This window comes from Ruegeria sp. HKCCD8929 (genome assembly GCF_013031405.1).
In the GTDB taxonomy this organism is placed as follows: Bacteria; Pseudomonadota; Alphaproteobacteria; order Rhodobacterales; family Rhodobacteraceae; genus Ruegeria.
Map to the genome: position 1 here is coordinate 342,924 of NZ_WPZY01000001.1, position 57,671 is coordinate 400,594.

The following is a 57,671-nucleotide window of genomic DNA, read 5'->3' on the forward strand; positions in this document are numbered from 1 at the left end:
CAAGGATTACTGTCGGTGCCTCGTCCTCGGGCCGTGCAGCGGCCGGTGTATCGTCGATAACGGAAGTGTCGGATACGGCGATCTCGGCACAGGCAGTCTCGATCTCACTCATCGTGATGCCGACGTCGTCGGCGTCAGGCGATTTGTCGGGATGCAGTGACAAAACCTCAAGCGGACCGGTTGTTTCGCTGAACTTCGAGATCAGTTGCGCCAGCCGCCCGGTGACTTGCTCGCGGTCGTCCGCGTCGAAATCCGGAGCATCACCTTGGGTGGCCTCAAGCACGTCAGTGACGCGAGAGCTGCTGACCTCGAGGACCAACCGGTCTTCGTTCTCGGACGAGAATTCCAGCCTGCGGGGCAGGACGGTACCCCGGATGGTGCGCAAGATTTCCACCCGGCGCTCGCTGGCCGTGGTGCCGGACAAGGTGTTGGCCGGTGACAGCCGCGCGGTTGCCCTGCGACTGATGTCGCCCAGCATATCCAATATGTTGGTGTCAATCACTGCTCATGCCCTCTCGCGCTTGTCTACACCGCCGCCGCAACCGTTCGAAGGCTCATATGCGACTTGGTCAGGGCCAAACCCGCATTTGCACTGTCGCGGCAGATGTAGCAGACCACATGGTCGGGATAAGCTTGCGTTCGCAAAAACACGTGTAGCCGTCCGGCTGCAAAAATGGCGATCTCGCCAAACCCGAGTGCATCGTCCGAAACGGTTCCAGCTTTGCGGAGCATATCCTCGAAGGCGCGGATGCCTTGACCCTGAAACAGGCTCGCAACAGCGACTGCCAGGGTTTCCAGCGCCGTCTCGCATTCCGGATCCTCGCCCTGAAGCCCCAAGAGCATTCCGGTCTCCATGTCGATATAACCCGCTGCAAAGCAGTCGGGGATCGTTTCCATCGCGGTCTTCAGAGCTGAATCAAGGGACATTGGGTGAACCTGACCATCCGTAAAAGCTCGGGCAGCGAGGATCGAATCCCCGCTGCCTCAAGTAGTTAGCATGACTGGCACAGGGGCGGAACGGCAATTTACCCCTCCGCGCCTGGCCTCTGGTACGGTTACAAAACATGCCAATCGGCACCGGGTTGGGCGTTGGCGTTCGGGATTGCCTGCAAGCCGTCCTGCAACGGATTGGCATGATGTTCGATCGCGATCTGGTCGAACTCCTCCAGGAACGCCTGGAATACCCTGAGCAGTTCGTCCGGGTTTGTCGGAACAGTCTCGCTGGCGATGATTTGCTGCCACATGGATGCAGCGCTGAGCGGGGCGCCCGCTGCAGCTTCAAGGCTGTGGTCAGGCTCGCTTTCTTCATCAGCGACGTCATCGGTTTCCGAAGGCTCGTCGTCCTCAGCTTTCAGATCCGGCATCGGCAGGATCTCGGCGCTCTCGCCTTGAGGCTCGGCTTCGCTTTCCTCGTCAGCCACGCGCTCCGCCTCCGGCTCCGTCATTGCATCGCATGCCTCGGCCGAGGTCTCGGTGGCGAGCAGAGCGGTTACCGAGGAGACGGCTTTGTCATCTTCCACTCTGTCATCTTCTGCAACTTGCTCCGGGGTCTCGGGCGCGGTGCTGTCCTCGTCGGCGAGACGAATGGCCAGAGAACCGAGAACACCGTCGTCCCCTTCCGACGCGACCTCGTTCTCGGCAAGCAGGTCCTGCGTTTCGAGGTCTTCCTCATCGTCGAAGTCATCGTCTATCAGATCGTCCTGCGGCTCGGCGTCATATCCACCGGCCAGATCCTCGATGCTCAGGGGTGTGGCGGCGGGCGAGCGGAAGAACGCGCGCAGATCGTCGTCTGACACTCCACCCGCAACGTCGGTGCCGTCTGACTGATCCTGAACGACCTGTGCGCGCAGCTTCTCCGCCTCTCCGGCATCAATCCGGGTGCGGTCTGCAATCATGCTCTCATCATCCGCGCGCCTTGCAACCCGTGACGGGCGGATGGGAATAGCGGTCGAGGGTGCATCGCCGGCCTCGCGAGCCTCCTCGTCCATCACCGGGTTCATCAGCTTTAGCGGTGTTACATTTGCCGATGCCTCGGATGCCAGCTCGACCGTGCGCGCAGGTGACGACGGCAGGCTCTTGTCGATCTGGTAGCGGGTCAGAAGATCAGCGCGGGCATTCATGATGCTTTCGGTGATCTCGAGGAAGCTGTCGACCATCTTGCCGCCGCCGCTGCGTGTCCACAGTTCGGCATCACCGGTCTTGTCGCGGGCAGTGATCGCGTCGCGGGCAGAGAACAGTATTGAGCGGTTGAACAGCTGACCGGTCTCGCGGTTCACCCGCCGCAGCACTTTCTGCCGGTCTTTTGGCCCCAAAGTATCGGCTCGGGTGATCAGCAGCAGAGAGTTCTGATGCAGCCGCTCAGGCAGTGCCGCCCATGTTGCGCGCTCGGTCTCGCGCCAGGCCTGGGTCGCATGCGTGCACCACAGAACCCCATTGGCCTGTCCAACAGCGCGCTGCCAAACATCGGACGAAATCTTGGGATCAGAGATCCCGGGCGTGTCGATCAGATCGACCGCTTCGAGGATGTCAGCCTCAAGATAGATGCGGATGAACTGCGCGTCTTGCACGCCGATCTGGTTCAGCTCATCCAAACCGATCGTCTTTCGCGTGCCATCGGGCCGCAGCACGTATGCCGGGCGTTTGCCCCAGCTGAACCAGACCGGAGGCAACTGTGTCGCCGTGACCTGCGTCGGCAAGGTGTTTTGCCGCAGTAGAAAGTTCATCAGCGTCGATTTCCCAGCGCTGAACTCGCCCATCAGGGCAAAGACGGGCTTGCGGCGGGACCACTGCTCGATCCGGGTCCATTGCCTGGGGGTGACGAAGCGGGTTTTATTGTTTGTAGTCATGTTCTCTTACGCTGCTTCGGTGCTCAGATCTTTGAGGATGTCGCCAAGAATTTCTTCGCGTGATTTTTCTGGGCGCAATCCGGCCATCAGTTCGGCCCGCCGTTCCGGGTCCTGCTCGGTTGAGTGCGAAATGCTCAGAAGTGTCTCTTTCTGTTCACGCATGAAATCAGCCAGTCCGGCGCGCACATTTTCCAGCACCGCGGCGATCTGGTTTTCTTCGATATCCTTGGTGATCGAGTTCGCTTCGGACGAAATCAGACGGGTGTAGTCCGCCGCATATGCCTCGAACCCCTTGCGCCGCTGCCACCAGCGCCGCCACCAGGTGCTTTGCAGGTCAAGCGCGATGGTGCGCCCGATGGCAAGCGGTGGCGGCACCCGGGGTACAATCGGGGCTTCGATGGTGAATTCGCCCAGATGGTTGCCCAGAAGCTTGTGATAGACGGATTCGACATCGGCAGCGGCGGCCTTGTAGAGCGCGCCGGCTTCCTTGCGCATGGTGCGGGCAAAGCTGAAATAGGCCGCTTTCTGAAGCGTCCGCAGGCCTGCCGGATCGTATTGCCAGGTGCCTTGCTCGCCATATTGTTCAAGATGCGCAATTAGCGAGTCCGTTGCGCGTTTGACAAAATTCTCTTCCGCACCCGCAAGGCGCTGCATGACCTTGTTGCGTAGCGAAGTCGTCAGTTCGCTGGCCTTGTTTTCGTATTCCGAGATGACGGTTGAGATTGCCTCTTCCGGCGACTGGCCCCCCAAATCCCGGACAACCTCTCCAGACCCGGACAGGGATTTTGCGACCGACGTCGCACGGATTTGGCTTGCGACGTTACGCGCGCGATGGCGGACACGTTCAACGAGCCGCGCGCCGGGTCCCTCCGATATCCGTTGATTCACGGCCAGAAGCAGGTCCGGCATACCCGAGAGCGCCCAGATCTTGTCCAACGACGCACCGCCAGGATCAAAGCCAGCGGCAACGTAAAGCGTGTTGAGCGTCTTGCGCGATTCCTCGGTCATGATGTCGGGATTGCCGGTCAGGGCCGCTTCGGCCCAGATGGCGCTGCCGAACACGACTGTCGTGTCGCTGCCGATATTGTTCTGCTTCAGCGTTTCGGTGATCCGGTCGCGGATCTCGGGCACTTGCTTAAGCGGGTCCGCAAGCTCGTCGATGCGGTTGACGAACAGGATGATCTGGCGGTTCTCGAATTGCGAGATGATCCGCATCAGCGCCATGTCCATCGTGGTCAGCGCCTGGCTCGCGGCCAGAACCACAACACAGACCTCCGATCCGCGCAGGCTGCGCAGGGTGATTTGTTCGCGCACCATGAAGGTATCGTTCACGCCCGGCGTGTCGCAGAGTTTCAGCGCCACCGGGTATTGCGGAATGTCCAGAAACAGCTCGGCGGATTTGGTCACATCCGCAAAACGTCCTGTCTTGGGGTCGATATCGGGATCGTCCTCGTCGCCCAGGCACACGTAGCGCTGGACCAGTTCCTCATCAAAATAGTCGTACTGATGGTTCTGACCGAGGAGCAGGTCGAAATGCTTGCCCAAACGGTCCTCGGACTTCGCCTTCATCTCCGCGATCTGACGGCGGATATCCTCCATCTCATCATCGGCACCCGCACGATTGGCAAGTTCTCCCAGACGGCCGCCGCCTACCATAAGATTGTCCCATTCTTCCTGATCGAAGAAGGTAAACCGCGATTTAGTATCGCCGGGGGGACGGGTATTGATGTTGAGGGTGGTGACGACCGAGGTCCAGGGGTTCACATCCGAGGGAAGTAGGCCGGGGCGACCGGCCAGAATGTTCACCACCGAGGACTTCCCGGCCTTCACCTGACCGACCAGCGTGACGCTGGCGGTAAAGTTCTCCATGCGCGTCTTGAGCGTGGCAAGGCGCGCGGAAGAGCGCGCATCGGCCACTGCGGTCAACTGGTCGATCTGCGTGGTTAGCGCAGTCATGGCCGAGGTCATCGGCGCAAGCGCCTCGTTCCCGACCGACAGCAGATGGTCGTTGCGCGCCATATTCAGCCTCCGGTTCCTGTCGCGACGCTAGCGACGTGGTGGTGGGTACTCCGACGTCCCACAGGCAGGCCCGAGGGGCCTTCGATCTGAGCGATCAGTTCCAGGACATCGCTCAGCATTTCGGCCTCGGTCTGCGGGTTGAATGCTTCGTCCTCGTGTGTGTCTGCCAGAACTTCGATGGATCGAAAGCGCTTGCCGTTTTCAAGACAGGCAACCCGGCGCCCGGTGGGGAAGCCGTCGGACTTTTTCCCAGGCAGCGGCATCTTTGCGTTGGCCAGAAGATAGTGCTCGCCCGAGTGAGTGTGCAGCGAGACGCCAAAGCCCGTTTTTGGGTAGTGTCTGTCGAGTGTTTTCAGTTCGCCGATAAAGCTCTCCCTTGCGAGAAAGACATGTGCATGCTCCGGCGTAGCATTTTGCAGAGTGGTGCTCACGTTAGAAACCTTTGAACTAGGAGTTGAGTTGAAACTGGCAACACCGCCCTCTCGGACGGAAAAGACTCATTAACTCCTACCCGAGTCAGCATTGCCCGGAAGGCGGTGTTTATTTGACCTGAATGAGTTATTTTGGCGTTCGAATTAAGGCTGAAATGTGTCTGCTGGGTGAATCTATTGATCAACCATGAGGAGATCTCTTGCTTGTTCTAAGATGGTGCGGGGAGAGGTTTGTGCAGTCCCGTATCTGGTTTTAGAAGGCGCTTGGAAGATGGCTTTAGGGTGTCTGAGCATTCTATTACGAGTTGCAAGGTATCGTATTGATTTTTCTTAGAATTATGCTGCCTCTCATTTGCAGGCAGATAGTTTGAGACAAGCTGAGTTAAGTTAGTTGATTGCTAGGCCGTCACGGCACCTCGTTCGCATCAGCGCGCACTGAGTTTTTGATGTCTGAGGTGAGTAGCTGCCGAGATTTGGGTCGCGTGACTCAACTTTGACATTTCTGTAAGAATTGCGCCTTCAAAAATTCGAATTCATTTGTGGCACGCACGATTCCGGGGCGCGACAGGGCCCGCGGCATCGGACAAAACCCTGCAAAACGGATTTTTTGCGGCTGCTCCACCTGCGACTCGCCGCATGCCAGTGCCTCAACTCAAGGTGGTGCATCTGGGCCGTGTCCGCGCGACCGGAGCAGTTGAAGCAGATCTTCAGAGGATGGTCAGTCCGCCAGCGACACCCAAAGCACGCGCGCATCTTCCTTGCCGGTGGACACGCAGCCGTGCCCCATGCCGCTATCGTAGTATACTGAATCGCCTGCCTTCATCTTCAGGGGGCGGTAGTGTTCGGTGTAAAGCGTGACCTCGCCGCTGATCACATACATGAACTCCTCGCCGCGATGGCGTACCCAATTGTCGAACTCGGTCACGTCACGGGCCTTGATCGTGCTGATGTATGGCAGCATTCGCTTGCTCACCAGTTCGGTGCACAGCAGCTCGTGATCGTAAGTGCGGGTTTCCTGGTGCTCTCCTTCACCGGTGCGGGTGTAGTCCCGCCGTCCTGAGATGTCACTTTTGGCCGATTGAACAAAGAGTTGCGGGGTTTCCAGTTCCAGCGTCTGCATCAACCGCCGGATGATGTCGAAGCTGGGTTTGGTCTGGTTGTTCTCGATCTTTGAAAGAGTCGACCGGCCGATGGCTGCGGCCTTGGCGGCCTCTTCCAGTGTCAGCCCCTTTTCTTTGCGTGCATCACGAATCATGCGCCCTAGGATTTCCCCGTCCGGGGCTTCCATCGCCTCGCTGACGATCCCTGTTTCTTCTGTCTGAACCGGCTCCATCCGCGCATTTTCTCCTGTTTCTCGTGCAGCTTAGCTATGGTGCGTTACTTAGTCAAAATTTCCCAACAATATCTTTTGTTGATTATAGGGAAAAAGTTTCCTATAGGAGGCGCAACGTCGCGTGTGACGGCATACATTCCTGTTTTGGAACACGTTTTTTTGGGGAGGGAAACCGATGAGCGCTTACGATCTTATCGTGATCGGTGGCGGCCCGGGCGGCTATGTGGCTGCCACCCGTGCGGCGCAGCTGGGCCTGAAGGTGGCCTGCGTCGAAGGCCGCGGCGCACTGGGCGGTACATGTCTGAATGTTGGCTGCATCCCCTCCAAAGCCTTGCTGACCTCCTCGGCCAAATATGCCGAACTCTCCCATCTCTCCTCCCATGGCATTGCGGTCGAGGGGGCCAGCATCGATCTGGGCGCCATGATGGCGCGCAAGGACAAGATCGTGGGCGATCTGACCAAGGGCATCGCGTTCCTGTTCAAGAAGAACGGTGTCGACCTGATCGAGGGTTGGGCCAGCATTCCCGCTGCCGGTCAGGTGAAAGTGGGCGATGAGGTCCACGAGGCGAAACATATCCTGATCGCCACGGGGTCCGAGCCGACCCCGCTACCTGGGATCGAGATCGACGAGGCCGACGTGCTCAGCTCGACTGGTGCCTTGGTGCTGGACACGGTGCCTGAACATCTTGTGGTGGTTGGTGCGGGTGTGATTGGGCTGGAGCTGGGCCAGGTTTGGGCGCGGCTGGGTGCGAAAGTGACCGTGGTGGAATATCTCGACCGCACGCTGCCCGGGATTGATGGCGAGATCGCCAAGCTGGCGCAGCGGGCGCTCAGCAAGCGGGGGCTCAAGTTCCAGTTGGGCCGCGCGCTTAAGTCTGTTGATAAGGGCGAAAACAGTCTCACCCTGACCCTCGATCGCGTCGGCAAGAACAAGGAAGAGGTGATGGAGGCTGACAAGGTGCTGATCGCCATCGGCCGCCGTCCGATAATACGCGGGCTGGGTCTGGAGGCGCTCGGCGTGGCAGTGAACGCACGTGGGTTCATCGAGGTGGATGGCGCGTTCCAGACGTCGGTTCCCGGCATCTATGCCATCGGCGACTGCATTCCTGGCCCTATGCTGGCACACAAGGCCGAAGAAGATGGCGTGGCCTGTGTCGAGATGCTGGCCGGGCAGGGTGGCCATGTGGATTACAACACCGTGCCGGGCGTCGTCTACACCGACCCCGAGGTCGCCTCGGTCGGTCAGACCGAAGAGGCGCTGAAGGAAGCCGGTGCAGACTACAGCGTCGGCAAGTTCGCTTTCATGGCTAACTCGCGCGCGCGTTCGACCGGAGAAACCGATGGTGCCGTCAAGGTGCTGGTCGGACCCGATGGTGCGATCCTGGGCGCCCATATCTGCGGTGCGCATGGTGGCGATCTGATTGCCGAGTTGGTGCTGGCGATGACCAAAGGCGCCAAGGTGGCCGAGGTCGCAGGCACCTGTCACGCGCATCCGGCGATGGGTGAGGCGGTCAAGGAGGCCTGCCTCGACGCCATGGGCCGTGCAATTCACGCGTAACCAGAGGGTAGCCAGTGACCATCCAGCTCCGCCCCCGCCACCCGGAAAAGGCCAAAAAGGCCGACAGCGTGATCCCGCGCAAACCGAAGTGGATTCGCAAGAAGAAGATTGAGAGCGCTGAATACTATGAAACCCGGCGCCTGATGCGGGATCATGATCTGGCCACCGTCTGCGAAGAGGCCGCGTGCCCCAATATCGGCGAATGCTGGTCCAAGCGTCACGCCACCATGATGATCATGGGCGAGATCTGCACTCGTGGCTGTTCCTTCTGCAACGTCGCTACCGGGCGGCCCGATGCTCTGGATGTGTTCGAGCCGGGCCGGGTTGCGGCAGCGGTGAAAAGGCTGGGCCTGCGCCACGTAGTGATCACGTCGGTGGATCGCGACGATCTGGCCGATGGCGGAGCTGAGCATATGGCCCAGACCATTCGCGCCGTGCGCCACCAAAACCCCGGTACCACCGTCGAGGTGCTGACGCCGGATTTCCTGGGCAAGGGCGGCGCGGCGAATGTTGTGTTCGAGGCCGCGCCGGATGTGTTCAACCACAATCTGGAAACGGTTCCGCACCTATACCCGACTGTCCGTCCCGGCGCGCGTTACTACGCCTCGCTGCGGTTGCTGGATGATGCCAAGCGCGTCAAGCCGGAGATCTTCACCAAGTCAGGCCTGATGGTCGGTCTGGGCGAGACCCTGAACGACGTGCGTCAGGTGATGGACGACCTGCGCGCCGCGAATGTCGATTTTCTGACCGTGGGACAGTATCTGCAGCCCACCCCGAAACATCACCCCATCGACCGGTTCTGGTCACCGGAAGAGTTTGCCCAGTTGGAACAGATCGCGCGTTCCAAGGGCTTTCTGCACGTGTCAGCCACGCCGCTGACCCGTTCGTCGTTCCACGCGGACGAAGACTTTGCCGCCCTCAAGCAAGCCCGCCAACGGGCTATCGCCACCGGGGCATAAACCTAACGCTATTGGGAGGGAAACCATGGAAGCGTTAAATTCAATCGTAGGGGCCATTAATGGCGTCGTGTGGGGGCCGCTGATGCTGGTTCTCATCCTCGGCGTCGGCTTCTTCCTGCAGGTGGGGCTGAAATTTATGCCGATCCTGCGCATCGGCACAGGCTTCAAGCTGTTGTTTGCAGGCCGTGAAGGCCAGGGCGACGGTCAGATCAGCCCGTTCAACGCGCTGATGACTTCGCTGTCGGCGACCATCGGTACCGGCAACATCGCCGGTGTGGCCACTGCTGTCTTCCTGGGCGGTCCGGGCGCATTGTTCTGGATGTGGATGACCGCCCTGGTGGGCATGGCCACCAAATACGCCGAAGCTGTCTGTGCAGTGAAATACCGTGAGACCGACGAGTTGGGCAACTTTGTCGGCGGCCCGATGTACTACATCAAGAACGGCCTCGGCACGAAATGGGCCTGGCTGGGTGTTGCCTTTGCCCTGTTCGGCGGCATCGCGGCCTTCGGTATTGGCAACGGTGTGCAGGCCAACGGTGTGGCACAGGTTTTGGATGAAAACTTCGGTGTGAATACATCTATTACAGGTATCGTGCTGATGGCGCTGACAGCAGCCGTCATTTTGGGTGGTATCACTCGCATCGGCGCGGTGGCTGGTAAACTGGTTCCGGTCATGGCGATTGCCTATATTGTTGCAGGTCTGCTGGTCTTGTTGCTGAACATCGGCTCGATTGGCGCTGCAATTGCCGACGTCTTCGCATATGCCTTCACGCCGTGGGCTGCAAAAGGTGGTGCCGCAGGCGCGGCCGTTTGGTTGGCGATCCGATTTGGCGTGGCGCGCGGTGTCTTCTCGAACGAAGCCGGTCTGGGTTCTGCCCCGATTGCTCACGCCGCAGCCGAGACCAAAGGTCCGGTCAACCAAGGTCTGATCGCGATGCTGGGGACGTTCATCGACACCATCATCGTCTGCTCGATCACCGGTTTGGCAATCATCTCTTCGGGTGCGCTGGACGCATCTGTAGAACTGTTCAACCAGGACCCCGAACTTGGTGTTTCGGGTGCGGCTCTGACACGCCTTGCCTTTGAAACCACGCTGCCAAATGTCGGCGGACACCTGATCACGATTGCCCTGTCGATCTTTGCCTTCACCACCATTCTCGGTTGGTCGTTCTACGGTGAAAAATGCGTTGAATTTCTGTTCGGCGTCAAATCCCTGATCCCTTACCGCGTACTTTGGATCGTTGCGATCTATTTTGGCGCAACAGCGGATCTGGGCGTGGTCTGGGATATCGCTGATACGCTGAACGCCATGATGGCCATCCCGAACCTGATCGCACTGGCACTGCTGAGCCCGATCGTCTTCAAGCTGACGAAAGAGTTCTTCGCGAGCGGCGGTCAGTCGGAAGAGCCGGGCGGCAGCCCTGCCGAGTAACCTTCGGCTCAAACGAACGAGGGGGGCCAACCTCGGCCCCCCTCTTCTGAAAACGAAAACTTTCTATCTCGAGGAGACGAGTGATGGCCACGAAAATCCTGCTTCCGATTGATCACACGGATGACCGCTCGTGGAAAAAGGCCCTGCCGGTCGCGCTGGAACAGGCAAAATTCCAAGGTGCCGAGTTGCATGCGGTCTCGGTCATCCCCGAGATCATCAAACTGCCCAACCTGCCGGCCAACTATGGCGCCGGCGCCAAAGACCATGTGCGCAATGCTGTTGCCGCGATTCTAGCCAATGGCAACGCCGCCGATGTGCCGGTTCACATCGAAGAGGGCAGCGTTTACCGCGAAATTCTGAAACTCGCCCACAAGGACGGATTTGACCTGATTGTCATGGCATCCGCCAAAGGCGACTTCCCCAATTACGAGATTGGCCCTAACCTCGCTCGTGTCGTGCGCAACGCGCATTGCACGGTCATGGTTGTCCGCGACTGATCCGAACGCTCACGAGAAAGGCACTTGTCATGACTGACGCGCCCAAACGCACCCCGCTCTACGACCTGCATGTCGAACTTGGTGGCAAGATGGTCGACTTCGCCGGCTGGGAAATGCCGGTGCAATATCCCATGGGCATCATGGGCGAACACAAGCAGTGCCGCGAAAAGGCCGCGCTGTTCGACGTGAGCCACATGGGTCAGGTGATCCTGAAAGGCGAGAATGTGGGCGAAAAGCTCGAAACGCTCTGCCCGCAGGCCTATGCGACCCTGAAAGAGGGCAAGGCGCGCTACGGCTTCTTCACAAACGAAGATGGTGGCATCATGGACGACCTGATCGTGTCGAACGCCGGCGATCACTACTTCGTCGTGGTGAACGCTGCGCTGCGCCATCAGGACATCCCGCACATGGCCAGCAACCTTGAAGGCGTCGAAGTGGTCGAGATATTCGACCGCGCGCTGCTTGCTGTGCAGGGCCCCGCGGCTGAGAATGTGGTGGGTGAACTGTGCCCCGCCGCCCGCGACCTGAAATTCATGGAGACCACCGTGGGCGAGATTTGCGGCGCCGACTGCCGCATCTCGCGTCTGGGCTATACCGGCGAGGACGGTTACGAAATCTCGATCCCCGAGGATAAGGCCGTCGAGGTCGCCCGCGCTTTCCTGGCGCATGACGATTGCGAACCGGCGGGCCTCGGCGCACGTGACAGCCTGCGGCTTGAGGCGGGTCTGTGCCTCTATGGCAACGACATCGACCAGTCGACCTCGCCCATCGAGGCCTCGCTGAGCTGGGCCATCCAGAAACGTCGCAAGGAAGAGGGCGGTTTCCCGGGTGCCGCGCGCGTCCAAAAGGAACTTGCCGAAGGAGCGGCCAAGAAGCTCGTCGGCATCAAGCCCGAAGGCCGTGCCCCGGCGCGTCAGGGCGTCGAGATCCAGTGCGCCGAGGGCAACACCATCGGGGCCATCACCTCGGGCGGCTTTGGCCCCACCGTCGGCGGACCGGTCGCTATCGGCTATGTCTCGGCAGGCCACGGAGAGCCCGGCGAAAAGGTCAACCTCATCATTCGTGGCAAGGCGCAACCGGCCGAGATTGTTTCGCTGCCCTTCGTCACCCAGAACTACAAGCGTTAAAGTCAGGAGAGAGAGAACATGGCAACCTATTACTCGGAAGAGCATGAATGGGTCACCGTCGAGGGTGACGTTGCAACCATCGGCATCACCCAGCATGCCGCCGACCAGCTGGGCGAGATCGTGTTCGTCGAGCAGAAAGAGGCCGGCGACGATTTCGAAAAGGGGGACGAGATCGGCGTGATCGAGTCGGTAAAAGCCGCGTCCGAAATCTATGCCCCCGTCGATGGCGAGGTGATCGAAGCCAACGAGACGCTGGCCGACAACCCCGGCGCGCTGAACGAAAGCCCCGAGGGTGATGCCTGGATCTACAAGATCAAGCTGGCCGACACCTCGCAATTGGACGACCTGATGGATCTGGACGGTTACAAAGCCCTGATCGGCTGACCGCTTCATCTTTTTCCAAATACTCCCGCCGGAGGCTCCCGCAGTCTCCATCGGGCACTAGTTTCGAAACAGGAGCGCTGCAATGGCCTTCAAACTGACCGATTACGAAGCCTATGACTTCGCCAACCGCCGCCACATCGGTCCTTCGCCGACCGAAATGCGCGATATGCTCAAGGTGATCGGCTTCAAGACGCTGGACCAGCTGATCGACGCGACTGTCCCAACCGCGATCCGCCAGAAAGAGGCGTTGGATTGGGGTCCGGCGATGACTGAGCGCGATGCGCTCTTCCACATGAAGGAAGTGGCGAGCAAGAACAAGGTTCTGACCTCGCTGATCGGTCAGGGGTACTACGGCACAACAACGCCCGCGCCGATCCTGCGCAACATCCTGGAGAACCCGGCCTGGTACACCGCTTATACGCCCTATCAGCCCGAGATTTCGCAGGGACGTCTTGAGGCGCTCCTGAACTTCCAGACCATGGTCAGTGACCTGACCGGGCTAGATGTGGCCAATGCTTCGTTGCTCGACGAAGCCACCGCCGCCGCCGAGGCCATGGCGATGGCGAAACGCGGCGGACGCTCCAAGGCGAACAACGCCGCCTTCTTCGTCGACAAGAACTGCCACCCGCAGACCATCGCGGTGATCAAGACCCGCGCCGAGCCTCTGGGCATCGACGTGCAGGTCGGCGACCCCGATCAACTAGACGCAGGTGCGGTCTTTGGTGCGATCTTCCAATATCCCGGCACCTATGGCCATGTGCGTGACTACACCAACGAGATCGCGGCTTTGCACGAACACAAGGCCATCGCCATCGTCGCCGCCGACATCCTGTCGCTGGCGCTGCTGAAATCCCCGGGAGAGATGGGCGCGGATATCGCTATCGGTTCGACCCAACGCTTTGGCGTACCGATGGGCTTTGGCGGCCCCCACGCCGCTTACATGGCGACCACCGACAAGCTCAAGCGCGCGATGCCGGGCCGGATCATCGGTGTGTCCATCGACAGCCGCGGCAACAAGGCCTATCGTCTGGCGCTGCAAACCCGCGAGCAGCACATCCGCCGTGAGAAAGCCAACTCGAACGTCTGCACCGCGCAGGCGCTGCTGGCTGTCATCGCCTCAATGTATGCGGTCTATCATGGTCCGGACGGCATCAAGGCCATCGCGCAATCAGTGCACCGCAAGACCTCGCGTCTGGCCGCCGGTCTGGAAGAGCACGGCTTCAGCGTCGAGCCGGAAGTGTTCTTCGATACCATCACCGTCGAGGTGGGTCACCTGCAGAAGACCGTCATGGAGGCTGCCGTTCTCCGCGGTGTCAATCTGCGCAAGATCGGTGAAACCAAAGTCGGTATCAGCTTGGACGAGCAGACCCGGCCCGAGACCATCGAGGCCGTCTGGGGCGCTTTCGGCATCGACAAGAAAGACGACAGCCAGAAGAACCGCCACTACCGTCTGCCTGACTATGCTCTGCGGGAAAGCGAGTACCTGACTCACCCGATCTTCCACAAGAACCGGGCCGAGGCCGAGATTACCCGCTATATGCGCCGTCTGGCCGACCGCGATCTGGCGCTGGACCGTGCGATGATCCCGCTGGGGTCTTGCACCATGAAGCTGAACGCGACGATCGAGATGATCCCGGTCACCTGGCCCGAGTTTGGCAACCTGCACCCGTTCTGCCCCGAAGATCAGGCGCAGGGCTATCACGAGATGATCGCCGATCTGAACGACAAGCTGTGTCAGATCACCGGCTATGACGCGATCAGCCAGCAGCCCAACTCGGGTGCGCAGGGTGAATATGCTGGTCTGTTGACCATCCGCAACTACCACGCCTCGCGCGGTGACGCACATCGCAACGTCTGCCTGATCCCCACCTCGGCGCATGGGACCAACCCGGCCTCGGCGCAGATGGTGGGCTATCAGGTCGTGCCGGTGAAATCGGACGACAACGGCAATATCGATGTTGCCGATTTCCGCGAGAAGGCCGAGAAGCACTCGGATTATCTGGCGGCCTGCATGATCACCTACCCGTCCACTCATGGCGTGTTCGAGGAAACGGTGCAGGAGGTCTGCCAGATCACCCATGATCATGGCGGTCAGGTCTATATCGATGGTGCAAACATGAATGCCATGGTTGGCGTTGCCCAGCCGGGGAAGATCGGCGGCGATGTCAGCCACTTGAACCTGCACAAGACCTTCTGCATCCCGCATGGCGGCGGCGGTCCTGGCATGGGTCCGATCGGCGTCAAGGCGCATCTGGAGAAACACCTGCCCGGCCACCCGGAATACGGCACCGCAGTGGGTCCGGTCTCGGCGGCCCCCTTTGGGTCACCGTCTATTCTGCCCGTCTCATGGGCCTATGTGCTGCTGATGGGCGGGGCGGGGCTGACGCAGGCCACAAAAGTCGCGATCCTGAACGCCAACTATATCGCGGCGCGGCTCAAGGATGCCTACAAGATTCTCTACACCTCGGAAACGGGGCGTGTGGCGCATGAATGCATCCTCGACACCCGTCCGCTGGCGGACGAGGGTAACGTGACCGTGGATGACATCGCCAAGCGTCTGGTCGATAGCGGCTTCCACGCACCGACCATGTCCTGGCCGGTGGCGGGGACACTGATGGTCGAGCCCACCGAGTCCGAGCCCAAGGATGAGTTGGACCGGTTCTGCGATGCCATGCTCTCGATCAGGGACGAGGCGCAGCAGATCATCGACGGCAAGATCGACGCCGAGAACAACCCGCTCAAGAACGCGCCCCACACGGTGCGTGATCTGGTGGGTGAATGGGACCGGCCTTACACCCGAGAGCAGGCCTGCTTCCCGGCAGGCAGCTTGGGCGTCGACAAGTACTGGTCGCCGGTCAACCGGGTCGACAACGCCTATGGCGACCGGAACCTGATCTGCACCTGTCCGCCGATGTCGGACTACGAGGAAGAAGACGCAGCGGCCTGATCCGGGCCCTTGCCGCGCCGCCGGTATGGTCCGGCGGCGCGGACCACATCATCCGATGATGATCCGGCGCCCACGCCGCATGACACCCGCAAGAGGAGGCAGACATGACCTATTGCGCATCCGTTCCACAGGTTGCAACGCCCGTCGCGGCGCACCCCATGGCCCCGGCACGGGTTAACGAAATCGATATCATCCTGCCTCAGGGCACCTCATCCTCGGCAGCGCAGATGATGGCGGACCTGTTCAACGCCGGAAACGATCTGGTGGATGGCGCCCCCTATCGCGTCACCGTGCGGGACCTATCCGGACAATCGTCCGAAGATGCCCGCTACTGGGCACGGCGCACCGTGATCTTTCTGGGCGATATCCATGCCCGCTGGAGCCTGAGCGCCGAGGAACGTAATCGGGTTCATCAGATCCTGCGTCTGGCAACCCGCTCGGTCCTGGTCGGCGGCGCGGTGTTTCTGCTCTGCGAAACCGGGTTGCAGGAGCGGCATGCAGTCGCCATCCACCCCAACTTCGCGGCCGCCGCAACCGAAGAGCAACTGGCCGAACTGGCCCCCGGCGCCCATTTTGCGGCCTCGGGATCGGTGCACAGCGCGATCAGCGGCTTTGCTGCTTTGCGTTTATTTCTGGAACTTATCGGCCGCGATCACGGCCAGTTCATTGCCGGGGCACTGAGTGACTATATCGGGCTGAGCGCCGATGGCGCTCGCCCTCAGAGCAAGGTCTCGCTGGGCCTGCGCCAGCGCGCGCAGGGCGATATGCTGATCGACAGCACCATCGACCTGATGCGTGACCATATCGAAGAACCCCTGAAGATCTGCGAATTGGCCAACAATCTGGGTGTCTCGACCCGCAAGCTGCAACGCCGCTTTCTGGAGCGCACCGGCACCGGTCCGCTGACAGCTTATCGCGCGCTGCGCATCGAGCGGGCGCACCAATTGCTGGTCCATACCAGCCTGTCCCTGTCCGAGGTCGTGGTGGCCACGGGGTTTGGCACCTATTCCAACCTGGCTCGCTGGTTCCGCCGGGAATATGGCGAAACCCCGCAGATCGTGCGCCAGCGCGCCTTTGCCGGAGCCTGAAGCGCTCACCTCGCTTTTGGCTTCGTCCAGTCGTGCCGCCCCGACCGCGTCGGTTCGCGGATCATGTCGATCAGAACTCCTCACCACAGGAACCTCAGGCACTGCTTTGCGCGCACGAGGCAGATCAGCCGGAAATGCGTTCGAGTGCTCTATCGCAGAAGTTATGCGCCCCGATCAGTCCGAATTCTTCTTGTTTCGAGATATAGAGGTTCAGGGATTGCCTGATCGAAGTGAACCGCCCGCCTGCATTGAACGTATCGACAAAGCTGTCGTCGAACAGCCAGCAGTTCTTTTCCGCAACGCCACCCAGAAGGAAAACGCCGCCGGTCGGCATGATGGCGACAGCGAGATCTCCGGTGACCGCCGCAAGATGCCTGGCAAAAATCCGAGCGGTATTGACTGCCGCCTGGGTTGAGCCGTCCTGTGCATCCTGGAGAATGTCCTTTGCCGACCGGTTTTCAGCCTGGCCATGTTCTACTAGGGAGACAGCCTGATGCAGGATCGGTATGCCGGTCCCGCTCAAAAAAGCCTCGGCCTCCAAAGCCAAACTGTCGCCGAAGAACCACTCAGGCGCAATTTGTCGGGCGGCCTCGAAAACCTCGATTTCATAGCGGTTGCGAGGTGAAATGCCGACATGCCCGCCTTCACCCGATATGGTGTGATAGTGGCCGTCCGAATAAAGCAGCGCTCCGGCGCCCAGACCAGTGCCCGGTCCTATGACAAGCCTCGTCCCTACCGGCGGTTCAGGCGCTCCTTGCAGGATTTCGACATCGTCGCCGGATATGTTGGCAACCGACCAGGCAGCCGCGGTGAAGTCGTTGATCACAAAGGTGTGCTTGGCGCCGGTGGCATTGGCAATATCCGCTTCCGACAGGTTCAGATGTGCATTTGTCAGGCGGATCGCTCCATCCTTGACCGGTCCCGCGCCCGCAGCGACGACCGCGCGCGGAGGGGTCCCCATCTCGTCACACAGGCCGTAGAAAGCGTCGAGCATATCAGACAACGATCCCGTAGGATATTTGCGAACGTCTGTTAGCCGATCACCGGAAACCACGCCCAAACGGGTGTTGGTACCGCCAATATCTGCCACCAGTTGCCAGTGCGGCTTTAGTGAGCCAACCGGTTGCGCCAACGGCAGTTTCGCAGGCTCACCCTCGGCCAGCGCCGATTTCAGCGCGTGATACGAAGCCTTCGGAGTTCTGGTCAGGGTTCCAAAATCCACATCCACAAGGCCAAAGCGCTTTTCATACCCATAGGCCCATTCGTAGTTGTCCATCAGCGACCAAACGAAATAGCCCTTCACCGGAACACCCTCGTCCAGGGCATGCCGGACCGCCGACAGGTGTTGGTTCAGATAGTCGATGCGGGCGTCGTCCTGGGCGCGCTCTTCACTGGCCATGCCGTTCTCGGTCACAAAAATCGGCAAATCGCCCGTGTAATCCTGTGCAGTGCGGATCAGGAAGCGGGAAAGGGCGTCAGGCTCGATCTCCCAACCCATCTGGGTTTTAGGCAGTGGGCCGGGAACCTCCTGCAGGTTGGGCCACGAGCCGTCTGCGGGAGCGATCAGTTTGCGGGTGTAGTAGTTCAGGCCACACCAATCGACCGGTGTGCCGATGATGTCGAAATCGTCATGCCAGCCGTTCGGTAGATGAGGTTCCAGACCCTCCAGTACGTTCTCCGGGTAGGCTTTGTTGAACACACCGCCCAAAAAGAACCGGTTGTAAATGCCGTCATAGAGGGCGGCCGCGCGCCGGGCCTCTTCGGTGTCCTCAGCTGGATCTGCCCATTCGAGGTTGAACACCGCGCCAAGATTGGTCATGCCAAGCCCGCGCATGGCCTCGATCGCGGACCCATGCGCTAGCAGCACGTGATGCATGGCCCGCGCCGTTGCCCTTATATCGCGCAGGCCCGGCGCGTGGTGCCCTTCGAAATGGCTCAGCCAACTCACACACCATGGCTCGTTGATCGGAGCAACGCTGTACATCCGATCCCCGATGCGTCCCATGATCACCTCGGTGAAATCGGCAAACCACCCGGCGATGTCACGATTGCGCCATCCGCCCAGATCGGCGAGCGGTGAGGGCAATTCCCAATGATAAAGCGTTGCACAGGGGCGGATGCCACGTTCCAGCAACGCATCCGCCAGACGGTCGTAGAAATCCAAGCCTTCCTGATTGACCTGACCGCGCCCCTCGGGCAGCACGCGCGCCCAGCTTGTGGAAAAACGATAGCAGTCGAACCCGGCCTCGCGCACCAGATCCAAATCCTGCCCAAACCGGGTATAGTGATCACAGGCGACATCGCCGTTCTCACCCCGCACAACATTGCCGGGGGTGGCGGCGAAGCTGTCCCAATGGGTACGACCCGCGCCACCTTGGGCGTGCCCTTCGATCTGATACGCCGAGGTGGCGACCCCAAAGAGAAAATCCTTGGGAAAATCCGAGCGGCTATGTTTCATGTCACGACCTGTCAGGGGCAGGGCCGGTTGAACTGCCAAGAACCAGTTCGGCCTCAAGCAGCCTGGTTTTTGGCGGATCCTCCGGCGTGTTGATCCGGTCTATCAGCATTTCTGCGGCGATTTCGCCCGCATGTCTGACAGAAGACCGCGTTGCTGTGAAGATCGGAACGTCCTGCCCGTTCTTCAGATAGGAGAGTTCGTCATCATGGGCGATCACCGATACGTCACGGCCCATCTTCAACCCGGCCTCGTCCAATGCGCGGCGTACACCGATAGCCGAGATCATCGAGGCGGCAAGGATGGCGGTGGGAGGGTCGGCGAGTTGCAACATGTTGCGGGTTTCGTGATGGCCGTAAATCTCGGTCATCTCGGCGCTGCGCATCAGTTCGGGATCGGGCTCCAGACCAGCCATCTGCAGCGCTTCAAGATATCCCACTCGGCGGCGTTGGGCAAAGTCCATCTCTTCAAGCCCATTGATCAGCGCGATGCGGCGGTGGCCCAGGTCAATGAGAAACTGGGTTGCGCGCAGGAACGACCGTTTGTTGTTCACGTCGATCCACGAATAGGGTTCACCCGCGCCAGTCGAGCGGCCATGCACGATGAAAGGGACGTTCATTTTGGCGAGAACCGAAATCCGCGGCTCGACCACTTTGGGGCCCTGCAACACCACCCCATCCACCGCGCCGCGCTTGAAGAGCGTGCGGTAGGCCTCCTCGATCGAGATGTCGTCGGCATGCGTGAACATCATGTCATAGCCGTGCTCGGCATATTTCCGCGCAGCACCAGCGACGAAATCGCCAAAGATCGGGTTCACCATCTCGTGTCGCGATGAGCTTGGAATCACATGCCCGATCACCATTGCCTTGCCAGTGGCTAGACCCTTAGCGCGGCTGTTCGGGCGGTAGCCGTGCTTTGTCGCCGCCGCCTGAACCCGCATGCGCGTTGCCTCACTGACTTCGGGATAGCCGTTCAGCGCACGGCTAACCGTGGTTTGCGACAAGCCCAGAATCTGAGAGAGCTGTTTTAGGTTCATTACGGATTCAAAGCGCCTTCAAATTTTTTTCCACTTCTGTTTTGTGGGCAATCGAGCGATCCGTCAACCGGTTTTGAGGATTCGCCCTTTGAAAAGGCATAAACAGGCTTTTTGCTAATCAGCGAAATCCAGACATTGACAGAAACGTGATGTTAGCGGATAACAGTCGTTATCCAAAGCGCTTTGAAAATGAGTCTCACGGGGGCGAAATTCAGCGCCAGAACGCAATAGGGAGGAAACCTCATGAAATGCTCGCTTTATGCAAGCGTTGCTGCCTTTGCCCTGATGGCAGGCGCAGCGCAGGCAGAGAAGGTCACCGTATTCGGACCGTGGCTGGGGCCGGACCAGGAAAACGTTGAAGCGGTGCTTGATGGGTTCGCCGCGGCCACAGGGCATGAATACGCATATGTCGGCTCAGACAGTTTCGAGCAGCAGATCCGTATCGACGCCGAAGCGGGATCGGCCCCGAATGTCGCAGTGTTCCCACAGCCTGGGCTGGCCTCGGACATGGCAAAGGACGGTTTCCTGACGCCGCTGGCTGGTGGAACCGGCGACTGGATACGTGACAATTATGCGGCGGGCCAATCCTGGGTTGATCTGGGCACCTATGCCGGCGCGGACGGCAGCGATCACCTTTATGGCTTTTTCTACAAGGTCGATGTGAAGTCGCTGGTCTGGTACAGCCCCGAGAATTTCGAGGACGCAGGCTATGAAGTGCCGACCACGATGGAAGAGCTCAAGGCGCTGACCGAGCAGATCGTGGACGATGGTGAGACGCCCTGGTGCATCGGGCTGGGTTCCGGCGGGGCGACCGGCTGGCCCGCCACAGACTGGGTCGAGGACATGATGCTGCGCACCCAATCGCCGCAGGACTATGACGCATGGGTGTCCAACGAGTTGAAGTTCAACGATCCGAAAGTGGTCGGGGCGATTGAAGAATTCGGCGCTTTTGCCCGCAATGATGACTTCGTGGCCGGTGGTGCAGGCGCTGTGGCGACGACCGACTTCCGCGACAGCCCCAAAGGCCTCTTCAGTTCACCGCCGCAATGCTACCTGCACCGTCAGGCGTCGTTCATTCCGGCTTTCTTCCCCGAAGGCACGGTTGTGGGCGAGGACGCGGATTTCTTCTATTTCCCGGCTTACGAAAGCAAGGATCTGGGAAGCCCGGTACTGGGTGCCGGCACGCTCTGGGCCATCACCAACGACAGCCCGGGCGCGCATGACCTGATCGCCTATCTGCAGACACCCGAGGCGCATGAAACCTGGATGGCGCTGACCGGGTTCCTGACGCCCCACAAGGGTGTCGACAGTTCGGTCTTCTCGGATCCGACGCTGAAAAAGATGAACGACATCCTGTTGGGGGCAACGACGTTCCGATTTGACGGTTCGGATCTGATGCCCGGCGGCGTGGGTGCGGGTACCTTCTGGACCGGCATGGTGGACTACACCGGTGGCAAATCCGCACAGGACGTGGCCGACGAAATCCAGTCATCTTGGGACGCGCTGAAGTAAGCGTCTGATCCAAGCGGGCTGCCCGCAGTTGTGGGCAGCCCCGACATCTCTGTCGCAAGTGGGAGGGCGGCATGCATCCGGCAATCCAAGGTCTGCTCACAATCGTCATCGGCGTGTCGGGCTGCGTGGGATATTTCTACTTTTCCAACCAGTTTCTGGACAAAGTTCTGTTTCCCGCGCGCGGCCCAAATGCAGGGCGCAATATCAACCGCGCCAACATGATCCGGCCATGGCTGTTCCTGTTTCCCGCCCTTGCGGCACTCGGCCTGTATCTGGCCTATCCTGTCTATGAAACCCTCCGCCTGTCATTGACCGAGCGCATTCCGGGCGGTGGCTATCAGTGGGCCGGGGCCGACAACTATGTGCAGATGGTGGCCGAACCCAAGTTCTGGGAAGCCATGCGCAACAACATGCTGTGGCTGATCGTCGTGCCGGCGTTGTCGACCGGCTTTGGTCTGCTGGTCGCGCAGCTTACCGACCGAATCCGCTGGGGCAACGTCGCCAAGTCGCTGATCTTCATGCCGATGGCCATTTCATTTGTCGGCGCCTCGGTGATCTGGAAGCTGGTCTACGACACGCGCCCCGCCGAACAGGATCAGATCGGCATCCTGAACGCGGTCTACATCTTTTTCGGAGGGACCGATCCGCAGACCTGGCTGACCATCCCGTTCTGGAACAACTTCTTCCTGATGGTGGTGCTGGTCTGGATTCAAACCGGGTTTGCCATGGTGATCCTGTCGGCCGCCCTGCGGGGTATTCCCGAGGAAACGATCGAGGCGGCAATTCTAGATGGCGCCAACCCGTTCCAGATCTTTTTCCGCATCAAGGTGCCTCAGATCAAGACGACCATCCTTGTGGTCTGGACCACGATCACGATCACGGTGCTCAAGGTCTTTGACATCGTGTTCGCCATGACCAACGGCCAGTGGGAGACGCAGGTGCTGGCGAATTACATGTACGACAAGTTGTTCCGGGCGAATGACTGGGGCGTGGGGTCGGCATCGGCTATGGTTATCATGGTGCTAGTGACGCCGATCCTGATCTGGAACGTGCGCAATGCGCGCAAGGAAATGCGGTGAGGGGGCGGCACAATGAGTGATATCGCAGGAACCAGACCGGCGCTTACATGGGTTGTTCATCTTTCAGTTGCCGCGCTTGTGCTGCTCTGGGTGTTTCCAACCCTTGGTTTGCTGATCTCGTCCTTCCGCACGGCGGACCAGATTGCCACAAGTGGGTGGTGGAAGTCGCTGTTCCCCTCGGAGCAGAACCTGACCCTGCGGACAGCCGCGCCCGAGACGCAGGCTCAGCAGGATGGCATATATGTGATTGAGGGCAATCTGTTTGGTGAGGCCGGAGACGCCAACATCTCGGTATGGGGGATCAGTTCCCGTGCCATCGACGCGTTTGAGCCCGGCGATACGGCCGAGCTGCGCAAGGGCGGCACCATTACCGTTGCGTCGAACGGCGATTACCGGATGGAGAACGCCGAGGAATTCACCGGCAGCCGAGGCAGCCGTGTATTTGCCACAGCCACCACTCCGCCGGAGTTTACAGTCCAGAACTACAACAAGGTGCTGTTGGACCCGGGCAACGTCGATGGCATGGGCAATGCGTTCTTCAACACGCTTACGGTGACGATTCCGGCCACCATCATCCCCATTCTGGTCGCCGCCTTTGCCGCCTATGCGCTGGCATGGATGGAGTTTCCGGGTCGCGCCCTGCTGATTGCTGCGGTGGTCGGGTTGCTGGTGGTGCCGCTGCAACTGGCACTGATCCCATTGCTCAAATTCCACCTGAGTATTGGCATCGGCAAAGGCTATCTGGGCGTGTGGATGGCCCATACCGGCTTTGGGATGCCATTGGCGATCTACCTCTTGCGCAACTACATGGCCGGACTGCCGCGCGACCTGATCGAAAACGCGCGCGTGGACGGGGCCACCGAGTTCCAGATCTTCACCAAGCTGATCCTGCCACTCAGCTTCCCGGCGCTGGCTTCGTTTGCAATCTTCCAGTTCCTGTGGACTTGGAACGATCTGCTGGTCGCCAAGGTGTTCCTCATCGACGCATCGGGGCAGACCACCGTGATGACCAACCGCATCGTCGAGCTGCTCGGCACGCGCGGCGGCAACTGGGAAATCCTGGCCACCGCCGCCTTCGTGTCGATCGCGGTGCCGCTGGCCGTCTTCTTTGCAATGCAGAAATACCTGGTCCGCGGACTGCTGGCCGGGTCGGTAAAATAAAGGCGTCAGATGAACGTGCAAAACACTTCGCATATCGCAGCCGCAACCGTGTCGAAATCGGACTGGTGGCGGGGCGGCGTGATCTACCAGGTCTATCCGCGCAGCTTTCAGGACAGCAACGGCGACGGGATCGGCGATCTGAAAGGCATTACACAGCGGCTGGGATACATCTCGTCACTGGGTGTGGATGCGGTCTGGATCTCTCCTTTCTTCAAGTCGCCGATGAAGGATTTCGGGTATGACGTCAGTGACTATCGCGATGTCGACCCGATGTTCGGCACCATGGAGGATTTCAGGGAACTGCTGGATCAGGCCCACGCGCTTGGCCTGCGCGTGATGATCGATCTGGTGCTATCGCATACCTCGGACCAGCATCCGTGGTTCCGCGAAAGCCGCGCCAGCCGGGACAACGCCAAATCCGACTGGTATGTCTGGGCCGACCCGCAGCCGGACGGCACGCCGCCCAACAACTGGCTGTCGATCTTTGGCGGCTCAGCCTGGCAATGGGACACGCGGCGCGAGCAATATTACCTCCACAATTTCCTGACCTCGCAGCCGGACCTGAACTTCCACTGCAGAGAAGTGCAGGACGCGCTGCTGGACGTGGCACGGTTCTGGCTGGACATGGGGGTGGACGGGTTCCGACTGGACACCATCAACTTCTATTTCCACGACAAGCAGCTGCGCAGCAACCCGGCCCTGCCGGTGTCCGAGCGCAACGCCTCGATCGCGCCGATGGTAAACCCCTACAACCACCAGGATCACCTCTATTCCAAGAGCCAGCCTGAAAACCTGGCTTTTCTGGAACGGCTGCGGGCGCTTACCGACAAATACGAGGACCGCGCTTGTCTGGGTGAGGTCGGCGATGCCCAGCGCGGGCTTGAGATCATGGGGGAATACACATCGGGCGATAAGCGCATGCACATGTGCTATGCCTTTGAGTTTCTTGAGAAACGGCGGATCACCGCAAGCTATGCCAAGCAGGTTTTTGACCAGCTGGAAAGCAAAGCGGGCGATGCCTGGGCCTGTTGGGCATTCTCAAACCATGATGTCGCCCGCCACGCCTCACGCTGGGGGCTGGACGAAGCAGCGCTGCGACTGCACTCGGTTCTGATGATGAGCCTGCGCGGGTCGGCTTGCCTGTACCAGGGTGAAGAACTGGGTCTGGCTGAGGCGGATGTGCCGTTCGAAAGCCTGCAGGACCCGTATGGCATCGAGTTCTGGCCCGAGTTCAAGGGCCGGGACGGGTGCCGCACGCCCATGGTCTGGAAAACCCAGGATGAAAACGCCGGTTTCAGCGGCGCACGGCCCTGGTTGCCGGTCAGTGCTGAGCAGGCGGCAAGTGCTGTCGACCGGCAGGAGGCGGACTCGCAGGCTCTCCTGCATCACTACCGCCGGGCCATTGCACTGCGTCACAGCCATCCGGCGCTAAAATCGGGCGCGCAATTGGATATGACCGCAGCGCGCGATGTTCTTTCGTTCTTGCGGGACAATGGCAGCGAGCAAATCTTTTGCGCCTTCAACCTCGGCACCGAGACGGGGCAGCTGACGTTACCACAGGGCGATTGGCACATCATCGGTCAGGATTTGGGCAGCGTTGCTGCCGATGCCAGCGGGCAGGTCGCGCTCGGGGCCTGGCAGTTCTGTCTGGCAGCACGCAGGAAAGGGTAAGGCATGACGGATCTCAAACTCACCAGCGTCGCCAAGACCTACGGGTCGGTCGATGTGCTCAAGGACATCAATCTCGATATTTCCGGTGGCGAGCTGATCGTCTTCGTCGGCCCGTCGGGTTGCGGCAAATCAACCCTGTTGCGGATGATCGCCGGGCTCGAAAGCATCTCGGGCGGAACTCTGGAAATCGACGATACGGTCATGAACGACGTGCCGCCCGCGCAGCGCGGCATAGCAATGGTGTTTCAGAGCTACGCACTCTACCCGCATATGACCGTGCGCGATAATATGGCTTTTGCCCTCAAGATCGCCAAGCAGCCGAAAGACGAGGTCGACAAGGCCGTTGAACGTGCCGCCCGTATTCTGCAGCTTGAACCCTTTCTGGACCGTCTGCCTAAGGCCCTGTCCGGTGGCCAACGCCAGCGGGTTGCGATTGGCCGTGCTATCGTGCGCGACCCCAAGGTCTATCTCTTCGACGAACCACTCTCGAATCTCGACGCGGCCCTGCGTGTGGCTACGAGGATCGAGATAGCCCGGCTGAAAGAGGCGATGCCCGACAGCACGATGATCTACGTGACCCATGACCAGGTCGAGGCGATGACGCTGGCCAGCCGCATCGTGGTTCTGGCCAACAAGGGGATCGCGCAAGTGGGTACACCGCTCGAGCTGTATGAGACGCCCGACAACGAGTTCGTGGCGCAGTTCATCGGTTCGCCTGCGATGAACCTGCTGCCCGGAACGATTACGGAGACTGGGGAAACAACAACGGTTGCCCTGGATGCCGGTGGGACCGCGGTGTCTGCAATCCCCACCGGCCCCGAGGACAAGGGCAAAAGCGTCAATGTCGGTGTGCGCCCCGAAGATCTTTATACAGCCAACGGAACCTATCTGCTTCAGGGCAAGGTGGATTTCACCGAAGCGCTGGGTGAAGTCACGCTGCTGTATTTCGAAAACGAGGCAGACAACGATGCAATGATCGCCAAACTCCCCGGTGTGCAGAAAAATCTGCGCGGCGAGACTGTGGCGATGTCGGCGGACCCTGAGAAGGTTCATCTGTTCCACAACGGGTTGTCGTTGCGAAAGTAGTCCTTACGCGGCTCGCCAGCGCCGCTGGCGGACCGCCTTGCACGTCGCTCGTAGCCCCACCTTGACAAAACGGAGTTCGGTGTTTCACCTTCATTGAAACGTTTCAATGAAGGTCAGATGCGAGTTTCGGCGCAATTATACACGGTTCGGCAGCTGGGCGATCTGGCGGCGCAGCTGGATCTGGTGGCAGCCTGCGGCTTCACGGATGTCGAAACGGTCGGCTTTCACGATCTTTCCCCCAACGAAGTTGCCGCCTGCGTGACCTCCTGCGGCCTTCGCGCGCGCTCGGCACATTTCGACTGGGAGGAGTTCGAAACTCGCTTTGAGGATGTCGTGGCCTTGCTTGGGCTGCTGGAATGCCGGGTGGCTGTCATGCCTTGGCTGACGCCCAATGCGCGGCCCGACACCGCCGAGGGATGGCGTGCGGTGTCGGGTCAATTGGCGGAATGGGCGGACCATCTGTTGTCGCACGGAATTCGGCTCGCTTATCACAACCACGATTTTGATCTGGCAAGAGAGGCAGGTACAACGCCTCTGGATATTATCCTCGAGCAGAAAAATCTGTTCTGGCAACCGGATATAGGATGGCTAGCTGTCGCGGGCTGTGACATTACTCGGATACTCGACCGTTTTGCGCCCCGCATCGTCTCCGCCCATGTCAAGGATGCCGACCCAGCAGCAGGAATCAGGGATGAGCGTTGGCGCGATCTGGGGCAGGGGGTGATCGACTGGGCACCGGTCCTGCGCGCGCTGGCAGACAGTGCCTGCACCGATCTATTCGTTGAACATGACGAAACCGGGAACCACCGGCGAACGCTGGAGACCGGTCGCCGTTTCCTTATGGATCAGATGGCGGAAAGGTGCGGGTAGTGGCGCGGCCGACGATCAAGTCGATCTCGAAACGCACCGGCTATTCGGTCGGCACCGTCTCGAATGCGCTGCGCGGCGCGAAATCAGTCAAGCCCGAGACCCGCGACGAAATCCAGCGTGTTGCTGTCGAACTGGGATACCGGGTCAATCTGGACGCACTGAAGTTGCGCACCAACAAATCCTACCGCATCGCCGTGTTGGTCGGTGTCTCGACCGATGCGCTGGACGAGTGGGAGGGCGTCGAATTCACCCGCATTCTGGCGGGCATCTTCTCAGCCATTGCCGGATCGCGCTATGAACTGAGCGTATTCAGCGTCGCCAATATTGACGACGCCATGGCCGCGCTCGACCGTATCGTCGGCGGAGGGCTGGCGGACGGGGTGATCTTCACTGCAACGCTCAAGAACGACCCCCGCATCGTCTACCTTCAGGACAAGGGTTTTCCCTTCGTCACTTATGGCATGAGCGACAGCGCCCGCCCCCACGCCTTTGTCGATTTCGACAGCCAGACCGCGGCCTTCGACGCCACCGCTCGCCTGATCCGCCTCGGCCACCGCCGCATTGCGCTGGTGAACCCGCCCGAAGATCTGGTCTATGCCAATCAACGTAGACAGGGCTATGAAAACGCGCTGGCGAAGGCGAGAATTCCGACCGACCCGGCGCTGATCGTCAACGGTCTCACCACCGCACGCACCGGAAAGCGGGCGTTTCAGGCCCTGATGCACCTAGACGACAAGCCAAGCGCCTGTATCTGTGCCAATGAAGCGATGACGCTGGGGGTGTTGTCAGCCGCTGCCGAGGCCGGAGTACGGGTGGGGCCGGACTTCGCGGTGATCTCGACCGACGACTTACAACTCAGCCGCTATTTCGTGCCCCCGCCCACCACCTATTATGTTCCCATTGAGGAAACGAGCCGCCTTCTGGGCGAGTTCATGCTGAAATGTCTGGACGGGGCCGACCCGTCCGAGACCCAAAAGAAGATCAGGGCCACCCTTATCGAGCGACAACCTGACATACCCGCGCCGCAACGGGCGCTTACCACCTGAACCAACAGAGGAGAGACCGGAGATGTTCAAGAAACTGCTTGCCGCCGCAACAGTGGCCGCACTGGCCGCCCCGGCGGCATTTGCCGCTGATCTGGAGGGCCGTGTTCTGAAGATCGGAACCGACGCCACCTATCCGCCGATGGAAACCGTGGATGAGGCCACGGGTAAGATCGTTGGCTTTGATGTGGACGTGATGAATGCCATCTGCGCCGAGATCAACTGTGTTCCGAACTTCGTCAACACCGCCTGGGATGGCATCTTTGCCGCGCTTCAGCAGGGCGAGTTTGATTTGGTGATCTCGGGTGTTTCGATCACGCCGGAACGCGAAGAAACCATGGATTTCTCGGAGCCTTATATTGTCGTCAGTCAGGCGATCCTGCTGCGGGTCGACGATGCCTCGATGACGTTGGGCGACTTCAAGGCAGGCGGTAAAAAACTGGCCGCGCAGACCGGCACCACCAATGCGCAGTTGGCCGAGGAGCTGGTGGGGCGCGAGAATGTCAGCCTCTATGACAATTTCTCGGCCGCCATTCTGGCGCTGCAAAACGCGGATGTGCATGGGGTCATCATTGATGGCACTTCGGCTGCGGCTTACGAGCAGGAGTTTGCGGGCGAGCTGACCGTTGGCATCACCGGGCTGAAATCCGACCCGCTGGGTATCGTGTTTCAGGAAGGCGACGCTACTGTTGATGCCGTCAACGAAGGGCTGGCTGCGATCAAGGCCGATGGCACGCTCGACAAGCTGATCGGCCAGTACTGGGGCACCAACTGACCCTTTGGTGAAACCTTGGCCCGGCGGTTCTGTATCGCCGGGCCCATTTCTGTGCGCAGAGGTCCCATGTCCCGGCTAAGCTCCATCCGCCCGAGCAACCTTGTCCTGCTCGCCGCTGCCCCGTTCATCGTCTATCTGTTTGCCTCATCTCCGAAATATCTCAGATCGCTCTACGCGATCATCGGAATCGGTGAGAATGCAGGCCCGATTTTTGCGGGATTTCTGATCCTTCTGGCCGTGGCGGCGCTTGGATACCTATGCGCCCGCAACGCCCGATTTGAGGAGGGCGCCCCAGCTTGGCTGCGCGTAGCCGCCTGGGCCTCGCTGCCCGCCGCATTGATCGTGCTGGCGCTGGCCATTCTGGCTCCGCAAGTCCTTATGCCCTTTGCCGAATCCGCGTTCTTCCATGCACTTGACGAAAACACTTCGAAGCTGATCGACCGTTCCTCGCAGGACTGGGTGCTTTTTCCCGAAGTAGTCGGGCAGGTGCAAACTGGCCTGCAAATCGCTCTTGGTGGCTATACCGCCCTTCTCGCCGTGTTCCTGCTATCGGCCCGCATGTCCGGTCCTGCGCGGCGGTATCTCCGTATCGGCTTCGAGATACTCTCCGGCGCGGCGCTGTTCTACTTGCTGTTCATGGCGCACTGGCAATTCGCCGCCGGGGTCGCCATTACCTTCCGCGCGGCCATCTTTGCTTACATCTTTTCCGCCATCCTCGGCCTGGTCTGGGTGGGGCTGCAATCCTTCCGGGCCAAAGCGCGGACCACGGTCGTCTATGGTTCGGTCAGCCTGGCCCTACTGGCCATCTCGACCTTCTTCTTCATGCAGCCGCAGGTCAGCTACGTGCTGGTTGGCAGCACCGAGGCCCGTATCGCCATCGTGCGCGGCACCCCGCAAGCGCAGGCCGATATCATCCGGTTCGGAGAGTTCGACGGCGGCGAAGACCGCCAGATCAAGATCCGCAGCGCCACCGATGCCGCCACCGCATTGGAGCAGATCGAGAGCATTGACAGCGTTTCTGGCGCCTTCGTTCCGGTCGAAGCCCATACGCAGGGCTATCCGGTGCTCTGGCAGACCAGTTTTCTGCCTGACGAATCCCGCAATCCCGCGCTTGCCTTCGCTGTCTTCGGCTTTTTGCTGCTGATCCTGACGGTGGGTGGCGCCCAGCACAAGCTGCATCCCTTGGCGGTGGGGTCCGAGTTCTTCGTGGATACGATCCGGGGCATTCCGATGCTGGTCATCATCCTCTATATCGGCCTACCGCTAGCGGGCGCGGTTAAGGATGCCACCGGTGGCGGTATCGACATGACCAACATGACCCGGGGTATCATCGCCATCTCGGTCGGGTATTCGGCTTATATGGCCGAAATCTTCCGTTCGGGCATCGAGGCGATCCCGCGTGGTCAGATCGAGGCGGGCGGATCGCTGGGCCTGTCTCGCTGGCAAACCGCGCGGCTGATCATCCTGCCGCAGGCGCTGCGCATCGTGACCCCGCCGCTGGGCAACGAATTCATCGCGATGATCAAGGATACCTCGCTGCTCTCTATCCTCTCCGTCCGCGATATGACCCAGCGGATGCGCGAGTTTCAGGCGGCCAGCTTCCTGCCCTTCGCGCCCTTCAACACGGCGGCCATCTTCTACGTCGTGATCACGCTGGGCTGCGCCAGCTTCCTGAAGTGGATCGAACGCCGAACGGCGAAGGAAGACAGATGAACAAGCTGGAACTGGGCGTCTGCTACTATCCTGAGCAGTGGGATCCGTCCCAATGGCGTGACGACGCGGCGCAAATGGCCGGAATGGGGCTCGACTGGGTGCGGATCGCCGAGTTCACCTGGGCCCTGGTCGAACCCCGACGGGGCGAGTTCAACTGGGGATGGCTGGACGAAGTGGTCGGCATCCTAGGTGAGGCTGGATTGAAGGTGATGATGTGCACCCCCACCGCCGCGCCGCCCAAATGGCTGATCGATGAGCATCCAGAGATCCTGCCAGTGGGGACGGATGGGCGCGTGCGCGGCTTCGGCTCGCGCCGCCACTATTGCTTTTCTAGCGATGTCTATCTGCACGAGGCCTGTCGCATCGCCTCCGAATACGCCCGCAGATATGGTAAAAACCCCCATGTCCACGCCTGGCAGATCGACAACGAATACAACGATCACGACACAGTTCTCAGCTACTCCGACGCCGCCCGGCAGGGGTTCCGGCGTTGGCTGGCGGAGCGGTATGGTTCGATTGGCACTCTCAATCGAACGTGGGGGACGGTGTTCTGGGGGGCGCTCTATTCCAGCTTCGGCCAGATCGAGTTGCCGAACGCACTGGTGGCGAGCCCGAACCCGACCCATGCGTTGGATTTCGCCCGCTATTCCTCGGATCGGGTACGCCTGTTCAACTGTGCGCAGGCGGGCATCCTGCGCAAACACGCGCCGGGCCGCGACATCACCCACAATTTCATGGCGGGTAGTTTCGAGTTCGATCACCACGCGGTCGCCGCCGATCTGGATGTCGTGGGCTTCGACAGCTACCCGCTGGGCAACCTTTTGGGCTCGACCCTCACCGAGGAACACAAGTGCCGCTATTTGCGCACCGGCGCGCCGGATTATCAGGGGTTTCACTGCGACCTTTATCGCTGTCAGGGGCGGGGGCGCATGTGGGTTCTTGAACAGCAGCCCGGCCCGGTCGATTGGGCGCAAAAGAACCCCTCGCCGGCAGATGGCATGATCCGCCTGTGGACCTGGGCCGCTTATGCCCACGGGGCCGAGGCGGTGATGTTCTTTCAATGGCGGCAGGCGCCTTTTGCGCAAGAGCAATATCACACCGCTCTGCACCGCTCTGATGGCAGCCGCGATCAGGCGGCGTTTGAGGTGCTTCAGGTCGCGGCAGAGCGGAAGCTGTTACCCCCGGCGCCGCGCGCGCAGGCGCAGGTTGCTATGGTGCTCGACTACCCTTCGATTTGGGCCGCCGACATCCTACCGCATGACGCGAATTTCCCGAATGCGCAGATACATCGGGAGTGGTATACGGCGTTGCGGCAGTTGGGGGTTGATCTGGATATAGTAGGGCCGGATGCGGACCTGTCCGGTTATGCCTTAGTGGTGTTGCCGCAGAACACAATCCTGTCCGCGGGACTTGCCGCGCGGCTGGCAAATTTTGATGCCAAACTGCTGATCGGCCCCCGCGCCGGCAGCAAGACCGAGGATTTGCATACTCCGTTCAAGCTTGCGCCGGGGCCGCTGGCAGATCTCACCGGCGTTCGGGTGTTGCGAGTCGAATCCTTGCCGGATTTTGCGCCGGAAGCCATTTCGTTCAGGAAAGAGGCACCGCATGAAGTCACTGGATGGCGGGAAATCGTCGAGACGGATCACGAGGTTATCGGGCGGTTCCGCAGCCGTTATCAGGATGGCAGCCCTGCCGTGGTCAGGTCCGCGCGTGCCACATATCTGGCGATGCTCCCCGGTCAGACCCTGCTCAGATCGGTGATGAGGGATGTTCTGGATTGGTGCGGCGTGCCTTACTCCGAATGCCCCCCTGATCTGCGCGTGACCCGGCGCGGCCCGCTCGGGTTCGCTTTCAATTTCGGGGATGAGGATGTGGTGTTGCCGGAGCGGCGGCAGTTTCTGGTCGGTGGACAGGTGGTTCCGCCCCATGGGGTTTCCATCTGGCGCGACGAGTAACGCAATTTCGGTGTCCATTCCCGGCACTTCAAACGTCAGCCTCGGCGCACAGATTTGAACGTCACCCACGCTGTCTGCCTCAGTCTGCTTGCATTGCAATCACCTAAAAGCCATTATTTTTGCTAATTAAAATCAAGAAGCCGGCAGATCTCTGAGGAATCGGGTCAATGTCAGGTGGGTGTCAGGGTCGGCGGATAGAGTGCGCCTGCACGGAAAGCGAACCAACGAGTTTGCGACGTCCAGACAATTGTTCCAGGGAGGACACCATGACGAAAATGAACCTGACCCGTCGGGTCATGATCACGGCTACAGCGGCGGTGCTGAGCCTTGGCGGACACGCCGCCCTTGCCGCAGACCAGAAGGTTGAAAGCATCCATTTCCTGATCCCCGGCGGAGCCGGAGGCGGCTGGGACGGAACCGCGCGCGGAACCGGCGAAGCGCTGACTAATTCAGGTCTGGTGGGCACCGCCAGCTACGAGAACATGTCTGGCGGCGGCGGCGGCAAGGCCATCGGGTTCCTGATCGAGAACGCCGAGAGCAACCATGGCACGCTGATGGTTAACTCGACCCCGATCGTGATCCGCTCGCTGACCGGCGTGTTCCCGCATAATTTCCGTGACCTGACGCTGGTGGCCGGAACCATCGGCGACTATGCGGCGTTTGTGGTGGGCAAGGACAGCCCGATCAACTCGATGAGCGATCTTATCGACGCCTATAAGGCCGACCCGCGCGGCACCGCCGTCGGCGGTGGCTCGGTTCCGGGTGGCATGGACCATCTTGTTGCGGCCATGGCGTTCGAGGCGGCGGGCGAGGACCCGACCGCGGTGAAATACATCCCCTATGACGCAGGCGGCAAGGCCATGGCCGCGCTTCTTTCGGGTGAGATTGCGGCGCTCTCGACCGGTTTCTCCGAAGCGATCGACCTCGCCAACGCGGGCGAAGTGAAGATCATCGGCGTAACTTCGGACGAGCGTGTTGCCAGCTATCAGGACGCACCGACGCTTAAAGAGCAGGGCATCGACACATCTTTCGTGAACTGGCGTGGTTTCTTTGGCGCGCCGGGCCTACCCGCTGAACAGGCGGCAGCTTACCAAGAGGTGCTGGCCGCGATGTATGAAACCCCCGAATGGGCCGAAGTGCGCGACCGCAACGGTTGGGTCGACATCCACAATTCGGGCGACGATTTCCTGACCTTCCTTGAAGAGCAGGAAAAGGTAATCGGCGATCTGATGAAAAAGCTGGGTTTTCTCTGAGCTCTGCAACCAATGCGCCCGGCCTGACCGGGCGCATCACTACCAATTAGGGGAGGGATTGGTATGGCACTCGATCGCGTCATAGCACTCATTTTTCTGCTCATCTGCGCGGTCTATGGGTATACCGCCTTTTTCACGATGGATGCCGGGCTGCCGCCATTCATGCGCAACAACCCGATCTGGCCCAGCACCTTTCCCAAGGTCCTGAGCGTTCTTGGTATCCTGACAGCACTGACCATCGTGCTGGGGCTCGAAAAATCCAATCACACTGCGGAAGTGGCCGAGATCAACTATCGCAAGCTGACCGAGTACAAGCTGGGTCAGGCGGTCAGCCTTCTGTTGCTCATGGTGGCCTACGCCTTTGCGCTGCGCCCCATCGGGTTTCTTGCTTCGACGACGATCTTCCTTGTGGCCGGATCCGCCATTCTGGGCGAGCGCCGCTGGGTGATGATGGGCGTCATCGGCGTGATCGCAGCCGGGTTCGTCTGGTATCTGGTGGACGAGGTGCTCGGCATCTTCATGCGGCCCCTGCCGTGGTTTGTGTGAGGGAGGTCGCAGATGCTTGAAGGAATTCTCATCGGCCTCGGCACCGCTTTTTCCATCACCAACATCTTGATGGTGATCGGAGGCTGCCTGATCGGCACGTTCATCGGCATGCTGCCCGGTCTGGGGCCGATGTCGATCATCTCGATTATGATCCCGGTCGCGATCAGCCTCGGCGATCCGTCGGCGGCTTTGATCTTGCTAGCCGGAGTGTATTACGGGGCGATTTTCGGGGGCTCGACCTCGTCGATCCTGATCAACGCACCCGGCGTGGCTTCGACGGTCGCGTCGAGTTTCGACGGCTATCCGCTGGCACGTCAGGGCAAGGCGGGCAAGGCGCTGACAGTGGCCGCGATTTCGTCCTTCATGGGCGGCACGATTGGGGCCATCCTGCTGATGGTCTTTGCCCCGGCGTTGGCCTCGGTGGCGCTGCTCTTTCACTCGGCAGAGTATTTCGCGCTTATGGTGGTGGGCCTGTCGGCGATTGCCGCCTTTGCCGGGTCCGGTCAGGTGGGCAAGGCGCTGATGATGACCCTGCTGGGCCTGATCATGGCCACGGTGGGCGAGGGCGCCTTGTTCAACCTGCCGCGCTTTACCGGCGGCATCCAGGACCTGCAATCCGGCTTCGGTTTCATCACGCTGGCGATGGCCATGTTCGCGATGCCCGAGGCGATCTTTCTGGTGCTAGACCCCAGCCGCTCGGGTGGGGATGACGGCAAATCGCAGGAGATCAAGGATCTGCGCATCAACCGGGAAGAGGCCAAATCCATCGCGCCGGTGATCGGGCGTCAGTCGGTGCAGGGCTTCCTGATCGGCGTGCTGCCGGGGGCGGGGGCGACCATTGCCTCGTTCCTTGGTTACGCGGTCGAGCGCAACATCGCGCCCAAGGACGAGCAGGAGCAGTTTGGCAAGGGTTCGATCAAGGGTCTTGCGGCGCCGGAATCGGCCAACAACGCGGCCTGCACCGGGTCGTTCGTGCCACTGCTGACACTGGGCATCCCCGGCTCGGGCACCACGGCCATCCTGCTTGGTGCACTGATCGCGCTGAATGTCTCGCCCGGTCCGCGGCTGATGGTCGACAACCCGTCGATCTTCTGGGCGGTCATCATCTCGATGTATCTGGGTAATCTGATCCTGCTGATCCTGAATCTGCCGCTGATCCCCTATATCGCCAAGGTTCTGGCGGTGCCGCGCAATTACCTGATCCCTTTCATCCTGTTCTTCACACTGATGGGGGCCTATATCGGGCAGAACAACGCGACCGAGTTGCTGCTGCTGACCGGCATGGGCGTGATCGCCACGATCCTGCGCTTTGCGGATTACCCGCTGGCCCCGGCGCTGATCGGCTTCATTCTTGGCTCGATGCTGGAGGATAACTTCGCCCGCTCGATGCAACTGGCCGACGGTATCGGCTTCATCCTCGACCGTCCGATGACGCTGGGCCTTCTGGTTCTGGCCATCATCCTAGTCATCCTGCCCAGCTACCGGGTCCGCCGCGCGCGTGCCCGAGCAGAGGGTGTCGCCGACGGCGACTGATCCCGAACGGACCTGTCCTCTTTGCCCTTCCGAGAGGGCAGGTCCCTTGAAAACTCAGTCCGCTGCGCTGCTGGTGGCGGTCTTCCAGTCCTGTTTGAGCAGGAACTGGTTTTAAAGTTTTTGAGGCCGGGCATGACATCGGCATTGGCGATGTCGTCGCGGGTGTGGATCTCGCGCTCCGAGAATTCTCTCAGAGAAGATCCTGACGGCAAATGCGCGACCTTCTATGCCGCCTATCCCCATAGCTGGAAACAACCGGTCTGGATAACCGAGGTGCCGGGCGTCGATCCAGACGACTTTGTAGCTCAGGCCCAATCGATATGTCATCCACCTTACCTTCGGAGCTGTGACGCTTGGATCAGGGGCATCTGTCCTACCGTTTGAGTACCAGCGGCAGGCACAATGTCAAAAAGCTGATCCTTGCAAGGTGATGCACGGCTACGTAGGCGGGGTCGAACCCCATAGCGAGGCCAATGGCCGCCATGGCTTCGACCCCGCCCGGAGCAAAAGCGACCCAGATCTGCCCGATGGGCAGCTGCGTGATAACGCTGACGCACAGCGCAAAAATTGCCGACACGATTGCGGCAACGGCAACGATCAGAGCGGTTGAGCCCGCTTCCCGACGAATTGCAGCCAGGGTAATTCCAGAAAATCGGCTGCCGATGACCGAACCGATCAGGCAGTAGCCGACAAATTGCAACCATGGGTGCGGCGTGCCATGAACCAGCCCAAAAACATGGGCTAACGCGCTGATGGCCATGCCTCCAACCAATAGGGCGGCTGGGAACCCTGTGCGTTTGATGAGGCTTGCGCAGACCCAACCAGCCAACGCCAAAAGGCATAGATGAAGCCAATCGATGCTGGGTTGCGGCGCTGCATCCGCCATGCTTGCGTCGGTTCCGACCAGAGCCAGCGGCAGGATCGCGGTCAGCATCAGCAGGCGCATGGATTGGATGACGGTGACTCGGGTCGCATCCCCCCGACCTTCGACGGCCATAGCGATGGCCATTGACATGGTGCCGGGCGCGCTAGCCAATGTCGCCGTTTCCCGATCCGCCTTGGCGAGCGATTGCATGAGCCACTTGCCGATCATGAGTGTTGCGAAAATCGACAGGCACAGGATTGCCAGCGACAGCACCCACGATCCGGCCTTTTCCAGAATATCCGCCTGAAAGCCCGAGCCCAGTGACAGGCCGATGATAAGAAAACCCACATCGCGCACCCTGGTGTCCACCGCTAAAGTGGCCCCCGCCCACGCGGCGGCAGATGTCGTGATTGCAGCACCGATCAACGGGGCTGCCGGAAGCCCGGCAATGGTCGCAAGGCCCGCTCCAATCAGGCCAACGGCCAAAGACAGGGCGGTATGACCTGCAAGGGTCCTGCTCATTTATCGCCTGCCTCCTGATCCGTCGCGGGAGCTGATCCGCTGAACGTGCAATATCAACTCACCTGTATTCCTGTCCACCAATGCGCGGGGTTGGGGCGCACGTATCTGGCCGAAGGATAGGTTCGGTCAAATGCCGCTATTTTCGGGCCACCCAAGGAGCAATCTCGTTTTAATTTGACTTTCAAATTAAAAATGAGGCTAAGTATGCACATGGCACATGACACCTTCCTCGGCCTTGATCTTGGCACCTCGGGCCTGCGCGGTCTTTTGATCAATGCGCGGGGTCGCGTACTGGCTGAGGCCGAGGCGGAATACGAGGTGTCCCGTCCCCATCCGGGCTGGTCCGAACAGGCGCCCTCGGACTGGATCCAGGCAGCGCAGACGGTGGTCTCGCGGCTGCGGGGTCGGGATGCCGGAGCGTTTTCCTGTTTGGCTGGGATCGGCGTTGCAGGGCACATGCACGGAGCGGTCCTGCTGGACGACAAAGGGCAGGTTCTGCGGCCCTGCATCCTATGGAACGACACTCGCAGCCATGCCGAGGCTGCAATGCTGGACGCCAAGCCGAACGTCCGCCAACTGTCGGGGAATATCGTTTTCCCGGGCTTCACGGCTCCCAAGCTGGCTTGGATCCAAGCGCATGAGCCCGAGGTCTTTGCGCGTGTGGACAAGGTTCTGCTCCCTGCGGCCTACCTGAACTTCTGGATGACCGGCGATGCGGTGGGCGATCTGTCTGACGCGGCAGGTACTTCGTGGCTGGATGTAGGCGCGCGCGACTGGTCACCAAGGTTACTGGAGGCCTCCGGTATGCAGCAGGCCCGGATGCCCCGGCTGGTCGAGGGCTGTGCGCCCGCAGGACACCTGCGTGCTGATCTGGCCGCTGAATGGGGATTGAGTGCTCCGGTCACCGTGGCGGGCGGCGCCGGGGACAATGCGGCGGCGGCCTGTGGTGTCGGGGCGCTGAATGACGGAGAAGGATTCGTTTCTCTCGGCACCTCGGGCGTGTTGCTGGCCGCGCGGGATGGCTATGTTCCTAAACCAGAAACAGCAGTGCACACTTTCTGCCATGCCGTTCCTGACCGGTGGTACCAGATGGGTGTGATCCTGTCGGCGACCGACAGCCTGAACTGGCTATCCCACCAGTTGGGACAGGATCCGGCGGAGCTGACGCAGGCGCTGGGTGACCGAATTGACGCCCCGGGCCGCATCCGGTTCCTGCCCTACTTGTCCGGCGAACGCACACCACACAACGACAGCCACATACGCGCCGCCTTCCTTGGGCTTGGCATTGCCGACGACCCACTGGACCTGACGCGCGCCGTTCTCGAAGGCGTGGGTTTTGCCTTGCGTGACAGCCTTGAAGCCCTGCGCATGGCAGGTGCTCGCCCTGAGCGACTGCTGATTATCGGTGGAGGCTCGCGCTCGACCTATTGGGTCGAGTTGCTGGCCACGATCCTGAACCTGCCGCTGGACTTGCCGGAACAGGGTGAGTTCGGGGCCGCAATGGGCGCGGCGCGATTGGGGATTTGCGCCGCCACCGGCACCCGCCCCGAGGACATCATGACCAAACCCACCATCGCCAAAACCATACCTCCCCGCGCGGATCTGACCGCCGCCTATGACGCCGCTTACCGTAGCTGGCGCGCTATCTACCCAGCATTGAAGGAGCTTTCATGAGCACGGGATTTTTCGACGGGATCGACAAGGTCGTCTATGAGGGCCCCGACAGCACCAACCCTCTGGCCTTTCGCCATTACAACCCGGATGAGATTGTCATGGGCAAGCGCATGGAGGATCACTTGCGCTTTGCTGTTGCCTGGTGGCACAGTTTCGCGTGGGAAGGGGGGGATCCGTTCGGCGGTCCTACCTTCGTCCGGCCTTGGCACCCGCAGGACGGCATGGATCGTGCCCGCCTCAAGGCCGATGTGGCTTTTGAGATGTTCGACCTGCTCGGCGCGCCCTTCTTCTGCTGGCACGACGCCGATATCCGGCCCGAGCAGGGTAGTTTTGCTGACAATCTGGCGACGCTGAATGAGATTACCGACTATATCGGTGGCAAGATGGCGACCTCGGAGACCCGACTGCTCTGGGGCACCGCCAACATGTTCAGCCATCGGCGCTGGATGGGAGGTGCCGCGACCAATCCCGACCCGGATGTGTTCGCCTTTGCTGCCGCCACGGTCAAAGGGTGCATGGATGCGACCCACAAGCTGGGCGGCGCGAATTACGTGCTCTGGGGCGGACGCGAGGGGTATGAGACCCTGCTCAACACCGATATGGGGCGCGAGCTGGACCACATGGGCCGGTTCCTGAGCATGGTTGTGGACTACAAGCACAAGATCGGCTTTCAGGGCACCATTCTGGTCGAGCCCAAGCCGCAGGAGCCCTCCAAGCACCAATATGATTTCGATGCCGCCACCTGCATCGGGTTTCTGCGCAAATACGGGCTGGAGGGAGAGGTCAGGCTGAACCTCGAACAGGGCCATGCGATCCTGGCCGGACATTCCTTTGAGCACGAAATCGCGGTTGCCGCCGCCGAGGGCATGCTGGGCTCGATCGACATGAACCGCAACGATTACCAGTCCGGCTGGGACACCGACCAGTTCCCCAACAATACGCCTGAGGTCGCGCTGGCCTATTGCCACATCCTGAAGTCCGGCGGGTTCACCACGGGCGGCACCAATTTCGACGCGAAACTGCGGCGCCAGTCGCTGGATGCTCAGGACCTGGTCGCGGCTCATGTAGGCGGGATGGACATCTGTGCCCGTGGTCTGAAGGCCGCCGCAGCGATGATCGAGGATGGCGGGTTGGACGCTGCGTTGGCCGAGCGATACGCCGGGTGGGATACGCCGGAGGCGCAGGCGATGTTGAACAGCGATCTCGGTGCGATCTCGGACCGAGTTCTGGCTAAGAGCATTAACCCTGAACCGCGCTCGGGTCGCCAGGAGATGCTTGAGAACTACGTCAACCGCTTCGTGTGAGCCCCGACATGTCTGAAGGGGGGATCGAGAGCGCGACACTGATCTCGGGCGATGTGTCCGTGACCATTCTGTCGCTGGGATGCATCACCCATGACTGGCGCGTTCCGGTTGCTGGAGAACTGGTGCCGGTGGTGCAATCCTATGCCGAACCGGAAGATCACCGCAGGTTTCCTGAAACCTTCAAGGGCGTGATTGCCGGGCGGGTGGCTAATCGAACCTCGGGTGCGCGGTTTGTAATGGAGGGCAAGACGTATCGCCTGGACGCCAATGACGGCGTTAATCACCTGCACGGAGGGGCAGGGGGCCTCACCCGGCAATTCTGGCGGATGGAGCGTGACGGGCAGCGCGCGGTGCGATTGATGCTACACTCACCGCACGGCGATCAGGGCTACCCGGGGGCGGTGGATTTCGAGGTGACAATCACGCTGGAAGGCTATCGCCTGAGCTATGATATGCGCGCCAGCCCAGACCGACCAACGCCAATCAATCTGGCACAGCACAGCTACTACAACCTGATGGGAACGGGGGATGTGTTGGACCACTTTCTGACGCTGAAGGCCAGCGCCATCACGCCCGTGGGGCAGGATATGATCCCGATCGGCATGATCCAGAGTATCGGGGGCACGGATCTGGACTTTCGCGGCCCTGAGCGGCTGGGTGATGCCATTGCGCGGACCGGGGGAATTGACACGAATTTCGTGTTCGACGACACCGACGGCCCGGTGGCCAACCTGAGCGCGCCCAACGGCCTGCGCCTGCGGTTATGGAGCGACCAGCCTGGCCTACAGCTTTATTCCGGGCGGTATCTGCACCCGGATGGCCGACCACTGGAGGGACAAAGGCATGAGCCCTTTGCGGGTGTCTGTCTTGAGCCGCAGCACTTTCCCGATGCATTGAACCAGCCCGGCTTTCCATCGATTATCTGCACGCCTGAGCAGCCCTACGTTCAAAGCCTGAGCGTGGAAATCGCGCCGGAGGTCGAATGAAACGGATCGCTGCCCTTGTCCTATGTCTATCCGGTGCCGCCTCGGCGCAGGGCCTTCCGTCGGCGGATGCGGTCTTCGCACCAACCGATCCGGCCGAGGTCGAGTTGGGGCATCTGCTGTTCTACGATCCCATTTTGAGTGGCAACAAAACCGTTTCCTGCGCGACCTGCCATCATCCCCGCTTCGGTACCTCGGATGGGGTGTCGCTTGGTTTGGGCGACGGGGCAACGGGGCTGGGCCCTGACCGAACGCCAGACCCGGAGAATTATCCGGAACAACGCATCCCCCGCAACGCGCCGGGTCTGTTCAACCTCGGCGCGGCCCAGTTCGTCACGCTGTTTCACGATGGTCGCCTTGAGGCGGACGCCACGCGGCCCTCGGGCATCCGGACGCCACTGGGGGCGGATATGGAAGTAGGATTTGCCTCGGTCCTGTCCGCACAGTCGATGTTTCCGGTGCTGTCGGCGGACGAGATGGCCGGGCATTATTCGGAGAATGAGATATCGAAAGCCGTGCGTCTGGGGCGGCTGACAGGGGAGGGCGGGGCATGGGATCTTATCGCCAAGCGGGTCGAGGCGATCCCGACTTACCGTCTGCGTTTCGACGAAGTAATAGGCCCAAAGCCGATCCATTTCACTGACATCGCCAACGCGATTGCGGCCTTTATCGCTTTCGAGTGGCGCGCTGACGACAGCCCCTTTGACAAGCACTTGCGTGGAGAGGTGGCGCTTTCCCAGACCGCTCTACGGGGTATGGATCTCTTCTACGGCAAGGCCGGATGCAGTGGCTGCCATTCCGGACAGTTCCAGACCGATCATGCGTTTCACGCCATCGCCATGCCGCAGTTCGGCCCGGGCAAGGCCGAAAGGTTCGAAAGCCATCGGCGGGATATCGGGCGGATGCGGGTGACTGGCGATCCGGCGGATGCTTATGCGTTCCGCACGCCGAGCCTGCGCAATGTTGCCCAGACCGCGCCTTACGGACACAATGGCGCCTTTGCGACTTTGCGGGAAGTCATCCGCCATCATCTCGATCCAGCGAAGTCTCTGAGCGCGTACGATCCTGCACAGGCGATCCTGCCGGATTTCGACGCTGGGGACGACTTTTCTGTGTTGTCGGACGGACGCGAACACGCCGCGATTGCCGAAGCGAGCGAGCTGACCCCGGTCGAGTTGACCGAGGCGGAAATCGATCATCTCATTGCTTTTCTCGAGACGCTCACCGACCCAACGGCTGCCGCCGGTCGGTTGGGCGTTCCAGCACAGTTACCTAGCGGTTTGCCCGTGGATCAGTAGGGCAGGGTGTCGAAATCGTTCCCAACGCGAGCGACGACATAGGTTTTGCCCGCCTCCAGACCCTGCCATGCACTGGTCGCGCCATCCGGCCAGATGACCCGCAGCTTCACTTGAGTGCTGTCCCCCAGCCCGAAATGCTGAGGGCCCAATGTCCCGCCCGCGTGGCCCCCGCCAACCGTAACCTCGCGCACGATCATACGGTCGCCGGTGTCGATCTCGATCCAACTGCCGATGGCATCGGTGTTGGATATGGCCTGTCGCGGAAGGATCCCGATCCAAGTCCCCTCAGGTTCGGTCACATTCCGATACACCTCCATCGCGGCACGGCGGTTCATAACGGCAATGTCTAGCAGCCCGTCAGCGTTGAAATCAGCCATCGCGGCGCCTCGGCCTCGGGCGAAACTGGCAACGCCCGCGCTGTCACCGGCCTCGGCAAAGCCGCCGTTGGGCAGTTGGAGCAATAGGTTGTTCGGGTCGTCCATGGCGCTGCCTGGCATCTGGTCCACGTTGCCCTTGGTGACGAACATGTCGTCCAACCCGTCATTCTGCACATCCCCCAACGCCACGTGCCAGCCCGTCGACGGCCGCCCATCGCCGCCTGTATAAGGGCGATGCGCCGTCGTACCGGCGGCATAGGGCGCATCCACGAACTCCGGCGCCTCGTGCCCGGCAAGATACTGGAATTTCTGATCCGCCATCGAGGTCAAGTAGACATCCGGCAGCCCGTCACCATTCATGTCGCGGCTGCCGATGCCCATGCCCCAGATACTGTAACTCCGCCAACCATCTCTAGCGGTGAGCAGGCGTGGGTCCGTCTCCATCGCCCACATCTGCTCTTCGCCGTCGCGCACATAATAATGGCGGTCATTGCTGACACGCAGATCTGCACGGCCATGGCGGCCCCAATCGGAAAACAGCATGGAAAGCGCGCAGAATCCGGGCTCCAGCGGCATCGGATCACCATAACCGTTGCCGGTCGGCCGAAACAGTTCGTTACGGTCACAGGCCTCGAACGGTCCGTCGGGATTCGAGCGATCCACATAGTTGCCGAAGGCCAGCGTGGGCAGACGATTCCCGGCCTCCCACGTGGCCGAGAACGCTGTGGTCCAGCGATCCGATGCGGGCAGTTTCAGATCCGGGAACGGCGCAAAGTGGCACTCACCAAGGCCTTGCAGCAGCGAGTTTTCCCCAACTCGCAGAACAACAAGGTCCGTCACGCCGTCGCCATCAATTTCCAGCGGATACGCGCCTGTGACGCCGGTGATCGCGAGGCTTTCAGGTGTTTCCTTGACAAAAGATACCGTCCCGCCGGGTTTCGAAGTGTTACGAAACAACGCCGCTGGGTTCTCGCCACCTGCGGCGAACAGTTCGGGTAACGTGTCACCATCGCAATCAAAGCCGGCAAGCCCGCCGCCAACGAAATGTTCCCAGCCGCCGGTGTACTCGTGGGCGGCGATGTCAACCTGCTCAAAACGCGGTTCTGCCAAACCTACTATCGGCAAAACAGCGAGGCAGGCTGCCGCCAAAACGCTACGCAACGCTCTCTCCAAACTCACGCACTGACATGGCTTCAACCTCCTGCAGTGCAAAAGCACATGCGCCACGGGCCCACATGAGATCGCTCCATTTGTGGATCACGATATTGGGCGGAGGTGCGTCCACCTCGACAATAGAATTTCGAATGCTGTCAATCACTTCGTTGGCATAAAGGTGATCGACCTGCATCCGCACGCCTGCCAGGATGATCAACTCGGGATCGAAGATGTTGACGAGGTTGGCCAACCCCATGGCGAACATACGTCCGGCGCGGTCAACGATTGATTTGGCCAGCGTATTGCCCTCTTTGGCGGCATTGACAACATATTCCACGGCGTTTTCTCCGGGGATGTCCGTTGGTAACAGCCCGCCCACCGAAGCCTCGCGGGTCAGGGCGTAGTCGGCGACATAGGCCTCAAGGCACCCGCGTTGGCCGCAGCGGCACAGCGCGCCGTCCAGATGCACCTTGGTGTGGCCAAACTCGGCGCCGCACCCGCGTTCGCCGTGGTAAACCTCACCGTTCAGAACGATGCCCATGCCAACCCCGCTCTCGATGGTAACCACCAGGAAGTCGCGGGCATCGCGGCCGAGGCCGAAATAGAGCTCGGCCAGAGCGACGAGGTTCGTGTCATTGTCAATGAATACCGGTTTATCGATTTCAGTCTGAAGCACTTTGGCGAAAGCGACGTTGCGTTGTTCCAGCGATGGCGACCAATGAATGAAGCCTTGCTCTGCATCGACAAACCCGGCCATCCCGACTCCGACCGCCGAAATGCCTGCAAGCGTGCAGGAGATACCTTCGGCAGCGTTCGTGAGGGCAATGCGCATTTGCAACGCAAGGCCCTCTGCTGACCATGTGCTTTGGGCCAAGGGCATTTCAAAATCGCCCAAAAGCTCTCCTTCAAAATCCACAATGGCAACAGTGATGGATTGATTTGCGATCTTGACACCTGCGACCATGTGAGCTGATCCCCGCAGCTTCAGATCGACACGCGGGCGCCCGCGCCGTGTTCCGCCTGAGGCAGGCTCTCTTACGACCTCTTCGATCAGGCCTTCCTTCAAAAGCTCGGCTGTAACTGTCGTGACCGTTGCCTGACTGATTCCCGTTGAACCGGCGATATCGATACGGGCAATCCGTCCCGACCGGCGGATTACGTCCAGGATCGCCTGGCGTCCTCTCACGCGTTGGTCCCTGAGCATCGTTATCCCCCCGCTCGCATATTGCCTTGTTTTGTTGCCGTTTCAGCGGCGCGTCCTTCGGAGTTCGCGCTAAAGGCCACTGTCGGCAGTTTAGACTGTTTATTTAATTTGACAATCGAATTTAATCGGATAAGAGTGGAAGAACAAGGGACCGCACCCAAAGCCGGGGCGGGAACGATTGGGAGGATATCATGAAGAAATTGACAACGGCTGCGGCAGCGGCCCTGACGATGGCCATCTCCACTGCTGCATTCGCGCAGGACCTGACGATTGGCGTCAGCTGGTCGAACTTCCAGGAGGAACGCTGGAAGACTGACGAAGCCGCCATCAAAGGCGCGTTGGACGCAGCCGGGGCGACCTATGTGTCGGCAGATGCGCAATCTTCCTCGGCCAAGCAGCTTTCGGATGTGGAAAGCCTGATCGCTCAGGGTGTGGACGCTCTGATCATTCTGGCGCAGGACGCACAGGCGATTGGTCCGGCAGTGCAGGCAGCAGCGGACGAAGGCATCCCGGTTGTCGGTTACGACCGCCTGATCGAAGACCCGCGCGCGTTTTACCTGACCTTCGACAATGTCGAGGTCGGCCGGATGCAGGCCCGCGCCGTGTTCGAAGCGATGCCCAAGGGACGCTACGTGATGATCAAGGGATCGCCCACTGATCCGAACGCCGATTTCCTGCGGGGTGGCCAACAAGAAGTGCTGCAGGCAGCAATCGATTCCGGTGACATCACCGTTGTGGGTGAGGCTTATACGGATGGTTGGCTGCCAGCCAATGCACAGCGCAACATGGAGCAGATCCTGACCGCGACCGAAAACGGCGTAGATGCGGTTGTTGCGTCGAATGACGGGACCGCTGGCGGTGTCGTGGCGGCGCTGACTGCACAAGGCATGGAAGGCATCCCCGTTTCGGGCCAGGATGGCGATCACGCGGCGCTGAACCGGGTGGCCAAGGGCACGCAGACCGTATCCGTCTGGAAGGATGCCCGCGATCTGGGCCGCGCGGCCGGTGAAATCGCGGTCGCTCTGGCTGGCGGCACCGCCATGGCGGATATCGATGGCGCGCAGTCCTGGACCTCGCCTGCCGGTACAGAAATGACTGCTGTGTTCCTGGCGCCCGTGCCGGTGACTGCCGACAACCTCTCGGCTGTGGTCGATGCAGGCTGGATCGGCAAGGATGCGCTCTGTCAGGGCGTGACCGCTGGCCCGGCACCCTGCAACTAATCTGCTGAAAAACTGATCCTTCCCGCGTGTATGGCGTGGGAAGGCCCCAAAATGGTGGACCCTGCAATGACTGACACCGCGTCTGCAACCGACACCCCGCAAACCCGCCGAACCCTGCTTCAGACACTGGAGATTGACACCCGGCTGGTCGGTATGATCGGGGCGTTCATCGTTCTTTGCGTGGTGTTTCACCTGGCCACCGATCAGCGCTTTCTGACACCGCGCAACATCTTCAATCTGACGATTCAGACTGTCAGCGTGGCCATCATGGCGACCGGAATGGTCTTCATCATCGTGACGCGGCATATCGACCTGTCGGTTGGCGCCTTGCTGGCGACCTGCTCGGCCATCATGGCGATGACGCAGACGTTGATCTTGCCAAGCTGGCTGGGCTTGGGGCTGAACCATCCGATCACTCCCTGGGTCACCATCCTGATTGGCCTGACCTCAGGCGCCCTGATCGGCGCGTTTCATGGCTGGCTGGTCGGGTACCTGACCATTCCCGCTTTCATTGTCACTCTGGGCGGGCTTCTGGTATGGCGCAACGTGGCCTGGTATATGACCAATGGCCAAACCATTGGCCCGCTGGACGGAACATTCATGAAATTCGGCGGCATCAATGGAACCTTGGGCACGACCGGAAGCTGGGTCCTGGGTGGTCTGGCCACACTTGCCGCAATCTACGCCCTTTGGAACGCCCGCCGTTCAAAGATCGGACACGGCTTTCCGGTCAAACCGCTCTGGGCCGAGTTTGCCATGTGCGGCATCATCGCCGCTGCCATTCTGGGCTTTATTGGCATCCTGAACTCTTACCAAATTCCCACCCGCCGTCTCCAACGCATGTTCGAAGCCCGTGGTGAGGTCATGCCCGAGGGCTTCACGGCAGCTTACGGCCTACCCATTTCCGTCCTGTTGCTGATCGCAGTGGCGGTGGCCATGACCGTGCTTGCCAAGCGCACAAGGCTTGGTCGATACATCTTCGCAACCGGTGGCAACCCGGATGCTGCCGAGCTATCGGGGATCAACACGCGCCTGCTGACCGTGAAGATTTTTGCTCTGATGGGGTTCCTATGCGCGCTTTCGGCAATTGTCGCTTCGGCGCGACTGACCAATCACTCCAATGATATCGGAACGCTGGACGAGTTGCGGGTGATTGCGGCGGCGGTGATCGGGGGAACCGCACTGGCGGGCGGCATGGGTACGATCCACGGCGCCATTCTGGGCGCGCTGATCATGCAGAGCCTGCAAAGCGGCATGGCCATGGTTGGTGTGGATGCGCCGTTCCAGAACATCGTTGTTGGTTCGGTGCTGGTAATCGCCGTCTGGGTCGACATCGTTTACCGTAAGCGCACAGGAGATCGCACATGAGCACGCCTCTGGTAGAAATGCGCGACATGTCGATTGCCTTCGGGGGCATCAAGGCGGTCGATCACGTAACCGTAGACCTGCATCCGGGCGAGGTCGTGGGCCTTTTGGGCCACAACGGTGCCGGAAAATCGACGCTGATCAAGATGCTCTCGGGCGCATATCAGCCCGATGGCGGCGAGATCTTCGTGAATGGCGAAAAGGCCATCATCAACAATCCCCGAGATGCGCGGACCTACAATATCGAGACCATCTATCAGACGCTTGCGCTGGCAGATAATCTGGACGCCGCATCGAACCTGTTTCTGGGTCGGGAACTTGTAACGCCCACAGGCCTTGTCGACGACGCACGGATGGAGGCCGAATGCCGTAAGATCATGGGGCGGCTGAACCCGAACTTTCAGAAGTTCTCGGCCCCTGTCTCGGCGCTTTCGGGCGGGCAACGCCAGTCGGTTGCCATCGCGCGCGCGGTCTATTTCAACGCCCGCATCCTGATCATGGACGAACCTACTGCCGCTTTGGGGCCGCATGAAACCCAAATGGTGGCCGAGTTGATTCAGCAGCTCAAGGCAGAGGGCATCGGGATCTTCCTCATCGACCACGACGTGCATCAGGTCATGGCCCTGTGCGATCGCGCGTCGGTGATGAAAAACGGTCAACTCGTGGGGACCGTGAACACCGCCGATGTCACGGATGACGATCTGCTCAGCATGATCATCCTGGGTAAGATGCCGGGAAGCTCCTGAACCCCAGGGCTTTGCTTTAGCGGGTTTTGAAGCGGCAAGGACCGACCGATTTTCATGATCGACCGATTTTGAGCATCCCTGCCAGGTGCACCGAACCGTAGTGTCAGAGGCGCTGGCCTGTCTCCACATCGAACAGCAGCGCCCGGTCCGGGCGGAACGTCATGCCAACCGATTCGCCTGTCGTGCTGCGTTCGTCTTCGCGTTCCTCGACAATCATCCGGTCGCCATTCGATGCGCTGACATAGGTGTAGGACACGCCGCCCAACGCCTCGGTCAGTTCAACCGACAGGTTATTTGCGGCGCGGTCGATTTCGATATGCTCCGGGCGGATGCCAAGCGTCACCTTGGTGGCTCCTGAGGGCAAATCAATGGACGGTTTGAATGGCTGCGTCAACGCGGGGTGGACCAGCGCGCCATCCGCCACATCGCAGTCCAGAAAGTTCATCGACGGCGAGCCAATGAAACCGGCCACGAATTTGTTCTTCGGGTTTCGGTATAGCTCCAGCGGTGCGCCCACCTGCTCGATACGGCCATCACGCAGCACGACGATCTTGTCGGCCATGGTCATTGCTTCGACCTGATCGTGGGTGACGTAGATCATGGTCGCGCCGATTTCCTGGTGCAGGCGCGCGATTTCGACGCGCATTTCGACCCGCAGTTCGGCGTCAAGGTTGGACAAGGGTTCGTCAAACAGGAACACTTCCGGCCCCCGCACGATGGCGCGGCCGATGGCAACCCGCTGGCGCTGACCGCCGGACAGGGCCTTGGGCTTGCGCTTAAGATACTGGTCGAGTTTCAGAATGTTCGACGCTTCCTGAACTTTCTTGTCGATCTCGGCCTTTGCAACACCGTTCATCTTCAGGCCAAAGCCCATGTTCTCGCCCACTGTCATGTGCGGGTAGAGCGCGTAGGTCTGAAACACCATCGCCACACCGCGCTTGGCCGGGTCCATGTGGGTTACGTCCCGCGCGCCGATATTGATGGTGCCCTCGGTGGTTTCCTCGAGCCCCGCGATCATCCGCAACAGGGTAGATTTCCCGCAGCCCGAGGGGCCGACGAACACACAGAACTCACCGTCTTGTATTTCCAGATCAACTCCATGGATGACTTGAGCAGTTCCATAGCGCTTGATCGCGCGCTCCAGCGTCACACCTGTCATGTCAGTATTACCTTTTCCTGTTGTATGTCTGGAAAGCGCCAGGCTTGCGCCTCGCGCCCAATATCGTCTGCGGCCTGCCTTACGAGCGGTGCCCATTCTTCCAGCTGCGTCAGATCGGTCCGACTGGTTGGGCCGGTGATCGAAATCGCGCCCAGCATTCTTCCGTTCGGCGTCAGGATCGGCGCGGCGATGCAGATAATGCCCGGCTCATGCTCTTCACGGTCAAAGGCATAGCCGTCCGAACGGATCGTTTCGAGTTCTGCCCGCAGTTCCTTTTCTGACGCCAGGGTGTTCGGCGTAAACCGGAAGTAGCTTTGTTGAGACAGAGCAAGATTGAGTGCTTTTTCGGGTAGAAAGGCCAGCATGGCTTTGCCGACGCCGGTACAGTAAGCGGGGCCCACCTTTCCAGCCTGCGAATACATCTCGACCGGCTGTTCGGCGTTGCGCTTGTCTACGTATAGAACCTGTGACGCATCGAGCTGTGCCAGATGCACGGTCTCACCCAGATCCCGGCTGAGCGCGTCCAGATGGGGCCGCGCGATAGGAGCCAGCGAGCTTTGAGTCCAAGCGGCATGGGCGAGGCGCATGAGGCGGATCCCGGGTGCATAGGATTGACGGTCAGGGTCAAAATTCAGCATGCCCTGATTGGTCAGCGTCTGCAGGAACCGATAGAGCGTGGCCTTGGGAAATGGACTGTGGTCGAGCAACTCACCGAACCGTACCGGGCGGTTGAATCCTGCAACAAGGTCCAGCACATCACATGCTTTTCCGACTGTTCCGTCGCCTGACACTTTGCCGGTGTCTCCTCCCTTGGTCCTGCCCTCCCGACAGGAATCTGTTGACAACCCTACCCGAGTCGATGTGTAGTTTTCAATATATAAATTCTAGTTTCAAATATTGGAACTAAATGGAAGCAATAGGGAGGAAACCATGCATTCCATCTTGAAGCGGACCGCCGCCGCCGTTGCGGTCGGCCTTGCGTTTGCCGTACCGGCCAAGGCCGAACTGACCGGCGACCTCACGATTTTCCTGGACACATCCAACCCGGCGCCGCGCGCGACAATGGAGGAGATGATTGGGCGTTTTGGGGAGAAGAACCCAGATCTCAACATTGAGATCACGGTGATCGACCGTGAGGCCTACAAGACGCAGATCCGTAACTTTCTGACCGCAAACGCGCCCGATGTGGCCACATGGTACGCCGCGAACCGCATGCGCCCGTATGTCGAGGCCGGATTGTTCGAGGATGTGTCCGACCTCTGGGCCGAGCCTGAAATCGCCGACAATCTGGCATCGACCAAAGGTGCGATGACCATCGATGGCAAGCAGTGGGGCGTGCCCTATACCTACTATCAGTGGGGCGTCTACTACCGCAAAGACATCTTCGAAGAGCTGGGCCTGAGCGAACCCACCACTTGGGAAGAGGAGAAGGCCAACTGCGCCAAGATCGTCGAGTCGGGCCGGGCCTGCTATACCATCGGGACCAAGTTCCTGTGGACCGCGGGTGGCTGGTTTGACTATCTGAACATGCGCACCAACGGCTTTGACTTCCACATGGATCTGGCCGGAGGCAAGGTCAGCTGGGAAGATGACAGGGTCAAGCAGACCTTCGCCAACTGGAAAGAGCTCATCGACATGGGCGCGTTCATCGACAACCACCAGACCTACAGCTGGCAGGAGGCGCTACCCTTCATGGTCAATGGCGAGGCGGCGGCCTATCTGATGGGCAACTTCGCCGTGGCACCGCTGCGCGACTCCGGCCTGACCGATGATCAGCTGGACTTCTACCAGTTCGTCAAGATCAATCCCGACGTCGCACTCTCGGAGGATGCGCCGACCGACACGTTCCACATTCCGTCCGCTGCGAAGAACAAGGAAGCGGCGCGTGCGTTCCTGCGTTTTGCAGCCTCGCCAGAGGAACAGACGATCATCAACAACGGCAAGAACCTTGGTCAGCTGCCGGTCAATGCGCAATCCAGCGTGGATGACGACAAGTTCCTGCAGCAGGGCTTTGAAATGCTGAGCTCAAACAGCACCGGTGGAGTGGCCCAGTTCTGGGACCGCGACGCTCCGGCCGAGATGGCCAAGGTGTCGATGGAAGGCTTTCAGGAGTTCATGATCAAGCCCGACAACCTGGACCGTATCCTGTCCAAGCTCGAACGCGCCCGCAAGCGCATCTACAAATAACGAGCAGAGCGGTGGGGTGAGACCTCCGCCGCGCCTACGCCAATGGGGAGGGCGGGGTATGTCCCGCCGTCCCGTCACCCCGAACCTGCGGAGCGATTGTCGCCATGACAGCCACCACAGAGCTATCCCAAGCCGAACCCGAAAGCTGGTTCCACCGCAACCAACAAGCGATTGCCCCATGGCTGTTTCTGGCCCCGGGTATTCTGTTCTTTCTGGTCTATGTAATTGCCCCCGTATTCCAGTCCTTCAATCTGTCTCTTTATCAGTGGGACGGGCTTGGTGAGGCGGAGTATATCGGTCTGCGCAACTATGAAGACTTGTACTATGAGTGGGTTGATCGCGACGCGTTCTATGTCTCGCTAAAGAACAATCTGATCTGGCTGGTTTTGTATCTTCTGGCGATTCCGGCGGGTTTGTTCATTGCCCTGCTGCTGAACCAGACCATCTGGGGCATCCGGCTGTACAAGTCGTTGTTCTTCTTCCCCTTCGTCATCAGCCAGGTTGTGGTTGGGCTGGTCTTCACCTGGTTCTACGACCCCACCTTTGGCCTGCTGAACCAGTTTCTGGGGCTGTTCGGGGCGGGTCCGATCAACGTTCTTGGCAACGAAAATCTGGTCACCTACGGTATCATCCTGGCCGGGCTCTGGCCACAGACCGCCTATTGCATGATCCTGTATCTCACCGGCCTGAATGCCGTTGATCCCGAACAGATCGAGGCTGGCCGCTTGGACGGTGCCAAAGGCGCACGGATGCTATGGTACATCGTGTTGCCGCAATTGCGGCCCGCCACATTTATCGCCTTTGTCGTCACCATCATCGGCGCGCTGCGATCCTTCGACCTGATTTCGGTCATGACACAGGGCGGCCCGTTCGGCTCGTCCCGCGTGCTGGCCTATTACATGTTCGAAGTGGCTCTCTCGGAATACGGTTTCCGCATGGGCTATGGCGCCGCCATCGCAGTGGTGCTGTTCATGATCATGATGTGCTTCATCGTTTACTTCCTCTGGTCGATGTACAGTGAAGAGAAGGGACATTAAGCCATGTTTCCGACACCAATCGAAAAACAGCCCAAGGCAGCCCAACTCACCTACAAGGCGCTTCTGCCCATCGCCCTGCTGATGTGGCTGGGGCCGCTGCTGGCGGTGGCTCTGTTCTCGGTCAAACCAGATGCCGATTTCGTCAACGCCAACTACTGGGGGCTGCCGTCTTCTTTCGAGTTGATGCACAATTACGGGCAGGTCTTCTTCAACAGCGACATGCCGCGCTACATGCTGAACTCGGTCCTGATCACCGTTCCGACGGTGATCGGCGCGGTGGCGCTTAGCACGATGACCGGCTTTGCGCTTGGGATTTACAAGTTCCGTGCAAACATGTGGATCTTCTTCATGTTCGTGGCGGGCAACTTCGTCCCGTTCCAGATCCTGATGGTGCCAGTGCGCGACCTGACCCTGGATCTTGGTCTCTATAACACCAAGACCGGGCTGGTCCTGTTCCACATCGCCTTCCAGACCGGGTTCTGCACCCTCTTCATGCGCAACTTCATCAAGGCGCTGCCCTTTGCCTTGATCGAGGCCGCCCGGGTCGAAGGCATCAGCGAAATCAAGATCTTCTGGTATGTGGTGCTGCCGCTGATGAAGCCGGCACTTGCCGCTCTGTCGGTGCTGATGTTCACCTTCATCTGGAACGACTATTTCTGGGCGGTGGTGCTGACCCAAGGCGCAGAAAGCCAGCCGGTGACCGCAGGCATCACCAGCTTCAATGCCCAGTTCCGGGCCGCCTATCACCTGATGAGCGCGGGTAGTATCGTTGCAGCGCTTCCCCCGGTGGCCATGTTCTTCCTCATGCAGAAACACTTCATCGCGGGTCTTACCCTTGGAGCCGTCAAGTAATGATAAGAACCTGGTCGCTTCATGATGAGCGACAATCCCTGGTGCTCGCGGCCCATCGCGAGCACCTTCCCGAAGTCGTCTATTTCGGGCCTCGCCTACCGGATGGCGAAAACCAGGAAACGTTGTTCCAGGCCTACGGCCTTGACGTCACCGGCGGCATGTTGGATGCCAACCCGGAACTGTCCATCTGTCCTGAGGCCACACGTAGTTTTCCGGGCCAGCCTGGGCTTATCGTCCGTGATGGTGGGGGCAGGCCGCTACTGCCCAAGTTCTGTTATGAAAGCGAAGAGGTTGACGAGCGTCAAATCGTCCTGACTTACCGTGACGAAACGGATAGATTAACCTATTCGGCGCGATTTTCGATCGACCCCAAGACCCACATTATCGAGGCGCAGGCAACCCTTGAGGCGGATCGCCCCGTGCTGCTCCACTGGCTCAGCGCACCGGTCTTTCCCGCACCGCAATTGTCGGATGAGATGCTGGATTTTGCCGGGCGTTGGTGCGGCGAGTTTCAGATGAACCGGACTGCCTGGTCACCCGGTATCCGGTATCGCGAGAACCGCACCGGGCGCACGGGCCATGAGCATTTTCCCGGCCTGATCGTGCCCGTGCGAGGGGCGACAAATGCCCAGGGACAGGCGTATGGCTTCCATTTCGGCTGGTCCGGCGGTCATAGGATGGTGGCCGAGGAATTGCCCGATGGCCGCCGTCAAATCCAGTTCGGGCAGGCCGCACGGATGGAGCGCGATGCCCAGACCCGGTTCGAAACCGCGCCACTCTACGCAGTGTTTTCCAATGACGGGATCAATGGCTGCGCCGTGGCTTTCCAGCGTCATCTGCGCGACCGGATCGTCACGTTTCCAAAGCCGGACAGCCCCCGGCCCGTGCACTACAATTGCTGGGAAGCGGTCTATTTCAACCACAACCTGCCGGAATTAAAGGACATCGCGACGCGCGCCGCCGACCTGGGTGCGGAACGCTTTGTACTGGACGACGGCTGGTTCGGGCAGCGCGACGATGACACCTCGTCGCTGTCAGATTGGGAGGTCGATCAGCGCAAATACCCCGAAGGCCTGGACCCGCTGATCAAGCATGTACACTCGCTGGGCATGACATTCGGTATCTGGTTCGAGCCTGAGATGATCAACCCTGACAGCTCGATCCACAGGGCCCACCCGGAATGGGCGCTGGGAGGTGAGGATCAGATTTTAGGCCGCCAACAAAAGGCGCTCAACATGGCGCTGCCGGAAGTGCGAGAGTTTCTTTATGAGCGAATGGCCGCGATCCTGTCGGCGCATGACATCGATTATATCAAGTGGGACCACAACCGTGTATTGCCGATGCCTGACGCGGCGCAGACGCGGGGGTCTTATGCGCTGATCGACCGGTTGCGCGCCGATTTCCCGCATGTGGAAATCGAAAGCTGTGCGTCAGGCGGAGGACGCATCGATTTCGGCATTCTCAAACGCACTCAACGGGTCTGGCTGAGTGATAGCAATGATGCGTTGGAGCGGCTACGCATTCAGCACAACGCAGCAATCTTCCTGCCCATGGCGGTCACCGGTAGCCATGTCGGCCCGCGCGTCTGCCATACGTCGGGCCGCGTATTGGATATCCGTTTCCGTGCCTGGGTGGCGGCGCAGCGCCATATGGGGTTTGAGATGGACCCCCGCGAGCTGACCGAAGACGAAGCAGCAGTACTGCGCGGCGTGACCACATGGTGGAAAGCCAACCGCGACTGGCTGTATTCTGCGGATATTCTGCGACTCGACAGCCCCGATCCAGCCGTAATCGCCGAACAGCAACAAACAAGCGACGGATCGCGTTTTGTAGTGTTTGCGGGCAAGGCTGCAACGTCGGCTCAGATTGCGCCGCGACCGTTGCGGTTGACGCGGCTGGAGGCGGATGCGCTTTACCGCGTAGAACTGCGCCGAACAGCCGAGGCACCGCCAACGTTGTCGCGCGGCAACCCGGTCCTGAAACAGCAGCCCGTCACGTTAAGCGGACAATATCTGATGAGTTATGGGCTGACCCTACCGTGGAGCTTCCCACAATCCATGTGGGTCATCGAAGGTGAAAAACTATGAGCAATGAGAAACGCCGCTCGCAACACTGGTATGGAAAGCTCGATAGGGACGGGTTCATCCACCGCTCCTGGATGAAGAACCAAGGCTTTCCCGACCATGCCTTTGACGGCCGCCCCGTTATCGGCATCTGCAACACCTGGTCCGAGTTGACCCCCTGCAACTCGGGTCTGCGCGACCTGGCCGAGGGTGTCAAACGCGGCGTTTGGGAGGCGGGTGGTTTTCCAGTTGAATTCCCGGTCATGTCGCTGGGCGAGACCCAGATGAAGCCCACGGCGATGCTGTTCCGCAACCTGCTGGCCATGGACGTCGAGGAATCGATCCGTGCCTACGGCATCGACGGCGTCGTGCTTCTGGGTGGCTGCGACAAGACCACGCCGGGACAACTGATGGGCGCAGCGTCGGTCGATCTGCCAACTATCGTCGTCAGTTCCGGCCCAATGCTGAACGGCAAATATCGCGGGCAGGATATCGGCTCAGGTACCGATGTGTGGAAGTTCTCCGAGGCCGTGCGCGCCGGAGAAATGACCCTGCAGGATTTCATGAATGCCGAATCCGGCATGTCCCGCAGTGCCGGGGTCTGCATGACCATGGGCACGGCATCGACCATGGCCTCTCTGGTCGAGGCGATGGGGATGAGCCTGCCCACCAACGCGGCTCTTCCTGCTGTGGATGCCCGCCGCATGGCGCTGGCGCATCTGACCGGCAAGCGGATTGTCGAGATGGTGGATGAAGACCTCAAACCCTCGGATATCCTGACCAAGGAAGCCTTTGAAAACGCCATTCTGGCCAATGCCGCCGTTGGCGGATCGACCAATGCAGTCGTGCATCTGCTGGCGCTAGCCGGGCGTGTGGACGTCGAACTGACCTTGCAGGATTTTGAGATCGGCTCGAAGATCCCTCTGCTGGTCAACTGCATGCCTTCCGGCAAATACCTGATGGAGGATTTCTGCTACGCCGGTGGCATGCCAGTGGTTCTGTCCGAGTTGAAAGACCATCTGCGCCCGGCAATGACGGTTCTGAACAAGGATATCTCGGCCCACTACGAAGGCGCAGAATGCTTCAACCGCGATGTCATACACGCTTTCGATGCGCCAGTGAAACCGGCCGCCGGTTTGCGCGTGCTGCGCGGCAATCTGGCGCCCAACGGAGCCATTGTGAAGCCCTCGGCCGCCACCGACACGTTGCTGGAAACCGAAGCCGAAGCTTATGTCTTTGACAGCATCGAGGACCTGAAGGCCAATATCGACCGGGATGACCTTCCGGTGACGCCCGAGACAATCCTTGTCCTCAAGGGTTGCGGCCCCAAAGGCTATCCCGGTATGCCCGA

The 57,671-nt window shown here is 60.3% G+C and carries 46 protein-coding genes and 1 pseudogene (2 of these 47 cut by a window edge); 33 read left to right on the forward strand and 14 right to left on the reverse strand.

What is annotated here, in order from left to right; translation table 11 throughout:
* From GOX53_RS01570 to GOX53_RS01595, 6 genes are all read right to left on the reverse strand, one after another.
* On the reverse strand, positions 1–502 hold the 5' portion of the coding sequence (locus GOX53_RS01570; RefSeq protein ID WP_171173225.1) for a hypothetical protein. The gene continues 392 nt to the left of window position 1, outside the view; only the first 502 of its 894 coding nucleotides appear in the window; the start codon lies at positions 500–502; its stop codon lies off the left edge, out of view.
* A 23-nt stretch (positions 503–525) separates the two neighbouring features.
* Complete coding sequence (locus GOX53_RS01575) at positions 526–927, reverse strand: hypothetical protein (protein ID WP_171173226.1); 402 nt, start codon at positions 925–927, stop codon at positions 526–528.
* A gap of 128 nt (positions 928–1,055) precedes the next feature.
* Positions 1,056–2,846, reverse strand: coding sequence for a dynamin family protein (locus GOX53_RS01580; protein WP_171173227.1), 1,791 nt, complete (start codon positions 2,844–2,846; stop codon positions 1,056–1,058).
* A gap of 6 nt (positions 2,847–2,852) precedes the next feature.
* A complete protein-coding gene (locus GOX53_RS01585) occupies positions 2,853–4,865 on the reverse strand; it encodes a dynamin family protein (RefSeq protein ID WP_171173228.1) in 2,013 nt (670 codons plus the stop codon).
* A gap of 2 nt (positions 4,866–4,867) precedes the next feature.
* Entirely contained in the window at positions 4,868–5,296 is a 429-nt protein-coding gene (locus tag GOX53_RS01590) for a hypothetical protein (protein WP_171173229.1), read from the reverse strand.
* Between the two features lie 718 nt (positions 5,297–6,014).
* Complete coding sequence (locus tag GOX53_RS01595) at positions 6,015–6,629, reverse strand: helix-turn-helix domain-containing protein (RefSeq protein ID WP_171173230.1); 615 nt, start codon at positions 6,627–6,629, stop codon at positions 6,015–6,017.
* Between the two features lie 175 nt (positions 6,630–6,804).
* Here GOX53_RS01595 and lpdA point away from each other — a divergent pair, with 175 nt between their 5' ends.
* From lpdA to GOX53_RS01635, 8 genes are all read left to right on the forward strand, one after another.
* Positions 6,805–8,187, forward strand: a complete 1,383-nt coding sequence (gene lpdA / locus GOX53_RS01600) for a dihydrolipoyl dehydrogenase (protein ID WP_171173231.1) — start codon at positions 6,805–6,807, stop codon at positions 8,185–8,187.
* Positions 8,188–8,201: 14 nt separating this feature from the next.
* The gene (lipA, locus tag GOX53_RS01605) at positions 8,202–9,146 is read left to right on the forward strand and encodes a lipoyl synthase (protein ID WP_171173232.1); all 945 of its coding nucleotides are present in this window, start codon (positions 8,202–8,204) and stop codon (positions 9,144–9,146) included.
* Positions 9,147–9,171: 25 nt separating this feature from the next.
* On the forward strand, positions 9,172–10,578 hold the full coding sequence (locus GOX53_RS01610) for a sodium:alanine symporter family protein (protein ID WP_171173233.1): 1,407 nt from the start codon (positions 9,172–9,174) through the stop codon (positions 10,576–10,578).
* 83 nt (positions 10,579–10,661) lie between these two features.
* Positions 10,662–11,075 (forward strand): universal stress protein, encoded by a 414-nt coding sequence (locus GOX53_RS01615; RefSeq protein ID WP_171173234.1) that lies wholly within the window; start codon positions 10,662–10,664, stop codon positions 11,073–11,075.
* A 29-nt stretch (positions 11,076–11,104) separates the two neighbouring features.
* Positions 11,105–12,202, forward strand: a complete 1,098-nt coding sequence (gene gcvT, locus GOX53_RS01620) for a glycine cleavage system aminomethyltransferase GcvT (RefSeq protein WP_171173235.1) — start codon at positions 11,105–11,107, stop codon at positions 12,200–12,202.
* 18 nt (positions 12,203–12,220) lie between these two features.
* Positions 12,221–12,586 carry a glycine cleavage system protein GcvH gene (gene gcvH, locus GOX53_RS01625; protein WP_171173236.1) on the forward strand — a complete coding sequence of 122 codons (366 nt, stop codon included), beginning with the start codon at positions 12,221–12,223 and terminating at the stop codon, positions 12,584–12,586.
* An 82-nt stretch (positions 12,587–12,668) separates the two neighbouring features.
* Entirely contained in the window at positions 12,669–15,533 is a 2,865-nt protein-coding gene (gene gcvP, locus GOX53_RS01630) for an aminomethyl-transferring glycine dehydrogenase (RefSeq protein WP_171173237.1), read from the forward strand.
* Between the two features lie 104 nt (positions 15,534–15,637).
* On the forward strand, positions 15,638–16,621 hold the full coding sequence (locus tag GOX53_RS01635; RefSeq protein WP_254446417.1) for a helix-turn-helix domain-containing protein: 984 nt from the start codon (positions 15,638–15,640) through the stop codon (positions 16,619–16,621).
* 124 nt (positions 16,622–16,745) lie between these two features.
* On the opposite strand, the gene GOX53_RS29725 is transcribed toward GOX53_RS01635, so the two are convergent.
* The 3 genes and pseudogenes from GOX53_RS29725 to GOX53_RS01645 form a co-directional block, all read right to left on the reverse strand.
* Positions 16,746–17,711 (reverse strand): ROK family protein, encoded by a 966-nt coding sequence (locus GOX53_RS29725; RefSeq protein WP_371810241.1) that lies wholly within the window; start codon positions 17,709–17,711, stop codon positions 16,746–16,748.
* 69 nt (positions 17,712–17,780) lie between these two features.
* Positions 17,781–19,079, reverse strand: a pseudogene (locus GOX53_RS29730) (GH1 family beta-glucosidase); the annotation flags it as partial.
* Position 19,080: 1 nt separating this feature from the next.
* Positions 19,081–20,112, reverse strand: coding sequence for a LacI family DNA-binding transcriptional regulator (locus GOX53_RS01645; protein ID WP_171173239.1), 1,032 nt, complete (start codon positions 20,110–20,112; stop codon positions 19,081–19,083).
* A gap of 243 nt (positions 20,113–20,355) precedes the next feature.
* Here GOX53_RS01645 and GOX53_RS01650 point away from each other — a divergent pair, with 243 nt between their 5' ends.
* From GOX53_RS01650 to GOX53_RS01710, 13 genes are all read left to right on the forward strand, one after another.
* The gene (locus GOX53_RS01650) at positions 20,356–21,624 is read left to right on the forward strand and encodes an ABC transporter substrate-binding protein (RefSeq protein WP_171173240.1); all 1,269 of its coding nucleotides are present in this window, start codon (positions 20,356–20,358) and stop codon (positions 21,622–21,624) included.
* Positions 21,625–21,695: 71 nt separating this feature from the next.
* The gene (locus GOX53_RS01655; RefSeq protein ID WP_171173241.1) at positions 21,696–22,703 is read left to right on the forward strand and encodes a carbohydrate ABC transporter permease; all 1,008 of its coding nucleotides are present in this window, start codon (positions 21,696–21,698) and stop codon (positions 22,701–22,703) included.
* Between the two features lie 12 nt (positions 22,704–22,715).
* Positions 22,716–23,864, forward strand: coding sequence for a carbohydrate ABC transporter permease (locus GOX53_RS01660; protein WP_171173242.1), 1,149 nt, complete (start codon positions 22,716–22,718; stop codon positions 23,862–23,864).
* A 9-nt stretch (positions 23,865–23,873) separates the two neighbouring features.
* The gene (locus GOX53_RS01665; RefSeq protein ID WP_171173243.1) at positions 23,874–25,535 is read left to right on the forward strand and encodes an alpha-glucosidase; all 1,662 of its coding nucleotides are present in this window, start codon (positions 23,874–23,876) and stop codon (positions 25,533–25,535) included.
* A 3-nt stretch (positions 25,536–25,538) separates the two neighbouring features.
* Positions 25,539–26,621, forward strand: coding sequence for an ABC transporter ATP-binding protein (locus tag GOX53_RS01670; protein WP_171173244.1), 1,083 nt, complete (start codon positions 25,539–25,541; stop codon positions 26,619–26,621).
* Between the two features lie 117 nt (positions 26,622–26,738).
* Entirely contained in the window at positions 26,739–27,491 is a 753-nt protein-coding gene (locus tag GOX53_RS01675; protein WP_171173245.1) for a sugar phosphate isomerase/epimerase, read from the forward strand.
* Positions 27,491–28,537, forward strand: coding sequence for a LacI family DNA-binding transcriptional regulator (locus GOX53_RS01680; RefSeq protein WP_171173246.1), 1,047 nt, complete (start codon positions 27,491–27,493; stop codon positions 28,535–28,537). The genes GOX53_RS01675 and GOX53_RS01680 overlap by 1 nt, the downstream gene beginning before the upstream one ends.
* Positions 28,538–28,559: 22 nt before the next feature.
* Positions 28,560–29,309, forward strand: a complete 750-nt coding sequence (locus GOX53_RS01685; RefSeq protein ID WP_171173247.1) for a basic amino acid ABC transporter substrate-binding protein — start codon at positions 28,560–28,562, stop codon at positions 29,307–29,309.
* Between the two features lie 66 nt (positions 29,310–29,375).
* Positions 29,376–31,022 (forward strand): amino acid ABC transporter permease, encoded by a 1,647-nt coding sequence (locus GOX53_RS01690; RefSeq protein ID WP_171173248.1) that lies wholly within the window; start codon positions 29,376–29,378, stop codon positions 31,020–31,022.
* Positions 31,019–32,977 carry a beta-galactosidase gene (locus GOX53_RS01695; RefSeq protein ID WP_171173249.1) on the forward strand — a complete coding sequence of 653 codons (1,959 nt, stop codon included), beginning with the start codon at positions 31,019–31,021 and terminating at the stop codon, positions 32,975–32,977. Before GOX53_RS01690 ends, GOX53_RS01695 begins: the two co-directional genes overlap by 4 nt.
* 266 nt (positions 32,978–33,243) lie before the next feature.
* Positions 33,244–34,230, forward strand: a complete 987-nt coding sequence (locus GOX53_RS01700) for a tripartite tricarboxylate transporter substrate binding protein (RefSeq protein WP_171173250.1) — start codon at positions 33,244–33,246, stop codon at positions 34,228–34,230.
* A 63-nt stretch (positions 34,231–34,293) separates the two neighbouring features.
* Complete coding sequence (locus GOX53_RS01705; protein ID WP_171173251.1) at positions 34,294–34,776, forward strand: tripartite tricarboxylate transporter TctB family protein; 483 nt, start codon at positions 34,294–34,296, stop codon at positions 34,774–34,776.
* Between the two features lie 12 nt (positions 34,777–34,788).
* The gene (locus GOX53_RS01710; RefSeq protein WP_171173252.1) at positions 34,789–36,309 is read left to right on the forward strand and encodes a tripartite tricarboxylate transporter permease; all 1,521 of its coding nucleotides are present in this window, start codon (positions 34,789–34,791) and stop codon (positions 36,307–36,309) included.
* Positions 36,310–36,682: 373 nt separating this feature from the next.
* On the opposite strand, the gene GOX53_RS01715 is transcribed toward GOX53_RS01710, so the two are convergent.
* Positions 36,683–37,696 (reverse strand): AbrB family transcriptional regulator, encoded by a 1,014-nt coding sequence (locus GOX53_RS01715; protein WP_171173253.1) that lies wholly within the window; start codon positions 37,694–37,696, stop codon positions 36,683–36,685.
* A 204-nt stretch (positions 37,697–37,900) separates the two neighbouring features.
* On the opposite strand from GOX53_RS01715, the gene xylB reads away from it, so the two are divergent.
* The 4 genes from xylB to GOX53_RS01735 are packed head-to-tail and all read left to right on the forward strand — an operon-like array spanning position 37,901 to position 42,955.
* On the forward strand, positions 37,901–39,370 hold the full coding sequence (xylB, locus tag GOX53_RS01720) for a xylulokinase (protein ID WP_254446418.1): 1,470 nt from the start codon (positions 37,901–37,903) through the stop codon (positions 39,368–39,370).
* On the forward strand, positions 39,367–40,674 hold the full coding sequence (xylA, locus tag GOX53_RS01725; RefSeq protein ID WP_171173254.1) for a xylose isomerase: 1,308 nt from the start codon (positions 39,367–39,369) through the stop codon (positions 40,672–40,674). The genes xylB and xylA overlap by 4 nt, the downstream gene beginning before the upstream one ends.
* Positions 40,675–40,682: 8 nt before the next feature.
* A complete protein-coding gene (locus GOX53_RS01730) occupies positions 40,683–41,660 on the forward strand; it encodes an aldose epimerase family protein (protein ID WP_171173255.1) in 978 nt (325 codons plus the stop codon).
* On the forward strand, positions 41,657–42,955 hold the full coding sequence (locus tag GOX53_RS01735) for a cytochrome-c peroxidase (RefSeq protein WP_171173256.1): 1,299 nt from the start codon (positions 41,657–41,659) through the stop codon (positions 42,953–42,955). Before GOX53_RS01730 ends, GOX53_RS01735 begins: the two co-directional genes overlap by 4 nt.
* Here the strand turns inward: GOX53_RS01735 and GOX53_RS01740 are convergent.
* Both GOX53_RS01740 and GOX53_RS01745 read right to left on the reverse strand, forming a co-directional pair.
* The gene (locus tag GOX53_RS01740) at positions 42,949–44,442 is read right to left on the reverse strand and encodes a CRTAC1 family protein (RefSeq protein WP_254446419.1); all 1,494 of its coding nucleotides are present in this window, start codon (positions 44,440–44,442) and stop codon (positions 42,949–42,951) included. The genes GOX53_RS01735 and GOX53_RS01740 overlap by 7 nt on opposite strands.
* A gap of 43 nt (positions 44,443–44,485) precedes the next feature.
* A complete protein-coding gene (locus GOX53_RS01745) occupies positions 44,486–45,673 on the reverse strand; it encodes an ROK family protein (RefSeq protein ID WP_371810235.1) in 1,188 nt (395 codons plus the stop codon).
* Between the two features lie 209 nt (positions 45,674–45,882).
* Between GOX53_RS01745 and xylF the strand changes: the two genes are divergently transcribed.
* The 3 genes from xylF (at position 45,883) to GOX53_RS01760 (ending at position 49,022) form a co-directional block, all read left to right on the forward strand.
* Positions 45,883–46,911 carry a D-xylose ABC transporter substrate-binding protein gene (gene xylF / locus GOX53_RS01750; protein ID WP_171173259.1) on the forward strand — a complete coding sequence of 343 codons (1,029 nt, stop codon included), beginning with the start codon at positions 45,883–45,885 and terminating at the stop codon, positions 46,909–46,911.
* A gap of 66 nt (positions 46,912–46,977) precedes the next feature.
* Positions 46,978–48,279: a sugar ABC transporter permease gene (locus GOX53_RS01755; RefSeq protein ID WP_171173260.1), complete on the forward strand. Its 1,302-nt coding sequence runs from the start codon at positions 46,978–46,980 to the stop codon at positions 48,277–48,279.
* The gene (locus tag GOX53_RS01760) at positions 48,276–49,022 is read left to right on the forward strand and encodes an ATP-binding cassette domain-containing protein (protein WP_171173261.1); all 747 of its coding nucleotides are present in this window, start codon (positions 48,276–48,278) and stop codon (positions 49,020–49,022) included. Before GOX53_RS01755 ends, GOX53_RS01760 begins: the two co-directional genes overlap by 4 nt.
* Before the next feature lie 103 nt (positions 49,023–49,125).
* Here GOX53_RS01760 and GOX53_RS01765 read toward each other — a convergent pair whose 3' ends face one another.
* Positions 49,126–50,181: an ABC transporter ATP-binding protein gene (locus tag GOX53_RS01765; protein WP_171173262.1), complete on the reverse strand. Its 1,056-nt coding sequence runs from the start codon at positions 50,179–50,181 to the stop codon at positions 49,126–49,128.
* A complete protein-coding gene (locus tag GOX53_RS01770; protein ID WP_171173263.1) occupies positions 50,178–50,972 on the reverse strand; it encodes an IclR family transcriptional regulator in 795 nt (264 codons plus the stop codon). The genes GOX53_RS01765 and GOX53_RS01770 overlap by 4 nt, the downstream gene beginning before the upstream one ends.
* 139 nt (positions 50,973–51,111) lie before the next feature.
* On the opposite strand from GOX53_RS01770, the gene GOX53_RS01775 reads away from it, so the two are divergent.
* The 5 genes from GOX53_RS01775 to GOX53_RS01795 all read left to right on the forward strand — a co-directional run.
* Positions 51,112–52,368, forward strand: coding sequence for an ABC transporter substrate-binding protein (locus tag GOX53_RS01775; RefSeq protein WP_171173264.1), 1,257 nt, complete (start codon positions 51,112–51,114; stop codon positions 52,366–52,368).
* A 104-nt stretch (positions 52,369–52,472) separates the two neighbouring features.
* Entirely contained in the window at positions 52,473–53,405 is a 933-nt protein-coding gene (locus GOX53_RS01780) for a carbohydrate ABC transporter permease (protein ID WP_171173265.1), read from the forward strand.
* Positions 53,406–53,408: 3 nt separating this feature from the next.
* Positions 53,409–54,257: a carbohydrate ABC transporter permease gene (locus GOX53_RS01785; protein ID WP_171173266.1), complete on the forward strand. Its 849-nt coding sequence runs from the start codon at positions 53,409–53,411 to the stop codon at positions 54,255–54,257.
* Positions 54,257–56,344 (forward strand): alpha-galactosidase, encoded by a 2,088-nt coding sequence (locus GOX53_RS01790; protein ID WP_171173267.1) that lies wholly within the window; start codon positions 54,257–54,259, stop codon positions 56,342–56,344. The genes GOX53_RS01785 and GOX53_RS01790 overlap by 1 nt, the downstream gene beginning before the upstream one ends.
* A protein-coding gene (locus GOX53_RS01795; RefSeq protein WP_171173268.1) for an IlvD/Edd family dehydratase crosses the window boundary here: on the forward strand, positions 56,341–57,671 show its 5' portion. Its footprint extends 382 nt past the window's final position; 1,331 of the gene's 1,713 nt are visible here — the first part of the coding sequence; it begins with the start codon at positions 56,341–56,343; the stop codon falls past the right edge of the window. The genes GOX53_RS01790 and GOX53_RS01795 overlap by 4 nt, the downstream gene beginning before the upstream one ends.

Bases quoted from the DNA above. Each gene is read 5' to 3' on its own strand.
- GOX53_RS01575 (WP_171173226.1), bottom strand. From the start codon at position 927: ATGTCCCTTGATTCAGCTCTGAAGACCGCGATGGAAACGATCCCCGAC.
- GOX53_RS01580 (WP_171173227.1), bottom strand. From the start codon at position 2,846: ATGACTACAAACAATAAAACCCGCTTCGTCACCCCCAGGCAATGGACC.
- GOX53_RS01585 (WP_171173228.1), bottom strand. From the start codon at position 4,865: ATGGCGCGCAACGACCATCTGCTGTCGGTCGGGAACGAGGCGCTTGCG.
- GOX53_RS01595 (WP_171173230.1), bottom strand. From the start codon at position 6,629: ATGGAGCCGGTTCAGACAGAAGAAACAGGGATCGTCAGCGAGGCGATG.
- lpdA (WP_171173231.1), top strand. From the start codon at position 6,805: ATGAGCGCTTACGATCTTATCGTGATCGGTGGCGGCCCGGGCGGCTAT.
- GOX53_RS01610 (WP_171173233.1), top strand. From the start codon at position 9,172: ATGGAAGCGTTAAATTCAATCGTAGGGGCCATTAATGGCGTCGTGTGG.
- GOX53_RS01615 (WP_171173234.1), top strand. From the start codon at position 10,662: ATGGCCACGAAAATCCTGCTTCCGATTGATCACACGGATGACCGCTCG.
- gcvT (WP_171173235.1), top strand. From the start codon at position 11,105: ATGACTGACGCGCCCAAACGCACCCCGCTCTACGACCTGCATGTCGAA.
- gcvH (WP_171173236.1), top strand. From the start codon at position 12,221: ATGGCAACCTATTACTCGGAAGAGCATGAATGGGTCACCGTCGAGGGT.
- gcvP (WP_171173237.1), top strand. From the start codon at position 12,669: ATGGCCTTCAAACTGACCGATTACGAAGCCTATGACTTCGCCAACCGC.
- GOX53_RS01635 (WP_254446417.1), top strand. From the start codon at position 15,638: ATGACCTATTGCGCATCCGTTCCACAGGTTGCAACGCCCGTCGCGGCG.
- GOX53_RS01645 (WP_171173239.1), bottom strand. From the start codon at position 20,112: ATGAACCTAAAACAGCTCTCTCAGATTCTGGGCTTGTCGCAAACCACG.
- GOX53_RS01650 (WP_171173240.1), top strand. From the start codon at position 20,356: ATGAAATGCTCGCTTTATGCAAGCGTTGCTGCCTTTGCCCTGATGGCA.
- GOX53_RS01655 (WP_171173241.1), top strand. From the start codon at position 21,696: ATGCATCCGGCAATCCAAGGTCTGCTCACAATCGTCATCGGCGTGTCG.
- GOX53_RS01660 (WP_171173242.1), top strand. From the start codon at position 22,716: ATGAGTGATATCGCAGGAACCAGACCGGCGCTTACATGGGTTGTTCAT.
- GOX53_RS01665 (WP_171173243.1), top strand. From the start codon at position 23,874: ATGAACGTGCAAAACACTTCGCATATCGCAGCCGCAACCGTGTCGAAA.
- GOX53_RS01670 (WP_171173244.1), top strand. From the start codon at position 25,539: ATGACGGATCTCAAACTCACCAGCGTCGCCAAGACCTACGGGTCGGTC.
- GOX53_RS01675 (WP_171173245.1), top strand. From the start codon at position 26,739: ATGCGAGTTTCGGCGCAATTATACACGGTTCGGCAGCTGGGCGATCTG.
- GOX53_RS01685 (WP_171173247.1), top strand. From the start codon at position 28,560: ATGTTCAAGAAACTGCTTGCCGCCGCAACAGTGGCCGCACTGGCCGCC.
- GOX53_RS01690 (WP_171173248.1), top strand. From the start codon at position 29,376: ATGTCCCGGCTAAGCTCCATCCGCCCGAGCAACCTTGTCCTGCTCGCC.
- GOX53_RS01695 (WP_171173249.1), top strand. From the start codon at position 31,019: ATGAACAAGCTGGAACTGGGCGTCTGCTACTATCCTGAGCAGTGGGAT.
- GOX53_RS01700 (WP_171173250.1), top strand. From the start codon at position 33,244: ATGACGAAAATGAACCTGACCCGTCGGGTCATGATCACGGCTACAGCG.
- GOX53_RS01705 (WP_171173251.1), top strand. From the start codon at position 34,294: ATGGCACTCGATCGCGTCATAGCACTCATTTTTCTGCTCATCTGCGCG.
- GOX53_RS01710 (WP_171173252.1), top strand. From the start codon at position 34,789: ATGCTTGAAGGAATTCTCATCGGCCTCGGCACCGCTTTTTCCATCACC.
- GOX53_RS01715 (WP_171173253.1), bottom strand. From the start codon at position 37,696: ATGAGCAGGACCCTTGCAGGTCATACCGCCCTGTCTTTGGCCGTTGGC.
- xylB (WP_254446418.1), top strand. From the start codon at position 37,901: ATGCACATGGCACATGACACCTTCCTCGGCCTTGATCTTGGCACCTCG.
- xylA (WP_171173254.1), top strand. From the start codon at position 39,367: ATGAGCACGGGATTTTTCGACGGGATCGACAAGGTCGTCTATGAGGGC.
- GOX53_RS01730 (WP_171173255.1), top strand. From the start codon at position 40,683: ATGTCTGAAGGGGGGATCGAGAGCGCGACACTGATCTCGGGCGATGTG.
- GOX53_RS01735 (WP_171173256.1), top strand. From the start codon at position 41,657: ATGAAACGGATCGCTGCCCTTGTCCTATGTCTATCCGGTGCCGCCTCG.
- xylF (WP_171173259.1), top strand. From the start codon at position 45,883: ATGAAGAAATTGACAACGGCTGCGGCAGCGGCCCTGACGATGGCCATC.
- GOX53_RS01755 (WP_171173260.1), top strand. From the start codon at position 46,978: ATGACTGACACCGCGTCTGCAACCGACACCCCGCAAACCCGCCGAACC.
- GOX53_RS01760 (WP_171173261.1), top strand. From the start codon at position 48,276: ATGAGCACGCCTCTGGTAGAAATGCGCGACATGTCGATTGCCTTCGGG.
- GOX53_RS01765 (WP_171173262.1), bottom strand. From the start codon at position 50,181: ATGACAGGTGTGACGCTGGAGCGCGCGATCAAGCGCTATGGAACTGCT.
- GOX53_RS01775 (WP_171173264.1), top strand. From the start codon at position 51,112: ATGCATTCCATCTTGAAGCGGACCGCCGCCGCCGTTGCGGTCGGCCTT.
- GOX53_RS01780 (WP_171173265.1), top strand. From the start codon at position 52,473: ATGACAGCCACCACAGAGCTATCCCAAGCCGAACCCGAAAGCTGGTTC.
- GOX53_RS01785 (WP_171173266.1), top strand. From the start codon at position 53,409: ATGTTTCCGACACCAATCGAAAAACAGCCCAAGGCAGCCCAACTCACC.
- GOX53_RS01790 (WP_171173267.1), top strand. From the start codon at position 54,257: ATGATAAGAACCTGGTCGCTTCATGATGAGCGACAATCCCTGGTGCTC.